Source organism: Streptomyces sp. NPDC050988, assembly GCF_044456225.1.
Taxonomy (GTDB): domain Bacteria; phylum Actinomycetota; class Actinomycetes; order Streptomycetales; family Streptomycetaceae; genus Streptomyces.
Genome location: NZ_JBITFQ010000001.1, coordinates 501389 through 557921 on the forward strand (window position 1 = coordinate 501389; position 56533 = coordinate 557921).

The 56533-nt window shown below is 70.8% G+C and carries 46 protein-coding genes (1 of these 46 only partly in view); 13 read left to right on the forward strand and 33 right to left on the reverse strand.

Features of this window, described 5'->3' with window-relative positions; all coding sequences use genetic code 11:
* The 6 genes from ACIBEI_RS02230 to ACIBEI_RS02255 all read right to left on the reverse strand — a co-directional run.
* Positions 1 to 688: the 5' portion of a sugar phosphate isomerase/epimerase family protein gene (locus tag ACIBEI_RS02230; protein WP_398884162.1), read on the reverse strand. It extends 197 nt beyond the left edge of the window; 688 of the gene's 885 nt are visible here — the first part of the coding sequence; it begins with the start codon at positions 686 to 688; its stop codon lies off the left edge, out of view.
* Positions 685 to 1632 (reverse strand): NAD(P)-dependent oxidoreductase, encoded by a 948-nt coding sequence (locus ACIBEI_RS02235; protein ID WP_398884164.1) that lies wholly within the window; start codon positions 1630 to 1632, stop codon positions 685 to 687. Before ACIBEI_RS02235 ends, ACIBEI_RS02230 begins: the two co-directional genes overlap by 4 nt.
* Before the next feature lie 4 nt (positions 1633 to 1636).
* On the reverse strand, positions 1637 to 2854 hold the full coding sequence (locus ACIBEI_RS02240; RefSeq protein WP_398884166.1) for a Gfo/Idh/MocA family protein: 1218 nt from the start codon (positions 2852 to 2854) through the stop codon (positions 1637 to 1639).
* Complete coding sequence (locus ACIBEI_RS02245) at positions 2851 to 3651, reverse strand: HpcH/HpaI aldolase/citrate lyase family protein (RefSeq protein ID WP_398884168.1); 801 nt, start codon at positions 3649 to 3651, stop codon at positions 2851 to 2853. Before ACIBEI_RS02245 ends, ACIBEI_RS02240 begins: the two co-directional genes overlap by 4 nt.
* Positions 3648 to 5624 (reverse strand): 3D-(3,5/4)-trihydroxycyclohexane-1,2-dione acylhydrolase (decyclizing), encoded by a 1977-nt coding sequence (gene iolD, locus ACIBEI_RS02250; RefSeq protein WP_398884170.1) that lies wholly within the window; start codon positions 5622 to 5624, stop codon positions 3648 to 3650. The genes ACIBEI_RS02245 and iolD overlap by 4 nt, the downstream gene beginning before the upstream one ends.
* A gap of 92 nt (positions 5625 to 5716) precedes the next feature.
* Positions 5717 to 7159, reverse strand: coding sequence for an aldehyde dehydrogenase family protein (locus ACIBEI_RS02255; RefSeq protein WP_398884172.1), 1443 nt, complete (start codon positions 7157 to 7159; stop codon positions 5717 to 5719).
* 289 nt (positions 7160 to 7448) lie between these two features.
* Here ACIBEI_RS02255 and ACIBEI_RS02260 point away from each other — a divergent pair, with 289 nt between their 5' ends.
* On the forward strand, positions 7449 to 8492 hold the full coding sequence (locus ACIBEI_RS02260; RefSeq protein WP_398884174.1) for an LLM class flavin-dependent oxidoreductase: 1044 nt from the start codon (positions 7449 to 7451) through the stop codon (positions 8490 to 8492).
* 105 nt (positions 8493 to 8597) lie between these two features.
* On the forward strand, positions 8598 to 10955 hold the full coding sequence (locus ACIBEI_RS02265; protein ID WP_398884177.1) for an ATP-binding cassette domain-containing protein: 2358 nt from the start codon (positions 8598 to 8600) through the stop codon (positions 10953 to 10955).
* On the opposite strand, the gene ACIBEI_RS02270 is transcribed toward ACIBEI_RS02265, so the two are convergent.
* The 6 genes from ACIBEI_RS02270 to ACIBEI_RS02295 all read right to left on the reverse strand — a co-directional run bounded on the left by ACIBEI_RS02270 (position 10934) and on the right by ACIBEI_RS02295 (position 16913).
* Positions 10934 to 11341, reverse strand: coding sequence for an AMP-binding protein (locus ACIBEI_RS02270; protein WP_398884179.1), 408 nt, complete (start codon positions 11339 to 11341; stop codon positions 10934 to 10936). The genes ACIBEI_RS02265 and ACIBEI_RS02270 overlap by 22 nt on opposite strands.
* A gap of 33 nt (positions 11342 to 11374) precedes the next feature.
* Positions 11375 to 12304: a lysophospholipid acyltransferase family protein gene (locus ACIBEI_RS02275; RefSeq protein ID WP_398885069.1), complete on the reverse strand. Its 930-nt coding sequence runs from the start codon at positions 12302 to 12304 to the stop codon at positions 11375 to 11377.
* Between the two features lie 215 nt (positions 12305 to 12519).
* Complete coding sequence (locus ACIBEI_RS02280) at positions 12520 to 13290, reverse strand: GNAT family N-acetyltransferase (protein WP_398884181.1); 771 nt, start codon at positions 13288 to 13290, stop codon at positions 12520 to 12522.
* A 251-nt stretch (positions 13291 to 13541) separates the two neighbouring features.
* Positions 13542 to 14291 (reverse strand): succinate dehydrogenase/fumarate reductase iron-sulfur subunit, encoded by a 750-nt coding sequence (locus ACIBEI_RS02285; protein ID WP_055611311.1) that lies wholly within the window; start codon positions 14289 to 14291, stop codon positions 13542 to 13544.
* Positions 14288 to 16240 (reverse strand): fumarate reductase/succinate dehydrogenase flavoprotein subunit, encoded by a 1953-nt coding sequence (locus ACIBEI_RS02290; RefSeq protein WP_398884184.1) that lies wholly within the window; start codon positions 16238 to 16240, stop codon positions 14288 to 14290. Before ACIBEI_RS02290 ends, ACIBEI_RS02285 begins: the two co-directional genes overlap by 4 nt.
* A 1-nt stretch (position 16241) precedes the next feature.
* On the reverse strand, positions 16242 to 16913 hold the full coding sequence (locus ACIBEI_RS02295) for a succinate dehydrogenase (RefSeq protein ID WP_398885071.1): 672 nt from the start codon (positions 16911 to 16913) through the stop codon (positions 16242 to 16244).
* A 130-nt stretch (positions 16914 to 17043) separates the two neighbouring features.
* On the opposite strand from ACIBEI_RS02295, the gene ACIBEI_RS02300 reads away from it, so the two are divergent.
* Positions 17044 to 17928 (forward strand): LysR family transcriptional regulator, encoded by an 885-nt coding sequence (locus ACIBEI_RS02300; protein ID WP_189839307.1) that lies wholly within the window; start codon positions 17044 to 17046, stop codon positions 17926 to 17928.
* A 272-nt stretch (positions 17929 to 18200) separates the two neighbouring features.
* On the opposite strand, the gene ACIBEI_RS02305 is transcribed toward ACIBEI_RS02300, so the two are convergent.
* The 3 genes from ACIBEI_RS02305 to ACIBEI_RS02315 all read right to left on the reverse strand — a co-directional run bounded on the left by ACIBEI_RS02305 (position 18201) and on the right by ACIBEI_RS02315 (position 22484).
* A complete protein-coding gene (locus ACIBEI_RS02305; protein WP_398884186.1) occupies positions 18201 to 20336 on the reverse strand; it encodes a putative bifunctional diguanylate cyclase/phosphodiesterase in 2136 nt (711 codons plus the stop codon).
* Positions 20333 to 21145 carry an SAM-dependent methyltransferase gene (locus tag ACIBEI_RS02310; RefSeq protein ID WP_398884188.1) on the reverse strand — a complete coding sequence of 271 codons (813 nt, stop codon included), beginning with the start codon at positions 21143 to 21145 and terminating at the stop codon, positions 20333 to 20335. Before ACIBEI_RS02310 ends, ACIBEI_RS02305 begins: the two co-directional genes overlap by 4 nt.
* A gap of 355 nt (positions 21146 to 21500) precedes the next feature.
* A complete protein-coding gene (locus ACIBEI_RS02315; protein WP_398884190.1) occupies positions 21501 to 22484 on the reverse strand; it encodes an SCO0930 family lipoprotein in 984 nt (327 codons plus the stop codon).
* Between the two features lie 261 nt (positions 22485 to 22745).
* On the opposite strand from ACIBEI_RS02315, the gene ACIBEI_RS02320 reads away from it, so the two are divergent.
* From ACIBEI_RS02320 to ACIBEI_RS02330, 3 genes are all read left to right on the forward strand, one after another.
* Positions 22746 to 23342 carry a hypothetical protein gene (locus tag ACIBEI_RS02320; RefSeq protein WP_398884192.1) on the forward strand — a complete coding sequence of 199 codons (597 nt, stop codon included), beginning with the start codon at positions 22746 to 22748 and terminating at the stop codon, positions 23340 to 23342.
* 16 nt (positions 23343 to 23358) lie between these two features.
* Complete coding sequence (locus tag ACIBEI_RS02325) at positions 23359 to 24123, forward strand: hypothetical protein (protein ID WP_398884194.1); 765 nt, start codon at positions 23359 to 23361, stop codon at positions 24121 to 24123.
* A gap of 223 nt (positions 24124 to 24346) precedes the next feature.
* Positions 24347 to 24871, forward strand: coding sequence for a hypothetical protein (locus ACIBEI_RS02330; RefSeq protein ID WP_398884196.1), 525 nt, complete (start codon positions 24347 to 24349; stop codon positions 24869 to 24871).
* A 71-nt stretch (positions 24872 to 24942) separates the two neighbouring features.
* Here the strand turns inward: ACIBEI_RS02330 and ACIBEI_RS02335 are convergent, their stop codons facing one another.
* A complete protein-coding gene (locus tag ACIBEI_RS02335; RefSeq protein ID WP_398884198.1) occupies positions 24943 to 25428 on the reverse strand; it encodes a hypothetical protein in 486 nt (161 codons plus the stop codon).
* Between the two features lie 333 nt (positions 25429 to 25761).
* Here ACIBEI_RS02335 and ACIBEI_RS02340 point away from each other — a divergent pair, with 333 nt between their 5' ends.
* Entirely contained in the window at positions 25762 to 26430 is a 669-nt protein-coding gene (locus tag ACIBEI_RS02340; RefSeq protein ID WP_398885073.1) for a class F sortase, read from the forward strand.
* A gap of 136 nt (positions 26431 to 26566) precedes the next feature.
* Here ACIBEI_RS02340 and ACIBEI_RS02345 read toward each other — a convergent pair whose 3' ends face one another.
* Both ACIBEI_RS02345 and lysX read right to left on the reverse strand, forming a co-directional pair.
* On the reverse strand, positions 26567 to 27415 hold the full coding sequence (locus tag ACIBEI_RS02345) for a polysaccharide deacetylase family protein (protein ID WP_398884200.1): 849 nt from the start codon (positions 27413 to 27415) through the stop codon (positions 26567 to 26569).
* A 100-nt stretch (positions 27416 to 27515) separates the two neighbouring features.
* A complete protein-coding gene (lysX, locus tag ACIBEI_RS02350) occupies positions 27516 to 30803 on the reverse strand; it encodes a bifunctional lysylphosphatidylglycerol synthetase/lysine--tRNA ligase LysX (protein WP_398884202.1) in 3288 nt (1095 codons plus the stop codon).
* Positions 30804 to 30905: 102 nt separating this feature from the next.
* Between lysX and ACIBEI_RS02355 the strand changes: the two genes are divergently transcribed.
* Positions 30906 to 31367 carry a universal stress protein gene (locus tag ACIBEI_RS02355; RefSeq protein WP_200394483.1) on the forward strand — a complete coding sequence of 154 codons (462 nt, stop codon included), beginning with the start codon at positions 30906 to 30908 and terminating at the stop codon, positions 31365 to 31367.
* A 117-nt stretch (positions 31368 to 31484) separates the two neighbouring features.
* Here ACIBEI_RS02355 and ACIBEI_RS02360 read toward each other — a convergent pair whose 3' ends face one another.
* Positions 31485 to 32657, reverse strand: coding sequence for a CapA family protein (locus ACIBEI_RS02360; RefSeq protein ID WP_398884205.1), 1173 nt, complete (start codon positions 32655 to 32657; stop codon positions 31485 to 31487).
* A gap of 286 nt (positions 32658 to 32943) precedes the next feature.
* Between ACIBEI_RS02360 and ACIBEI_RS02365 the strand changes: the two genes are divergently transcribed.
* The 3 genes from ACIBEI_RS02365 (at position 32944) to ACIBEI_RS02375 (ending at position 35007) form a co-directional block, all read left to right on the forward strand.
* Positions 32944 to 33489, forward strand: coding sequence for a sigma-70 family RNA polymerase sigma factor (locus ACIBEI_RS02365; RefSeq protein WP_055617217.1), 546 nt, complete (start codon positions 32944 to 32946; stop codon positions 33487 to 33489).
* 135 nt (positions 33490 to 33624) lie between these two features.
* On the forward strand, positions 33625 to 34140 hold the full coding sequence (locus ACIBEI_RS02370) for a hypothetical protein (protein WP_055617218.1): 516 nt from the start codon (positions 33625 to 33627) through the stop codon (positions 34138 to 34140).
* 195 nt (positions 34141 to 34335) lie between these two features.
* A complete protein-coding gene (locus ACIBEI_RS02375; protein ID WP_398884208.1) occupies positions 34336 to 35007 on the forward strand; it encodes an anti-sigma factor family protein in 672 nt (223 codons plus the stop codon).
* An 84-nt stretch (positions 35008 to 35091) separates the two neighbouring features.
* Here ACIBEI_RS02375 and ACIBEI_RS02380 read toward each other — a convergent pair whose 3' ends face one another.
* The 3 genes from ACIBEI_RS02380 to ACIBEI_RS02390 form a co-directional block, all read right to left on the reverse strand.
* A complete protein-coding gene (locus ACIBEI_RS02380) occupies positions 35092 to 35955 on the reverse strand; it encodes an Fpg/Nei family DNA glycosylase (protein WP_398884210.1) in 864 nt (287 codons plus the stop codon).
* Positions 35956 to 36052: 97 nt separating this feature from the next.
* Positions 36053 to 38128, reverse strand: a complete 2076-nt coding sequence (locus ACIBEI_RS02385) for a SpoIIE family protein phosphatase (RefSeq protein ID WP_398884212.1) — start codon at positions 38126 to 38128, stop codon at positions 36053 to 36055.
* Positions 38129 to 38227: 99 nt separating this feature from the next.
* Complete coding sequence (locus ACIBEI_RS02390; protein WP_398884214.1) at positions 38228 to 39346, reverse strand: DUF6777 domain-containing protein; 1119 nt, start codon at positions 39344 to 39346, stop codon at positions 38228 to 38230.
* Between the two features lie 127 nt (positions 39347 to 39473).
* Here ACIBEI_RS02390 and ACIBEI_RS02395 point away from each other — a divergent pair, with 127 nt between their 5' ends.
* On the forward strand, positions 39474 to 40895 hold the full coding sequence (locus ACIBEI_RS02395; protein ID WP_398884216.1) for a lipase maturation factor family protein: 1422 nt from the start codon (positions 39474 to 39476) through the stop codon (positions 40893 to 40895).
* Here the strand turns inward: ACIBEI_RS02395 and ACIBEI_RS02400 are convergent.
* The 8 genes from ACIBEI_RS02400 to ACIBEI_RS02435 form a co-directional block, all read right to left on the reverse strand.
* On the reverse strand, positions 40883 to 41752 hold the full coding sequence (locus tag ACIBEI_RS02400; RefSeq protein WP_398884218.1) for an amidohydrolase family protein: 870 nt from the start codon (positions 41750 to 41752) through the stop codon (positions 40883 to 40885). The genes ACIBEI_RS02395 and ACIBEI_RS02400 overlap by 13 nt on opposite strands.
* Positions 41749 to 42063: an L-rhamnose mutarotase gene (locus ACIBEI_RS02405; protein WP_398884220.1), complete on the reverse strand. Its 315-nt coding sequence runs from the start codon at positions 42061 to 42063 to the stop codon at positions 41749 to 41751. Before ACIBEI_RS02405 ends, ACIBEI_RS02400 begins: the two co-directional genes overlap by 4 nt.
* A 10-nt stretch (positions 42064 to 42073) precedes the next feature.
* Entirely contained in the window at positions 42074 to 43090 is a 1017-nt protein-coding gene (locus ACIBEI_RS02410; protein WP_398885074.1) for an aldo/keto reductase, read from the reverse strand.
* Positions 43091 to 43110: 20 nt separating this feature from the next.
* Complete coding sequence (locus tag ACIBEI_RS02415) at positions 43111 to 43866, reverse strand: SDR family NAD(P)-dependent oxidoreductase (RefSeq protein WP_398884222.1); 756 nt, start codon at positions 43864 to 43866, stop codon at positions 43111 to 43113.
* Complete coding sequence (locus ACIBEI_RS02420; protein WP_398884224.1) at positions 43863 to 45215, reverse strand: L-fuconate dehydratase; 1353 nt, start codon at positions 45213 to 45215, stop codon at positions 43863 to 43865. The genes ACIBEI_RS02415 and ACIBEI_RS02420 overlap by 4 nt, the downstream gene beginning before the upstream one ends.
* Positions 45216 to 45339: 124 nt before the next feature.
* Positions 45340 to 46377 carry an ABC transporter permease gene (locus ACIBEI_RS02425; protein ID WP_398884226.1) on the reverse strand — a complete coding sequence of 346 codons (1038 nt, stop codon included), beginning with the start codon at positions 46375 to 46377 and terminating at the stop codon, positions 45340 to 45342.
* The gene (locus ACIBEI_RS02430; RefSeq protein ID WP_398884228.1) at positions 46370 to 47872 is read right to left on the reverse strand and encodes a sugar ABC transporter ATP-binding protein; all 1503 of its coding nucleotides are present in this window, start codon (positions 47870 to 47872) and stop codon (positions 46370 to 46372) included. Before ACIBEI_RS02430 ends, ACIBEI_RS02425 begins: the two co-directional genes overlap by 8 nt.
* The gene (locus tag ACIBEI_RS02435; RefSeq protein ID WP_398884230.1) at positions 47869 to 48954 is read right to left on the reverse strand and encodes a sugar ABC transporter substrate-binding protein; all 1086 of its coding nucleotides are present in this window, start codon (positions 48952 to 48954) and stop codon (positions 47869 to 47871) included. Before ACIBEI_RS02435 ends, ACIBEI_RS02430 begins: the two co-directional genes overlap by 4 nt.
* A 166-nt stretch (positions 48955 to 49120) precedes the next feature.
* Between ACIBEI_RS02435 and ACIBEI_RS02440 the strand changes: the two genes are divergently transcribed.
* Positions 49121 to 49843 carry a FadR/GntR family transcriptional regulator gene (locus ACIBEI_RS02440; protein WP_398884232.1) on the forward strand — a complete coding sequence of 241 codons (723 nt, stop codon included), beginning with the start codon at positions 49121 to 49123 and terminating at the stop codon, positions 49841 to 49843.
* Between the two features lie 181 nt (positions 49844 to 50024).
* Here ACIBEI_RS02440 and ACIBEI_RS02445 read toward each other — a convergent pair whose 3' ends face one another.
* The 3 genes from ACIBEI_RS02445 to ACIBEI_RS02455 all read right to left on the reverse strand — a co-directional run bounded on the left by ACIBEI_RS02445 (position 50025) and on the right by ACIBEI_RS02455 (position 56409).
* A complete protein-coding gene (locus tag ACIBEI_RS02445; RefSeq protein WP_398884234.1) occupies positions 50025 to 53042 on the reverse strand; it encodes an alpha-mannosidase in 3018 nt (1005 codons plus the stop codon).
* A gap of 88 nt (positions 53043 to 53130) precedes the next feature.
* Positions 53131 to 55146, reverse strand: a complete 2016-nt coding sequence (locus ACIBEI_RS02450; protein ID WP_398884236.1) for an endo-beta-N-acetylglucosaminidase — start codon at positions 55144 to 55146, stop codon at positions 53131 to 53133.
* Positions 55147 to 55182: 36 nt separating this feature from the next.
* On the reverse strand, positions 55183 to 56409 hold the full coding sequence (locus tag ACIBEI_RS02455) for a glycosyl hydrolase (RefSeq protein WP_398885077.1): 1227 nt from the start codon (positions 56407 to 56409) through the stop codon (positions 55183 to 55185).
* Between the last annotated feature and the right edge of the window lie 124 nt (positions 56410 to 56533).

The window sequence follows — 56533 nt, forward strand, 5'->3', positions numbered from 1 at the left end:
CCTCCCGGACGGCCTCCGTGTACGTGAGGCGGCCCGACTGGACCTTGGCGGCGAGGGCCGCGTTCACGTCCTTCATATGGGTGTGGGCGATCCGCTCGGGTGCCTGCCGGGTGAGTTCGGCGGGGTCGGTGCCGCCGATGAGCAGGTGGCCGGTGTCGAGGCAGAGGGAGATCGCGGAGTGCTCCAGCACGCGCTGGACCTCGTCGCCGTTCTCGATCATCGTGCCGACATGCGGGTGCAGTACGGCCCGCACGCCGCGTTCCGAAGCCAGCCCGGACAGCCGGTCCAGGTTGGACAGCAGCAGCCGCCAGCCGTCGGCGTCGAGTTCGGGCCGGGAGTCGTAACCGTCGAGCCCGGTGACGGCCGACAGGACGAGGACGTCGGCCTTGGAGGCGGCGTAGCTCTCCAGGAGCGTCTCGACCTCGGGCAGCGGGTCGTGCCCGGGCACGTGCAGCAGGAGCGGGGTGAAGCCGCCGACGGCCTGGAGGTCATGGTGGTCGAGAACCCGCGCCATGGCCTGCGGCTCGCCGGGCAGGAAGCCCTCGGGCCCGATCTCGGTGGCGGCGAGACCGACCTCGCGCATCTCCTTCAGGACGCGCTCGGGCGTCAACTGGTAGCCCCAGCCGGGTACTTCGCACACGCCCCACGAAATGGGCGCTCCAGCGATCCGGTGCGCTTGAGTGTTCATGCCGTGGCCTTTCGGTGGTTCCAGTCGGGGTTGGCGACCGCGGCCGGCGGACGGCCCGCCAGCACGTCCGCGACACCGCGGGCGGCGTCGATGAAGGTCAGGGCCATGGCCCTGTTCGTCATGCCCATCAGATGCGGGGTGAGGACAACGTCGGCATGGTCGAACAGCGGGTGGTGCACGGCCGGTTCGGGATCGAAGACGTCCAGTCCTACACCGGACAGCCTGCCCAGTTCCAGAGCGATCAGGGTGGCGTCCGGGTCGAGCAGGCCACCCCTGCCGCAGTTGACGAGGACCGTCCCGGGCTTCACCCGGGACAGCAGCTCCTCGCCGACCAGGTGGTGCGTGCTCTCGGTGAGGGGAACGTGCAGTGTCAGTACGTCGCTCATCTCGGCCAGTTCACCGAGATCGGAGCAGGCCACCTCGGGCGGGGGCGGGCTGTACGGGTCGTACGCCACGATCCGCATACCGAAGGCCGAGGCCAGTTCACCGACCCGGCGGCCGATGCGGCCGTAGCCGACGATGCCCATGGTGGCGCCGTCGAGGTCGCCGACGGGCACGGTGTTCCGCTCGGCCCAGCGGCCCTCGCGCACCAGGTCGGTGAGCGGACGCAGCCTCTTGACGAGGTGCAGGGTCATGGCGAGGACGCCCTCGGCCACGGCCCGCGAGCCGCTCTGCGGGGTGATCACCACGGGGATGCCGCGGGCGGTCGCCGCGGCGACGTCGACGAGGTCCACACCGACTCCGGTGCGGGCGATGACGCGCAGCCGCGGGGCTCGTGCGAGGAAGTCCTCGTCGACGTGCCGGTCGGCGCGGACGATGGCGCCTTCCGCGACCGCGAGGTCCTCGGGCGTGGGGTGGGTGACGAAGGTGACCCGGTCTCCGAGGATGCCTCCGACGGTGTCCGGGTCGACCGGGCCGAGGGCCACTACGACATGCCCGTCCATGCGATCAGCTCCGTGCCTGGTGGCCGAAGGTCGCTCCGGTGACGTCCGCCACCGGCTCCCAGGTGCCGCTCTCGGCGGAGGCGGCGGCCGCGGAGATGACCTCGGCGACGGCGTGCGCGTCCTCGATCGTGGAGTTGTGGTGCTCGATGCCGGCGACGGCGGCGAGGAACTTCTTCGCCTCGATGACCTTCAGGTCGTCGTAGCCCATGCTGTTGCCGGGGCCGGGCTGGAAGCTGGCGTAGTCACCCATGTGACCGTTGCCGAGCACGGTGGTGTACCCCTGGTTCGGGCCACTGCGGTCCAGGGCGACGCGCAGCTCGTTCATGCGCTCGAAGTTCCAGGTGAGCGAGCCGTCGGTGCCGTAGATCTCGAAGCCGATGCCGCACTGCGGGCCGACGATGGTGCGGGAGGCCTCCAGTGTGCCGACGGCGTCACCGTGGAAGCGGACGAGGGCGGCGGCGTAGTCGTCGTTCTCGACCTGTGCCATCTCGCCGTCCTCGATGACGGCGAAGTGCGTGCCCGAGCCCATCGGGAGGATCGGGCGCTCGGTGTAGATGGTGCTGGTGAGCGCGGAGACCTCACGGATCGGGGCGACGACATAGCTGACCAGGTCGACGACGTGGCTCATCAGGTCACCCAGCGCGCCATGTCCGGCCAGTTCCCGCTTGAAGCGCCAGGACAGGGCGCCCTTGGGCTCGGAGGCGTAACCGGAGAAGAAGGTGGCGCGCACGTTGGTGATACGGCCCAGGCGGCCCTCGGCGATCAACTCGCGGGCCCGCTCCACGGCGGGCGCGTGCCGGTAGTTGTAGCCGATGGAGGTGGCGACCCCGGCCGCGCGGGCCGCCGCGGCGACCTCGGCGGTCTCCTCGGCTCCGCGTCCGACGGGCTTCTCGATCCAGAACGGCTTGCCCGCCTTGGCGGCGGCGATGCCTATCTCGTGGTGGAGGACGTTCGGCGCGCAGATCGAGACGACTTCGACGTCCGGGTCGTCCAGTACGGCGCGGTAGTCGGTGCCGGCCTTCTCGTAGCCGAGCACGTCACGGGCGTAGGCCGCGCGGTCCTCGGCCGTGTCCGCCGCGTGGACGAGCCGGGGCTTGAGGCCCAACTCGGGGTAGACGGAGGGCAGTGCCTGGTAGGCGCGGCTGTGCAGCTTGCCCATCCAGCCGACGCTGATCAGTCCGACGCCGATCTCGCGTGCGGCTCCCGAGGGGGTTGTGGTCATGACTGTGTCTCCTGGTGGTCCCGGGGCTGCGGCCGGGCCTCGCCGAGGGCGGCGGACAGGGCGGCTGCGAGCAGGGTCGAGTCTGATCCGATGGCGATGAACGTCCAGCCCTCGGCGCGTTTGGCGGCGGCCGCCGCGCCGTCGGGTACGAGCAGTCCGCAGACCTTGCCGTGTGCGGCGGCGGCCTTGCGCACGCGTTCCAGGGCCTCGCGGTAGACCGGGGCGGCGAAGTCGCCCGGCACTCCGAGGTCGTGGCTGAGGTCGCGGGGGCCGACGAACAGCACGTCGACACCGTCCAGGGCGGCGATCGCCTCGACCTCCGCGAGGGCGCTCGCCGACTCGATCTGGACCACGCCGAGGAGCTCGCCCTCCCGGTCCAGGGCGGCGGAGTCGAGCCCGAAGCGACAGGCCCGGTTGTACGTGGCCACGCCCCGATCCCCCGCGGGCGGGTAACGCAGGTGCCGTAGCGCTTCGCGGACTTCGGCCGCCGTGTCGAGGCGCGGCAGCATGATCCCGGCGACGCCCAGGTCGAGGACGCGGCCGATTCGGATCCGGGCCGCAGACTCGACGCGTACGACGGTCGGGACTCCGTAGGCGGCCGCCACCGGGACGGTCTCGCGGACCTGTTCCTCTCCCCCGGCGCCGTGTTCGAGGTCGAGGAGCAGCCAGTCGGCGCCCGCGGCGGCGCACACCTCGGCCGCGACCGGGGAGGCCATCCCCACGAAGGTGCCCAAGGTGGGCTCTCCCTCGGCGAGCCGGGCGCGCAGGCGGCCGTGGTCGAGCGGGGAGCGGTTCATCCGTACCACCTCTGGGAAGCCAGGCCCTCTTCGTACTCGCCGCGCAGCTGGGCGACCGACTCCTGGTCGGACACCTCGGCGGGCGCCACGTCCCACCACACGCCCGCGCCGGGCAGGTCCGCGTGCGGGATCACGGGTACGACGAGGACGACGGGGCCCACGTGGTCGCGGGTGTCGGCCAGTGCGGTGCGCACCTCGTCGGCGGTGGTGGCGCGGAGGGCGCGGGCGCCGAGTCCCGCCGCGGTCTGGACGAGGTCGACCTTGAGGTAATCGCCCTCCAGGCGGGCCGGCTTGGTGTCGCCGCCGGCCTCCGCCAGGTGCAGGCCGCCCTCGCGGTAGCGGAACTCGTTGCCGAACTCCCGCCCGTTGCGCACCATTTGGAGGCGGTGGATGACCTGGTACCCGTGGTTCTCCGGGATCACGATGGTGAGCGGGAGCTTCTCCTGGGCAGCGGTGACCAGTTCGGTCGGCGCCATCAGGAACGTGCCGTCGCCCAGCAGGGAGAGCACCCGGCGGGCCGGGTCGGGGGTCGCGAACCGTACGCCGATCGCCGCGGGCAGCTCGTAGCCCATGCAGGAGAAGCCGAACTCCAGGTGGGCGCGGCGGCCTTCGGTGGCGTCCCACACCTTCTGCAGGTCGCCGGGCGGGCCACCGGCGGCGGCGATGATGGTGTCGCCGTCCTGCGCGTGCTCCTGGAGCAGGCCGATCAACTGGCCCTGGGTGAGCACCGCGTCGGTGTCGCGTACGACGTCCGAGTCGTCCGGCTCGGCCGAGAGGTCGAAGGGGGTGTCGGGGTCGAGGGCTGCGGCGCGCTGGGCCCACCATGTCTCGTGCAGGGCACGTGCCTTGTCCTGCCAGGCCGGGGAGGTGGTGGTGCCGTTCGCGCGGACCGCCTCCGTCAGTGCGGCGAGGGCCCGCTTGGCGTCGGCCACGATCCCGGTGGCGCCCAGGCGGCTCACGTCGTGCACGTTGACGTTGACGGCGGCGAACCGCACGTCCGGGTTCTGGAAGATCGACTGTGAGGCGGTGGAGAAGTCCGTCAGGCGTGAGCCCACGGTCAGCACGAAGTCGGCTTCCCTGGCCAGGGTGTTGACGGCCGGGGTGCCTTCCAGGCCGATGCCGCCCAGCTGCCACCAGGCCCGGCTCTGGACCGCTCCCTTGCCCGCGAACGTCTCCGCCACGGGGATCCCCGCCGCGTCCGCCAGCGCCTCCAGCTCCTCGGTGGCACCGGAGTACACGACGCCGCCACCGGCGATGATCAGCGGCTTCTCCGCCTCGGCGAGCATGCGTGCCACCGCGGCGACCTCGTCGGCGTCCGCCGCGGGGCGCCGGATCGGCCAGTCGCGCTCGGCGAAGAACTCCGCCGGGTAGTCGTACGCGTGGGACTGGATGTCCTGCGGGAGGGAGACGACGACCGCACCGGTGTCGACGTCGGTGAGCGCCCGCATCGCCGCGGGCAGCGCGGTGAGCAGCTGCTCGGGCCGGGTGATGCGGTCGAAGAACCGGGACACGGGCCGGAAGGCGTCGTTGACGGAGGTGTCGGCCTCGATGGGGTGCTGCAACTGCTGGAGCACGGGTCCCTGGTGACGGGTCGCGTACGTGTCGCCGGGCAGCAGCAGGACGGGGAGCCGGTTGACGGTCGCGAGGCCCGCGCCGGTGACCATGTTGAGGGCGCCCGGGCCGATGGAGGCGGTGACCGCCAGGGTGGCGTGCCGGGTGGACGCCTTCGCGTAGGCCGTCGCGATGTGGACGAGCGCCTGCTCGTTGCGGCCCTGGACGAAGGGGAGTTCGTCGCTGAGCTGGTCCAGCGCCTGGCCGAGGCCGGCCACGTTGCCGTGGCCGAAGATGCCCAGGGCGGCGGGGATCAGGCGGCGGCGCTCGCCGTCGGCCACGGAGTACTGGCGGGAGAGGTAGGTGACGAGGGCCTGGGCCACCGTGAGGCGCACGGTGCGCCGGGTCGTCGGGTCAGTCATGGTCGGGCTCCTGTTGGGGAGATACCCACGGCTCTCGGGCGGCGTGGATCTTCAGAAAGTTCGGAAGGGAGGGAAATCGGAGGGCCACGAACTCACCAGGGACGGCCGTGCAGCACGATGGTCTTCACCTCGGTCATCTCGCTGACCGCCGCGCGCGGGCCCTCCTTGCCGTAGCCGCTGCCCTTGAGTCCGCCGTACGGCATCAGGTCGGCGCGCCACAGCGGTGTCCAGTTGATGTGCACCGAGCCCGCGTCGATCTCCCGTACGGCCCGGACCGCGCCGGCCACGTCGGAGGTGAACACGCCCGCCCCCAGGCCGTACGCCGTGCCGTTGGCCTGGGCGATCGCGGACTCCCAGTCCGCGGCCGAGCTGACCGCGACGGCGGGTCCGAACAGCTCCTGCTGGCTGAACGGGGAGTCGGGGTGGACGTCGGCCACGACGGCGGGGCTCACCACGGCCCCGTCACGCTCGCCGCCGGTCAGGATCCGGGCGCCGTCGGTGCCGGCCTGGGCGATGGCCCGCTCCACACGCTCCGCCTCGGCGGTCGTGATCAGCGTGCCCATCGTCGTCTCGGAGGACGACGGGTCGCCGGTCCGGATGGCCTTGACCTTGGGGACGAGCGCGTCGAGGAAGTCGGAGGTCACCGAGGGGTGGGTGATCACCCGCTGGACGGAGATGCACACCTGCCCGGCGTTCACATAGCCGCCCAGCGCGACCGCGCTCGCGGCGAGTTCGAGGTCGGCGTCCGGCAGGACCACGACCGGGCAGGAGGCGCCCAGTTCGAGGGAGAGCTTCTTCACCCCGGCGACCCGCGCGATGTGCTCGCCGGTGGCGGTGGATCCCGTGAAGGAGATCTTCCGCACCCGGGGGTCGGTGACCAGCGCGTCCCCCAGCACCCCGCCGGATCCGACGAGCACCGAGAGCACGCCCTCGGGAATCCCGGCGTCGACGAAGCAGGAGGCGAGTTCCAGCGCGGTCAGCGGGGTCGAGGTGGCCGGCTTGAGGACGACGGCGTTGCCCGCCGCGAGAGCCGGTGCCAGTTTGTGCAGGACGAGCAGTGCGGGGTAGTTGAACGGCGTGATGGCCACCACGACACCGCAGGGCTGGCGCAGGGTGAAGCCGACCTTGTCGAAGCCGGTGCCGCGGTTCGCGTCCAGGGGCAGCGTCTCGCCGTAGAGCTGGGTCCCCTCGAAGGCCGCGAGACGGATCAGGTCTCCGGAGCGCGATGCCTCGCCGGTGGCCTCGGTGATGGTCTTGCCGGACTCCGCGCTGATGGTCTGCGCGATCTTTCCGGCCCGTTCGTCGGCCAGTTCGGCGGCCCGCAGCAGGATCCTCATCCGCTCATGGGCGGGTGTACGCCGCCACACCGCGGCGCCCCGTACCGCCGCGGCCAGGGCCACCTCGACGTCCTCGGGGCCTGCGAGTGCCACGGTGCCGACGGTCGAACCGTCGAAGGGGGACTTCACTTCCCGGGTCCCCCCCGACCCTGTCGACGCTTGCCACCGGCTTCCGATGAGCAGTTCCGTCGGCGCCATCGCCTTCTCCCTTCAGACAACCGTCAGCTCTGGACAGCGGCTCTCGACAGACCCCGCGGATCAGCGGGAAAGGAGCGAGCGTCCGACGGCCAGGCTGTTTACGTGGGCGCAACGTTAGGTGTGTCCCGGCGGAATAATGAAGGGGCGGGATCCATCAATAGACCATCATTGGTGCCGTCTTTTTCCCATCATCGGCACCGCCGGGCACGCGCCGGGGCCTGGAGTCGCGGAAGAAATCGGAGGAACGGCTGTTGAGACAACAGAGCACATTCCTTCCAGCGGAGAAGCCATGGTGAACGAGCAGGATCACGAAGCCCGACGGGACCGGGGTTCTCGTCTCGGAGCGACCCGGTTCTCCGTCCTCGACCGCTCGCGCACCCGGGAGGGACACGACGCCCCCGAGGCGCTGCGCGACACCGTCCGGCTGGCGCGGGACCTGGAACGGCTCGGGTACCACCGCGTCTGGGTCTCGGAGCACCACGGCGTGCCCGGCGTGGCCGGTTCGGCGCCGACCGTCCTCGCCGCCGCGGTCGCCGCCGCGACCAGCACGATCCGGGTGGGCACGGGCGGGGTGATGCTGCCCAACCACCAGCCCCTGGTGGTGGCCGAACAGTTCGGCGTGCTGGAGTCCCTGTTCCCCGGCCGCGTCGACATGGGCCTGGGCCGTTCCGTCGGGTTCACGGACGGCGTACGGAAGGCGCTGGGCCGGGACAAGGACGTGGCCGACGACTTCGCGGCCCAGCTCGACGAGCTGCTCGGCTGGTTCCGCGGCACGTCCCCGACCGGTGTGCACGCACGTCCCCCCGAGGGCCTGACCGTGCCGCCGTTCGTGCTGGCCATGGGCGAGGGCGCCACGATCGCCGCCCGGGCCGGCCTCCCCATGGTGATCGGCGACCTCAGGAACCGCGACAAGATGCGACGCGGCATCGACCACTACCGCGACACGTTCCGGCCGTCCGCCTGGGCGCGGGAGCCGTACGTGGTCATCTCCGGCACGGTCGCCGTCGCGGAGACCCCGGAGGAGGCTCGGCGCCTGCTCGTCCCGGAGGCCTGGTCGATGGCGTACTCGCGCACGCACGGCACGTTTCCGCCGCTGCCGCCTGCCGAGCGTGTGGAGGCGCTGAGCATGACGGAGCGGGAGCGCGGCTTCTACGAATCCGGTCTCTCCGGCCATGTCGTCGGGACCGAGGAGCAGGTCGCCCACGAGCTGGAGACGGTGATCAAGGAGACCTCGGCGGATGAAGTGCTGGTCACGACCAGCACGTATGACCGGGAGGCGCTGGTGGACTCGTATCGGCGGTTGGCGGAGGTTGTGGGGTTGGCCCCCGCCTGAGTGATCCGCTTGGTCATTTTTTGCCTGCGGGCCGGTCGTGGCTGGTCGCGCAGTTCCCCGCGCCCCTTTCGGGGCGCCCATCTACACCCCCTCTGGAGTCCGCCCATGCACAGCCCCCACGACCCGTACGTCCGTGTGCGTGGTGCTCGTGAGCACAATCTCAAGGGGGTCGATGTCGATGTTCCGCGGGATGTGCTGGCGGTCTTCACCGGTGTGTCCGGGTCCGGTAAGTCGTCGCTGGCCTTCGGGACGATCTACGCGGAGGCGCAGCGGCGGTACTTCGAGTCGGTGGCCCCGTACGCGCGGCGGCTGATCCATCAGGTGGGCGCGCCGAAGGTCGGGGACATCAGCGGGCTGCCGCCGGCGGTGTCGTTGCAGCAGCGGCGGTCGACGCCGACCTCGCGCTCGTCGGTGGGTACGGTCACCAGCCTCTCCAACTCGCTTCGGATGCTGTTCTCGCGTGCGGGCGACTATCCGCCGGGGGCCGAGCGGCTCGACTCGGACTCCTTCTCGTCGAACACGGCCGCCGGGGCCTGCCCCGAGTGCCATGGGCTCGGTCGGGTGCACCGTACGACCGAGGAGTCGCTGGTCCCCGACCCGTCGCTGTCGATCCGCGAGGGCGCGATCGCCGCGTGGCCGGGCGCCTGGCAGGGCAAGAACCTGCGCGATGTCCTGGACACGCTGGGGTACGACGTGGACCGGCCGTGGCGCGAGCTGCCCGCCGAGCAGCGCGAGTGGATCCTGTTCACGGGCGAGCAGCCGGTCGTGACCGTGCATCCGGTGCGGGACGCCGAGCGGATCCAACGCCCGTACCAGGGCACGTACATGAGCGCTCGGCGCTATGTCATGAAGACCTTCTCGGACTCGAAGAGTCAGACGTTGCGGGCCAAGGCCGAGCGGTTTCTGGAGGCCGCGCCCTGTCCGGTGTGCGGTGGCAGTCGGCTGCGGCCCGAGGCGCTCGCGGTGACGTTCGCGGGCCGGAACATCGCGGAGCTGGCCGCGCTGCCGCTCGTCGAACTGGCCGACTCCCTCACCGGACATGGCGATTCGGAGACCGCCCGCGTCCTCACCGAGGATCTGCTGGCGCGTATCGCCCCCGTCACCGAACTGGGCCTCGGCTATCTCAGTCTCGACCGCGCCACCCCGACGCTGTCGGCGGGTGAGCTCCAACGGCTGCGTCTGGCCACGCAGTTGCGTTCCGGCCTATTCGGAGTCGTGTACGTCCTCGACGAACCGTCCGCCGGACTGCACCCGGCGGACACGGAGGCACTCCTTACGGTCCTCGACCGGCTCAAGGCGTCCGGCAACTCGGTGTTCGTCGTGGAGCACCACCTCGATGTCATGCGCGGTGCCGACTGGCTCGTCGACGTGGGGCCGAGGGCCGGCGAGCACGGCGGGCAGGTGCTGCACAGCGGCCCGGTGGCGGACCTGGAGAGTGTCACGGAGTCGGCGACGGCCCGGTTCCTCTTCGACCGCTCCCCCGTCGCGGCACGTCAAGTCCGGGTGCCGCGCGGCCAGTTGAAGGTCGGTCCGGTGACACGGCACAACCTGCGCGGGGTGACCGCCGAGTTCCCGCTCGGTGTGCTCACCGCGGTCACCGGTGTCTCCGGCTCGGGCAAGTCCACGCTCATCGGGGAGATCACGGCGGACCTTCCGGGAGTGGGGCGGCTGGTCGCTGTCGACCAGAAGCCGATCGGCCGTACGCCCCGCTCGAATCTGGCGACGTACACGGGGCTCTTCGACGTCGTGCGGAAGGTCTTCGCGGCCACGGAGGAGGCGCACCGGCGCGGTTACGGCGTGGGGCGGTTCTCGTTCAACGTGGCGGGCGGGCGCTGCGAGACGTGTCAGGGCGAGGGGTTCGTCAGCGTCGAGCTGCTCTTCCTGCCGAGCACCTATGCCGCGTGCCCGGACTGCGGCGGGGCGCGCTACAACCCCGAGACGCTCGAAGTGACGTACCGGGAAAGGAACATCGCGCAGGTGCTGGACCTGACGGTCGAGGCCGCCGCGGACTTCTTCTCCGACACTCCGGCCGTCGCGCGCAGCCTCACCACGCTCCTCGATGTCGGACTCGGCTATCTGCGGCTCGGCCAGCCTGCGACCGAGTTGTCCGGCGGTGAGGCTCAGCGCATCAAGCTGGCGAGCGAACTCCAGCGCGTACGCCGTGGTCACACGCTCTATCTCCTCGACGAGCCGACGAGCGGGCTGCACCCGGCCGATGTCGAGGTTCTGATGCGGCAGTTGCACGGTCTGGTCGACGCCGGGCACAGCGTCGTGGTCGTGGAGCACGACATGGCGGTGGTGGCGGGCGCGGACTGGGTGGTCGACCTCGGGCCGGGCGGCGGCGACGCGGGAGGCCGGATCGTGGCGGCGGGGCCTCCGACGGAGATCTCACGGGCGCAGGCGAGCGCCACGGCTCCCTACCTCGCACGTGCGCTGAGCGGCTACGGCTCTCGGTCCCAATAGGCCTTCCTGAGGCTGGACTTGGCCAGTTTCCCGGTGGGGGTGCACGGCAGCGCGTCCACCCTCGGGGAGCGTCGGTGCGATGCCCTTGGGGTGGCCGGTGGCGCCGGAGGAGTAGAGCATGTCGGCGCCACGGGGCTGACGGGCCGGGGGTTCGGGTGAGGCGGCGGCCAGCGCCCGCTCGTACGACCCGCCGCCCAGTAGACCTCAAGGACGCGTGGGTCGTTGTCGGAGAGGAGAGCCAGATGGTCGTCCGCGCGCAGTCCGGCGGTCCTCAGGTGGTCCGCGAGGCGCAGGGAACGCTCTTCGAGTTGGCCGTAGGTGAGGGTCCGGCCGCCGTCCGCGGTGACGACGGCCGGCCTGGCGGGGTCGTACGCTCCGGGATACATGCGGGGACGGTACCCCGCAGTGGTGACGGTGCGTCAGAGGCGGGCATACGCCTCCGAGTTCGCGCTCCCCCGGCGGGCTTCGGCATTCCTCCGGTGGGCTTCGGCATTCCTCCGGTGGGCGTCGGCGTTCCTTCGGTGGGCGTCGGCGGTCTCGACGACGGCCGTCCCGGTGTCGGCCGCCCCGTTGGTGGCGGTCTCGGCGGCGAGGGCGAGGGTTCGCCGGTCGGGTGCGCTGCCCGCCCCGAGCACCGGCTCGACGCGTACCTCGGCCACGAGAGCGCGGGCCGACAGGACCCGCCAGACCGAGGTGAGCAGCGAGTCGCTCCCGACGAACGCGGGCGCGGTGGCCGCCGCTCCCCCGTCGAACCGGTAGTGGAGGTGCACCGGCTGGACAGGCACGGCGGCGTCCAGGGCGGCCTGGAAGGCGGCTCTGCGGAAGCGGCCCTGGGCACGGCCGCACCAGGTGCTCCCTTCCGGGAAGACCACGACGGCCGATCCGCCGCGCAGGGAGTCCGCGATCCGTTCGACGGTCCTCGGCAGTGCGCGCAGACGGTCGCGCTCGATGAACAGCGCGCCGCTGCTCGCGGTGAGCACTCCGGCCACGGGCCACTGCCTGATCTCCGCCTTGGCGAGCATCCGGGCGGGGCGGACGGCGGCGAGCAGGGGGATGTCCAGCCAGGAGATGTGGTTGGCCACCAGGAGCAGTCCGCCGCCGGGCGGGGCCGACCCGGTGATCCGCAGCCGGACGCCCGTGGCGCGCACGATCGTCCGGCACCACGTCCGGGTGAGCCGGTCGCGCCACACGGCGGCGAGCCGCCCCACGACCGGGATCAGCACGATCCCGAAGAGGAGCACTGCCAGGAGTGCGGCCAGCCGCAGCAGGGCGCGCGGCACGGCGGCCGGCGATCCCACGGACTCCACGCAGACCCGGGAGCACGGGGCGCTGGGCAGCCACGCGCTCACCGGTGCGGGTGGCGAGGGCGCCACGACCGGACGTTCCCCGGCCCCGACGTGCACCCCGCCGCGCCGTGGGCGCGGCACCTTCCCGAGGCCAGGGAACACCGGAGTGCTCGCGCCCGGGCTCACGAGTGTCGTGGTGCCGCCCCGACGCGGGCGGAGTTTCACGGCCACGCGAGACACCCCCGTCGCACCCATCGCACCCATGCGGGACATGGTGATCACGCCGGCACGAGCGACAGGAAGTGCCGCAGGTAGCGCGGGTTGACCCGGCGCATCGACAGCAGCACATACAGGTCGGCGACGCCGAAGTCGGGGTCGTGGGCCGGTTCCGCGCAGACCCAGGCGCCGAGGCGGAGGTAGCCGCGCAGCAGCGGGGGCAGTTCGATGCGGGCGGGACGGGCGACGCCCTCGGCGCTCCACGGCAGCAGCGGACGTACGCGGTACTCCTCGGGCGCTAGGTGCTTGTCCCGCACCCGGTCCCAGGTGCCCGCGGCGAGCGTGCCGCCGTCGGCGAGCGGGATGGAGCAGCAGCCGGCCAGCCACTCGTGGCCGCCGTCGACCATGTAGCGGGCGATCCCGGCCCATATGAGACCGATGACCGCGCCGTCGCGGTGGTCGGGGTGGACGCAGGAGCGGCCGACCTCGACGAGCCCGGAGCGGATCCCGGCCAACGGTCCGAGGTCGAACTCGCCCTCCGAGTAGAGCCGTCCGGCGATCGCCGCGCGGTCGGGCGGCAGCAGCCGGTAGGTGCCGACCACCTGCCCGGTCGTGGTGTCGCGTACGAGCAGGTGGTCGCAGTACGCGTCGAAGGCGTCGACGTCGAGGCCCGGCTGCGAGGAGGAGAGCAGCGCGCCCATCTCCCCGGCGAAGACGTCGTGACGCAGCCGCTGGGCGGCGCGGACGTCTGCCTCGTCGCGGGCGAGGGTGACGGTGTAGCGGGTGGGGGCCGTCGACAGTGGGGGGCTGTCGAGCGTGGAAACGCCGGTCATGGCACTCTCCTGGTCACGGGCCGGTTCGGCGGAGCGGCGCGACGGACCGAAGCGAACGGTCCGTGCGCTCCTGTTCTTCCGACGCCGGCTGACCGCCGAGTAACCCCCGGAGAGAGACCGGGTGTGAGCTTGTTGAATGCCAGGGGTGCCTGATAAAACCACGGCAATCCGTGCCCCGTAAGGGGCGCGGGGAACTGCGCGCCCAGCCACATCGGACCCGCAGCCCGCAAACAACCACGGCCCCTACGGCGCTACCGCTTACCCGCCTTACGAGTAGCCCGCAGCCACTCCTTGTTCATCCCCGTGATGGAGACCAGCGGGATGCCCTTCGGGCAGGCGGTGGCGCACTCCCCGGCGAGCGTGCACCCGCCGAACCCCTCCTCGTCCATCTGCGCCACCATGTCGAGCACCCGGGTCTCCCGCTCCGGCGCACCCTGCGGCAGCACGTTCAGATGGTTGATCTTCGCCGAGGTGAAGAGCATCGCGGCCCCGTTCGGGCAGGCCGCAACGCACGCCCCGCACCCGATGCACTCGGCGTGCTCGAAGGCGAAGTCGGCGTCCGGTTTCGGCACGGGCGTCGCGTGGGCCTCGGGCGCGGCTCCGGTCGGCGCGGTGACGTATCCGCCGGCCTGGATGATCCGGTCGAAGGCGGACCGGTCGACGACCAGGTCCTTGACGACCGGGAAGGCAGAGGCCCGCCACGGCTCGATGTCGATCGTGTCGCCGTCCTCGAAGGACCGCATGTGCAGCTGGCAGGAGGTCGTGCGCTCCGGCCCGTGCGCGTCGCCGTTGATGACGAGCGAGCACGCGCCGCAGATCCCCTCGCGGCAGTCGTGGTCGAAGGCGACGGGGTCCTCGCCCTTGAGGATGAGCTCCTCGTTGAGGGTGTCCAGCATCTCCAGGAAGGACATGTCGGCCGAGATGTCGTCCACTTCGTACGTGGACATCGCTCCGTCGGCGTCGGCGTTGCGCTGCCGCCAGACGCGCAGGGTGAGCTTCATGCGTAGCTCCGCTGGGTGGGGTGGACGTACTCGAAGACGAGGTCTTCCTTGTGCAGGACGGGAGCAGAGCCCGTACTTGTGAACTCCCAGGCGGCCGCGTACGAGAACTCCCCGTCCCGGCGCTCCGCCTCCCCCTCCGGGGTCTGGGACTCCTCGCGGAAGTGGCCGCCGCAGGACTCGTCGCGGTGCAGCGCGTCGAGGCACATCAGCTCGGCGAGTTCCAGGTAGTCGACGATGCGGTTGGCCTTCTCCAGCGACTGGTTGAACTCCTCGCCGGTGCCGGGGACCTTGATGCGCCGCCAGAACTCCTCGCGGATCTGCGGGATGCGCTCCAGGGCCTTGCGCAGCCCCGAGTCCGTACGCGCCATTCCGCAGAACTCCCACATCAGCTCGCCGAGTTCGCGGTGGAAGGAGTCGGGGGTGCGGTCGCCGTCGACGGCGAGGAGCAGCTGAAGCCGGTCCTCGGTGTCGGCCAACACCTCCTGGACGACGGGGTGTTCGTCGGTGACCTCCTCGTGGTGCGGGTTGCGGGCGAGGTAGTCGTTGATCGTCGACGGGAGGACGAAGTAGCCGTCGGCGAGGCCCTGCATCAGCGCGGACGCGCCGAGCCGGTTCGCGCCGTGGTCCGAGAAGTTGGCCTCGCCGATCGCGAACAGGCCCGGGACGGTGGTCTGGAGGTCGTAGTCGACCCAGAGGCCGCCCATCGTGTAGTGCACGGCGGGGTAGATCCGCATCGGTACCTGGTACGGATCCTCGTCGGTGATCCGCTGGTACATGTCGAAGAGGTTGCCGTACTTGGCCTCGACCGCCTTGCGGCCCATGCGCCCGATGGCGTCGGCGAAGTCGAGGTACACGCCCTGGCCGCCGGGACCCACTCCCCTGCCCTCATCGCAGACGTTCTTCGCGGCGCGGGAGGCGATGTCGCGCGGGACAAGGTTGCCGAAGGAGGGGTAGATGCGCTCCAGGTAGTAGTCGCGCTCGGCTTCGGGGATCTCGTTCGCGGGGCGGTTGTCGCCCTTCGCCCTCGGGACCCAGATCCGGCCGTCGTTGCGCAGCGACTCGCTCATCAGCGTGAGCTTGGACTGGTGCTCGCCGGTGCGCGGGATGCAGGTGGGGTGGATCTGGGTGAAGCACGGGTTGGCGAAGTAGGCGCCGCGCCGGTGGGCCCGCCAGACCGCGGTGGCGTTGGAGTTCATGGCGTTCGTGGAGAGGTAGAAGACGTTGCCGTAGCCGCCGGAGGCGAGGACAACGGCATCCGCGTAGTACGTGTCGATCTTGCCCGTGATCAGATCGCGGGCCACGATGCCGCGCGCCCGTCCGTCGACCACGATCAGGTCGAGCATCTCGGTGCGCGGATGCATCTCGATGTTGCCTGCGGCGATCTGGCGGGACAGTGCCTGGTAGGCGCCGAGCAGGAGTTGCTGGCCCGTCTGGCCGCGGGCGTAGAAGGTGCGGGACACCTGGACGCCGCCGAAGGAGCGGGTGTCGAGGAGGCCGCCGTACTCGCGGGCGAAGGGCACGCCCTGCGCGACGCACTGGTCGATGATCTCGACGGAGATCTGGGCGAGCCGGTGGACGTTGGACTCGCGTGCCCTGAAGTCGCCGCCCTTGACGGTGTCGTAGAACAGCCGGTGGATCGAGTCGCCGTCGTTGCGGTAGTTCTTGGCGGCGTTGATGCCGCCCTGCGCGGCGATCGAGTGGGCGCGGCGCGGGGAGTCCTGGTAGCAGAACTGCACGACGTGGTAGCCCTGTTCGGCGAGCGTGGCGCCGGCGGAGCCGCCCGCGAGACCCGTGCCGACGACGATCACGGTGTGCTTGCGCCGGTTGGCGGGGTTGACCAGCTTGGCCTCGAAGCGGCGGGTGTCCCAGCGCTCACCGACCGGCCCCTCGGGGGCCTTGGTGTCGACGACCGGCTCTCCGGTCGTGTACTCGGCGAATTCAGCGGTCATGTCAGCTCACCACTCCGGTCATCACGCCCACGGGTACGGCGATGAAGCCCGCCGTCAGCACCAGCGCGAGCACGTTGGCGATGGTCTTGAAGGCCCGGTCGCGGGTGCGGCTGCCCACGCCGAGAGTCTGTGCGGCGCTCCAGAAGCCGTGCCGGACGTGCAGGCCGAGCGCGAGCATCGCGACGAGGTAGATGGCGTTGCCGTACCAGGTGGAGAAGGTGTCGATCACGTTCTGGTACGGGTGTCCGGACTGGAAGCCGTCCGGGTGCACGGTGCCGGTCGTCAGGTCGAGGATGTGCCAGACGATGAACAGGCCGAGGATGATCCCGCCCCAGCGCATCGTGCGGGTGGCGTAGCTGGCCCGGGGCTTCTTGTGTACGTACTTGGTGGGGCGCGCCCTGATGTCGCGGCGGCTCAGCTGGTACGCGGAGACGGCGTGCGCGACGACGGCGGCGACCAGGACCACGCGGATGATCCACAGCGCCCACTCGTAGTGCAGGAAGGGCTCTCCGATGGTGCGCAGCCAGTGCGCGTAGTGGTTGAACTCGTCCGACCCGAAGAAGATCTTCAGGTTGCCCAGCATGTGGACGACCAGGTACCCCAGCATGATCAGGCCGCTGACGGCCATCACGGTCTTCTTGCCGACGGACGAGTCCCACATGGTGCGCGTCATGGACGGTTTTCGTTCCGTCCGCGTTGCCAGAGCCATGGAACGCACGCTAGAGCCGGGAGGGCCGATCGGTCCAAGACATGGTCCGGCTCGATTCGATAGGCGCTGGCTATCGTGGGCGTATTCTTGGGGCATGCAGTTCCAGCAGCTCCAGTACTTCGTGGCCGTCGCCGAGACGCGGCACTTCACCCGGGCCGCCGATCTGGTCCATGTCGCCCAGCCGTCGCTCTCCCAGCAGATCAAGGCGCTGGAGCGGGAGTTGGGCGCCGATCTCTTCCTCCGGGCGCGCGGGAACATCACGCTCACGGACGCGGGCGAGGCGCTGCTGCCGCTGGCCCGCCGTATCCTCGCCGACGCGGACACGGCCCGGCACGAGGTCCAGGAGCTGGCCCAGCTGCGCAGCGGGCGGGTCCGGCTGGGGGCGACGCCGAGCCTGTGCACGGGCCTGCTGCCTGACGTGCTGCGCGCCTTCCACGACCGGTATCCCGGCATCCGGCTGCTGATCGAGGAGGGCGGCTCGCACGATCTCGTACGGGAGCTGGCCCGCGGGGCGCTCGATCTCGCCCTCGTGGTGCTGCCGCTGCCCACGCCGTCGCCCGCGCTGACCACGGTGGAGGTGCTGCGGGAGGACCTGGTGGTGGTGTCGTCGCCGGAGGCATCGGCGCCGGGGGGTGGGCGGCGGTCCGTGCGGGTCTCCGACCTGGAGGGTGAGCGGCTGGTGATGTTCCGGCACGGGTACGACCTGCGGGAGCTGACCGTCGCCGCGTGTCGCTCCGCGGGGTTCGAGCCGGATTTCGCTGTGGAGGGTGGGGAGATGGACGCGGTGTTGGGGTTTGTCCGGGCGGGGCTGGGGGTGGCCGTGGTGCCGCGGATGGTCGCTGCGCGGACCGGGCGGGGGTTGCGGGTCACCCCGCTTGCCCGGCCCGGGCTGGCTCGGACCATCGCGCTGGCGCACCGCAGTGACGTGGCTCCGCCGCGGGCGGCTCGGGAACTCCAGCGGATGCTTCTTGAACGATGAGCGCCGTTTTGGTGGAGCGCCGTTCGGGGGTCCGGGTTCGTTGTGGCTGGTCGCGCAGTTCCCCGCGCCCCTGGGTGAGTGGGGGTCAGCGTGGTGCGTTGAGTGCGGGTTCGTTTGGGCTGAGCGCGCAGTTCCCCGCGCCCCTAAAGGCGAAAAGCCAGGGGCGCAGCCCCGCTTTTCAGGGGCGCGGGGAACTGCGCGACCAGCCACGACGAAGCCGCACCCAGAAACGGCGCTACTCCAAACCGGCGGCCCCGCGGAGCGCTCCGCGCTCAACCCGTCGCGTCCACCAACGCCAATTCGTGGAGGCGGTCCGGTGGCCCCGGGCGGGCGTAGTACCAGCCCTGGGCCGTGTCGCAGCCCAGTATGCGGAGTTGCTCGGCCTGGGCCGCCGTTTCGACGCCCTCGACCGTGACCGCGAGGTCCAGGCTGTGGGCCAGAGTGACGATCCCTTCGACGATCTTGAGGTCGACGGGATCGGCCGGGAACTGCTGCATGCCCTGGGTGAAGGAACGGTCCAGCTTGAGGATGCTCACCGGCAGGCGGCGCAGGTTGGCGAGGTTCGAATAGCCCGTGCCGAAGTCGTCGAGGGCGATGTCGACACCCATCTCGGCGAGCCGGCGCAGCGGCTTGAGCAGGTCGTCGTCGGCGCCGATCAGGGCGGACTCGGTGACCTCCAGGCAGAGCGAGGACGGTTCGAGTCCGATGCGCTCCAGGATGTCGACCGTGTCGGCGACCAGACCTGGATGGGTCAGCTGGCAGGGCGAGAGGTTCACGTTGATGCGCAGCGGACCCGCGTCGGCGTGACGTTCCTGCCACTCGCGGGCCTGGCGGACCGACTGCTCAAGGACCCAGCGGCCGAGCGGCACGATCAGGCCGGTGTGCTCGGCGAGCGGGATGAACCGGTCGGGTCCGAGCACGCCGTGCTGCGGATGCAGCCAGCGCACGAGGGCCTCGGCACCGCGCACGCTGCCGTCGCCGAGGTGGACGAGCGGCTGGTACTCGATGAAGAACTCGTCGCGGTCCAGGGCCGCGGGCAGCGCCGTGGTGAGCCCGTGCCGGGTGATGGCACGGGCGTCGGCCTCGGGGTCGGCCAGCTCGTAGCGGTTGCCGCCCGCCGACTTGGCGCGGTACATCGTGATGTCGGCGCTGCGCAGCACCTCGGCCGGGCCGCGCTCGCCCGCCGGGCCCTCGACGATGCCGATGCTGCCCCGGACGGTCAGTTCCCTGCCGTCGATGCGCACCGGTGTGATCAGGGCGTTCATGATGCGGTCGGCGAGCGCGTCGACCTCGCTCTCGGTGTCGGGCCCGGTCGTCAGGGCGACGAACTCGTCGCCGCCGAGCCGGGCGACCATCTCGCCGGGCGCGGTCGCGCAGGACTGCAGCCGGTCGGCGACCTCGACGAGCAGCCGGTCGCCGGCCGCGTGCCCGAGGCTGTCGTTGATGGTCTTGAAGCCGTCGAGGTCGAGGTAGCAGAGACCGAAGCGCATGCCGTCGCCCGCCGCGAGTGCCTTGTCGAGCCGCTCGAAGAAGAGCGTCCGGTTGGGCAGTCCGGTGAGCGCGTCGTGCGTGGCCTCGTACCGCAGCCGCAGGTTGAGCAGCCGCCGCTCGGTGGTGTCCTCCATGAGGGCGAGCTGGAACTGGGGCCGGCCGTCCGCGTCACGCAGCAGGGAGACGGTGAGGTTGGTCCACAGAACCGTTCCGTCGGGACGGTAGAAGGCCTTCTCCACGTGGTAGTGCTCGCGGTCGCCGCGCACCAACTCCTCGTAGAGCCGCCACACCTGGGGGGCGTCCTCGGGGTGGGTCCACTCGGTGACGTTGCGGCCGCGCATCAGCTGCTCGGTGCCGCCGAACATGCGCAGCAGGGCGTTGTTCACCTGAAGGATGTTGCCGTCGAGGTCGGCTACGCCGATGCCTATCGCGGCGCCCTCGAAGACCGCGCGGAAGCGTGCCTCGGTGGCGTGCAGCGCGTCGGCCACCACGCCCTGGGCCTGGAGGGCGGCGCGTGCGATGGACTCCTGCTCGGCGAGCGTCCGTTCGCGCAGCGCGTGCGCGAACCCGGCGGCCATGGCGTGCTGCAGGCGCGAGGAGCGGGTGCGCAGGGCCTCCTGGGATCCGTCGCCGCCGCAGTAGAGCACCAGGTAGGCGTCGACGCAGTCGAGTGTGCGGCTGAGCGCCTCGGGTTCGGTGCAGTGCGCGTCGATGAGCGCGGCACCGACGGCCTGTCCCTCGGCCGCCTCGAACGTCCTGGCCCGCAACGCCTCGCTGAGCCGCCGGGCGAGCGGCACCAGACGCTGCTCGAACTCCGGCCGGGTCAACGACGTCGCGGTCGCCGGGAACACGGCCCGGCTCCAGATCGTCGCGAACCTGCGCAGTCTGTCCTCCGGCCCGTCCGGCTCGGCGGTCACGCCTTGCGCCCCACGCCCGCGAAACCCGAGTAGGAGTACGGATCCTCGTCCTCGGACGCCGAGTCGGGCCGCCATTTCGCCATCGGCACCAGTCCGGGTTCCACCATGTCGTACCCCTCGAAGAACCGCGCGACGTCCTCGCGCGAGCGCATGATCAGCGGGTTTCGGATGTCCTTGTAGACGTCGACGGCGCCCTCGGCCCGCTCCTGGGAGAGCGGGAGTCCCTCGTACGAGGCGTGCGAGACGACGAACAGGCTGCCGGGCGCCAGTGCGTCCCGCAGCTCTGCCACCGCCCCGTACGGGTCGTCCGCGTCCTCCACGAAGTGAAGTATGGCAACGAGAAGGAGTGCGACTGGCTGATTCAGGTCTATCAGGCGCTGAACCTGAGGGCTCGCCAGGATCTCCTGGGGCTTGCGGAGGTCGGCGGCGACCACGTCCGCGTCCACGTTTCCGGCCAGGACGGCCATGCTGTGCGCGACGGCGACCGGGTCGTGGTCGACGTACATGACGCGTGCGCCGGGGCGGGCACTCTGAGCCACCTCGTGGACGTTGCCGATGGTGGGGATGCCCGAACCGATGTCGAGGAACTGTGCGATGCCCTCGTCGGCCGCGAAGCGCACGGCGCGGCGCAGGAACGCGCGGTTCGCCTGCATGATCTTGGGAAGTCCCGGCATGAACTCCATGGCCCGCCGCGCGGCTTCCCGGTCGACCTCGAAATTGTGCGATCCGCCCAGGTAGTAGTCGTAGACGCGGCTCACGCTGGGCACCGAGATGTCGATGCCACGTGGGGCCCAGGCGGGACGCTCCATCTATCTCTCCAAGGCGTAGGCGATCCGGTGTTCGAGCTGAGGCTACTGATCGCCCGCCAAAGGAGCGAGCAGAAACGGAAATTGACCGTCCGTTCCAGGTCACTGCCTCCGGCACGTGCCGAATTGACCGCCTTACGAAATCACACCGAAGCGTTCCAAAGAGTTCCGGGGAAACTGCGCAGCGTTACGAAGAGGCGTACGGAAAACCGTTCACGCGACCGGCTCCGGCCGGATGTGAAAAAGCCGCTTCGCCCCCTCCGTGCGGTGCGGAGGGGGCGAACCGGTGGTTGTGCACACGTTTTCTTCGGACTGCTTGCTTCAGCCGGACCACTTCGGCCGGACTGCTTCGGCCGGACTACTTCGGCTTGCCGAGCGGCTTGCCCTCGGGGGAGATGGCGTACCACGTGCCGCCGACGCCCTGGCCGTTGGTGTCACCGGGCTTCTTGTCGCCCGCGAAGGTGTAGAGCGGCCAGCAGTCGATGCTCTGCTGCTTCAGGCCGTCCGGACGGTTGTTGACGACGTAACCGCGCCGGCCGTCGTTCTTGTTGTCGATGCCCTTGGTGTCGGCGGCGTCGACCGGCGCCACGACCGGCCACTTCTCCAGGCACTCGCCGACACAGTTCGACTTCATCGGCCAGGGGACGTCCTTCTCGAACCGGTAGACCGTCATACCGTTCTTGTCGACGACGACCTCACCGAGCTCGGGGTCGTTACGGGTCGACAGACCCGGCAGGTCCGCGGCTTCCGCGCTGCCGCCGGCCGCGGCCTCACCGCCACCGGCGGCCTTCTTGCCATCGGGGGCCGTCGCGTACCAAGTGCCGCCCACGCCCTGGCCCTTGGTGTCACCGGCCTTGGTGTCCTTCGCGAACCGGTACAGCGGCCAGCCCTCGTAGGTCAGCTGCTTGGAACCGTCGGTACGGGTGACCTCGCCGAGCAGGGTCTTGTCAACGCCGATCGGCGCGGTGGCGCCCGAGGCCGGAACCGGCGGCCAGGCAGTGGCGCAGTCACCGTCACAGTTCGACTTCGGCGGCTCGGCCGTGTCCTTGTCGAAGCGGTAGAGCGTCATGCCCGCGCTGTCCGTGACAACCTCACCGAGCTTGTCGGTGTCCGCCACGGCAAGCTGTCCGGCGCTCTGCGTCTGGGCGCCGGCACCGGTGTTGGCGCCGGTGCTCGGGCTGGCCGCAGCCCCCGCCGAACCGTAACCATTGGCCGCGGGCGCCGCGCCCACGTTCTGACTGCCGGTCGAAGTGTCCGCCTTGTCCTGACCGCACGCCGTCGTCAGCACCAGCACTGCCGCAGCCGACGCTACGAGTGAGGCGCTCCGCCAGGAGGTCTTCATTGGTAACTCCCGCTGTCTGCTTAGGTGTTGCGGCGCTGATCCGCACCGCGTATGGCCCTAGGTACGGGTGGGAGTGCGGTGAGTGTTCAAAGCGCGCACAAATTTCTTTCTGGTAACGCCCGGGAAGCCTGGTTTCCATGGGGCGCCGGAGGCCTGTTCGGGCGCGTGAAGGCAAGCGCGTGAAGCTCCGTTGTCCCTCCTTCGGGGCAACCTGAGCGCACTCTCGCGCGCGCGAGCGCGTGGGCACCGATGATCTCCGTCGTGCCTGGACCACTACGAACTCAGCCACGGACCGGATGCGCCCTCGTCATACGCCTGCTGATGCTGCTCGCGCTGACCTGGATCGCCGGTGGGGCGCCCGCTCCGGCGGCCGCCGACTCCTGCGCGTACGCGGCCACGGGGCCCGGCGGCAACGGCACGGTGGCGGTGGCCGTCGCGGGGACCTGCCCCACGCCGACACCGACGCCGACCCCGCCCTGCCCGACTCCGGAACCGTCCCCTCCGCCGAAGCCCCCGCCCAAGCCGACTCCGACGCCCACCCCGACACCCGACCCGCCGCCTCCCCCACCGCGGCCTGCCCCCGACCCGCCGACCGTGCCACCGCCCGCGCCCGCCCCACCACGGCAGGCGCCCGTCGTACCGAGCCCGGCGACTCCCGTACCGGCCCCGAAGCCCACTCCGACACCGACGCCGACCCCCACCGTGCGTCCCAGCCCCTCGCCGACTCCGGTGAGTTATCCCCCGTACCGCACCCGGCCGCGCAAGGCGCCGCCCCGCGGCGGCCCGTCCCTGGTCTCGCTCACCCTGCTCATCACCGCGCCCGCGGTGTTCGCCGTCGCCGCGCTGCGCCCGCGCTGACCCCTGGAGGAATCCTTTGTCGGAATGGCTTGTTCTCGCCCTCGCGATGGCGGCGGCCAGTGTCGTCGTCCTCATCGTCACCGTCGTGCGGCACCACACCGCCGCCGACGACGACGATCCGTCCGAGACTCCGGACGTGATCGAGTACATGACGATGATGATCGGCGTGGTGTACGCCATCGTGCTCGGCCTGGCCATCGCCGGTGTCTGGGAGGCGCGCGGCGTCGCCCAGGATCACGTCCAGAACGAGGCGAACGCGCTGCACGAGATCTCCGAGCGCGTACGGGTGTATCCGCCCGACGTGCGCGACCGCATCCGGGACGACGTCAACGTCTATGTCGGCCACGTCGTCACCACCGAGTGGAAGGCCATGGCCGACGACGGCAAGGTCACCGAGCAGGGTACGAAGCTGCTGGCCAGGATCCGCAACGACGTCACCGACTACGAGCCCCGGACGGACTTCGAGGCCCAGGCCTACCAGCCGCTCCTCGACCAGGTCACCGCGGCGGACAACGCGCGCACGGCCCGCGCGGAGTCGACGGCCCCGACCATGCCGGGCGTCGTGTGGTTCGGTCTGATCACCGGAGCCGTGGTCACCGTCGGGCTGATCTTCGCGCTGCAGATCCGCCGCACCCTGCGCGAGGTGATCCTGGCGGGCCTGTTCGCCGCCCTGATCGCCTTCCTGCTCTTCCTGATCTGGGACTTCGACGCTCCCTACAGCCGCGGGATCACGGCGACGGCCGATCCGTTCCTGACGCTCTTCCCGAAGGCCGGTGAGTGACGGGGACACTTACGAGCCGACTTCACCGGGGGACGGACGCCGCGCCGGACCCGTCCCCCGACCGCATGCGTCCGGTACCCGGTTCGGCCCACACGGTTGCCCCATTCGCGCGACTGCGATCGCGCCGGCGCCCGCACCTTCCTAGCGTTTCGATCATCGAGGTGCATGTACGGCGCAGCGGAAAAGGTCCGCGGCTGCGCCTCGGGGACCCGGAGGACTCACCATGCACGCGATACGCGTCGCTTCGGCCGCACTGCTGGGCATGACCGCCCTGACCCTCACCGCACCCGTGGCCGCCGCCCGGGACGACGGGGAGGAGCGCAACATCACCTCGTTCGGCTTCAACGTCTCGCCCACGACCATCGCCGCGGGCGGGCGCGTCTCGCTGTCCGTCAACGGCTGCAAGTCGGACACCAAGGTCTCCTCGGGCGTCTTCGACACGGTGACGATCCCCAAGGGCCAGGGCTCCGCCACGGCCACCGTCGACTGGGACGCCAAGCCCGGCGCGGTGTACGAGGTGACGTTCCAGTGCGGCGACGAATCCGGCCACACGGACCTCACCATCGCCACCGGCCGCCCGAACGACCCGACGCACACCCCCGTCCACCGGGGCGTCAAGGCGGGCGTCGGCGGCAGCGCGGGCGGCTTCGACCTGAGTGAGATCGCCCTCGGCGCCGCGCTCATCGCGGGCTCGGTCGGCGCGGCGTACCACTGGTCGCGACGGCGCACCGGCGAACACGGCGGCTGACGCACCGGACGCACCGGACAGCCCTTCGCCCCGGAAACCCTTGAGGGTCCGGGGCGAAGGGCTGTCCGGGCTCAGATCTTGTTCTCGGAGCGGCGGCGCATCCAGAACACCCCGCCGCCGATGAGGGCGAGGCCCACGAGGCCGCCGCCGATCGCGATGTCGGTCGGTGTGGCACCGGTGGAGCTGCTGCCGCCGAGACCGCCTCGGACACCACCGATGACGGTGAAGGCCTGCGGCTTCGTGAGGGTCTTCCCGCTGCAGTGGACCGTGATGTCGTACGAGCCCGGGTTGGCCGAGCTGTTGATGGTGGCGGTCCCCTTCGCGGTCTCGTTGTTGCCACCGGTCGACGAGAGTCTGGCCTGTGGGAACGCCGTCGACGTCATGGAGCCGCCGTTCGGGCAGCCGTCCACGCTGACCGACAGCTGGCCTCCCCGGGCGATGACGCTGGGCGTGACGGTGATGTTGCTCGGGTTGTCCCAGGCCGCGGCCGTGGGAGCGGCAAGTCCGACGGCGGCGAACGCCGCCGCAGAGACCGCCAGGGCACGAGTGGTACGCATGTGATCCTCCGCGGAAGGCGCCCCGGGAACCCGTCCCCGAGTCGATCGGCGAGAAAACGCCTCCCAGACAGACCCTCAGTTGCCGTGCACAGGGCCGCATTTCGAGAATGCTCCGTACCGGTGAGAGGACACGCCGACAGAAGGGAACACAATCGGATATTGCCGCAGGTCACGGACCGTCAGAAATTTCCTGGCGATGGCAACTCGGATGGCTCACGGCAGCCGGCTCCGCCACCCGTTCGCGCTGCTCCCGTCGCCCTGTGCGCGCGCTGCGCTTAGCGTTCTCGTATGCGCGACGGACGTGGCGACGGCCACGTCGAGAGGGGATTGCGAATGTTCGTGTCCGAGCTGGCGGAAGAGGAGGAGCGCCCCAAGAAGCGCGCTCCTTGGGGCGTGATAGCGCTTGTCCTGCTGACCGGCCTCGCTCTCATTCGGAATGGTTCGGGAGAGTTCGACGTCGGGCCCCCGCAACCCGCGACGGCCGCCGCCGCGGACAACCACGTCACCGGCGACACGACCCGCACAGGCGGTGCTCCGGACCCCCTGCCGTTCTCCGTGGCCGACCGCATCAGCATCCCGGCCATCCGGGTCGACGCCCCCGCCACACCCGTGGGCCTCGACATGGAGGGCTGGGTGGACGCGCCGCCGCCGGAGGACCCGAACCTCGCGGGCTGGTTCTCGGGCGCGGTCTCGCCCGGCGAGAAGGGCACGGCCGTCATGGTCGGCCACGTCGACAACCGGCAGGGCCCCGCCGTCTTCTACGGACTCGGGGCCCTGAAAAAGGGACATCTCGTGGAGGTCCTGCGCAAGGACGGAAAGACCGCCGTGTTCGAGATCTACGGCATCGAGGTCTTCGAGAAGAACAACTTCCCCGGAGACCGTGTCTACGGGAACACCGGAACCCCCGAATTGCGTGTCATCACGTGCGGGGGCGGTTTCTCCAAGCAGAACGGCTACGACGGGAACGTCGTCGTGTTCGCCCGCCTGATCGAGGTTCGCTGAGCGTTCCCCGGCCGGACGGGCGAAATCCCGATAAATCTCGCGGAGTTCCACGGAACCCTTTCGGTTCCGTGGAACTCCGCGGCTCTATGTGGACTGCCGACATCTATGTGCCGACGCCTATACGGACTGCCGACGTCTATACGGACTGCCGTCGGGGCACGATGATGCGATATCCCGAGTCCAGGAGCCGGGGCAGATAGTCGCGCAGCGCCGTCACACTCTGCGTACGGTCCCCGCCCGCGTCGTGCCCGAGGACCACGACGCCCGGGGCCGCGCCCTTGACGACCCGGCTCTCGATCGCGTCGGCGCCCGGCGAGGTCCAGTCGAGGGTGTCGACGCTCCAGGCGAGCGGCTCCATGCCGAGTTCGGCGCCGATCTGGAAGGCGGCCCGGTTCCAGGCCCCGTACGGCGCGCGGAACCAGCCGGGCCGCTCCCCGGTTCCCTCCTCGATGACATCGCAGGTGCGCTCCATCTGGGAGCGGATCTCGGCCCGGGTCAGCCGGGTCAGCAGGGGGTGGGACCAGGTGTGGTTGCCCACCACGTGTCCCTCGTCGGCCATCCGGCGCAGCAGGTCCTTGTGTCCGGCGGCCATCTCCCCGCACACGAAGAACATGGCGCGCACCTTGTGGGCCTTGAGCGTGCGCAGGACCTGCGGGGTGTAGCGGGGGTCGGGCCCGTCGTCGAAGGTCAGGACCATGGTCTTGCCGCGCCCCGACATACGCAGGAACGGCTCGTTCCGTACGAGGGTCCGCGCGGCCGTGCCGCGGACCGGCCCGTATCCGGCGATGGGCTGAAGACGGTAGGCGGAGGGTCTCAGGGCCGCGCGCTTCGCCTGGGCGCCGGCGGCGGGAGCGGCGGAGGACCGGACCGGGGAGCCCGGGTCGGCGGTGAGCACCTGTACGGTGCCGGCCGCGCCCGCCGCTCCCAGCACGGCGGCACCGGCGAGCAACGCCCGGCGCCGCGAGAGGAACTGATCCTTATTCATGAGTAATCAGTCGCCCGGCCGACGTGCGGCGCAGCACATGTCCACCGGTGCGGACGCACGAAAGCACCCGTTGAGAGCATCTCCCGGGGCCGGGAACGGTTCAGCGGCGGCGTACGAGCGGGAAAGGCAGCGTCTCTCGGATGGTGAGCCCGGTGAGAAACATGACGAGCCGGTCGACCCCGATGCCGAGCCCTCCGGTGGGCGGCATGGCGTACTCCAGGGCGTCGAGGAAGTCCTCGTCCAGCTCCATGGCCTCGGGGTCTCCCCCGGCGGCGAGCAGCGACTGCGCGGTGAGCCGCCGGCGCTGCTCGACGGGGTCGGTCAACTCGGAGTAGGCGGTCCCCAGCTCGGTGCCGAACGCGACGAGGTCCCAGCGCTCGGCGAGCCGCGGGTCCACGCGGTGCTGCCGGGTGAGCGGGGAGACGTCGGTCGGGAAGTCCTTGTAGAAGGTCGGCAGCTGGGTCTTCTCCTCGACCAGCCGCTCGTACATCTCCAGGACGACATCGCCGCGGCCGTGCTCGGCGGTGTACGGGACGCCCGCCCGGTCGCACAGCCGGTGCAGGGACTCCAGGCCCGTGTCGGCGTCGATCTCCTCCCCCAGCGCCTCGGAGATCGCCCCGTAGACCGTCCTGACGGGCCAGAGCCCGGAGATGTCGTACTCGGTGCCGTCCTTGCGGGCGATCGGCGAACCGAAGGCCGCGGTGGCCGCGCCCTGGATCAGTTCGCGGGTGAGGTCGAGCATCACGTCGTAGTCGGCGAAGGCCTGGTAGGCCTCCAGCATCGTGAACTCGGGGTTGTGCTTGTAGGAGACGCCCTCGTTACGGAAGGTGCGGCCCATCTCGAAGACCTTCTCCATGCCGCCGACGCACAGCCGCTTCAGATACAGCTCGGGGGCGATCCGCAGATAGAGGTCGAGGTCGTAGGCGTTGATGTGGGTGTGGAAGGGCCGGGCGTTGGCGCCGCCGTGGATCTGCTGGAGCATCGGCGTCTCGACCTCCAGATAGCCGCGCTCCAGAAGGCCCTGGCGCAGGGCCTGGACGGCGGTGGACCTGGCGCGTACGACGTCCCGGGCGTCCGGGCTCGCGACCAGGTCGAGGTAGCGGCGGCGCACCTTGGCCTCCGGGTCGGCGAGGCCGCGCCGCTTGTCCGGCAGGGGGCGCAGACACTTGCCGATGAGCTGCCAGGAGGTCACGAAGACCGTGGGCTGCCCCTTGTCGCTGACACCGGTGAGGCCGGTGACGGTGACGTGGTCGCCGATGTCGACGTCCTCGCGGAACCGGTCGAGGGCAGGACCGGCGTCCTTCCGGGTGAGGGCGAGCTGGAAGTCGCCGGACCAGTCGCGCAGGACGGCGAAGAGGATGCCTCCGAAGTCGCGTACGAGCATGACGCGGCCCGTGACCGTCACGTGCTGCCCCTCGCGGACCTCGGCGAGGGTGTGGGTGCGGGGCGGGATGCCCACCGGGTAGGCGTCGATGCCGTCCTCGCGGAGCCGGTCGAGTTTGCGGTGCCGGATGCGGACCTGTTCGGGCAGTCCCGCGGTCGGATCGGCGGCCTCGGCCCCGTCCCCTCCGTCGAGGCCGAGCGCCGACAGCGACGGCAGGCCCTCGGTGCTCGCCGGTTTCGGCCCGCCCTTCGCGTGCCCCCTGCCCCGGAGCGTGCGCAGCGACGGTACGGAGACGAAGCCCTCCGCGATGCCGGAGGCCAGTCCGATCCGGGCGAGGGCCGCGGTGTCTCCGTAGCAGATGAAGCGCGGATACCACTCGGGGTGGTACTTGGCGTTGGACCGGTAGAGGGCCTCCAGCTGCCACCACTTGGAGAAGAACAGCAGCAGGCGGCGCCAGAGTCTGAGGACCGGTCCGGCGCCGATGCGGGCGCCCTCCTCGAAGACCGAGCGGAACACGGCGAAGTTGAGCGAGATCCTGCGCACACCGAGCTTTCCGGCGACCGCGCACAGCTCGGCGACCATGAACTCCATGACGCCGTTGGGTGCGGCGCGGTCCCGGCGCATCAGGTCGAGCGAGACGCCGTCGCGGCCCCAGGGCACGAGGGACAGCAGCGCCAGCAGCTTGCCGTCGGAGTCGAGGGCCTCGACGAGGAGGCAGTCGCCGTCCTCGGGGTCGCCGAGCCGGTCCAGGGCCATGGAGAAGCCGCGCTCGGTCTCGGTGTCCCGCCAGGCGTCCGCCCTGCCGACGATCTCCTCCATCTCCTCGTCGGTGAGGGTGGAGTGTCTGCGTACGCGGCAGGTGGCGCCGGTGCGGCGGACGCGCCCCACCGCCTGTCGGGCCACCCGCATGTCGCGGCCGTCGAGGTCGAAGCCGGCGACGTGCAGGATCGCCTCGTCGCCGAGCTGCAGAGCGCCGAGCCCGGAGCGCGCGTACGCCTTCGCGCCCTCCTCGGAGGCGCCCATCACGGCGGGGGCCCAGGCGTAGCGGCGGGCCACGTCGAGCCAGGCGCCGATGGCGTGCTGCCAGGCCTCGCGGTCGCCGACGGGGTCTCCGCTGGCCAGGCACACCCCGGCCTCGACGCGGTAGGTGACGGCGGCCTTGCCGCTGGGCGAGAAGACGACGGCCTTGTCGCGTCGGGTGGCGAAGTAGCCGAGCGAGTCGTCCGCCCCGTACGCCTTCAGCAGGGCGCGGATGCGACGCTCCTCGTCGCCGTGCAGGGCCGCCTCCATGCGCTGGGAGCGGAAGAGGGTGGCGGCCGCGTTCAGCAGGGCGAGCGCTCCGAACAGGCCGAGGAAGAAGAACAGCGGGCGGGGTGGCCGCCCGTCGAAGGCACCGCCCGAGATCAGCCCGCCGCAGACCCGGTCGGCGGCCCACAGCAGCCGCTGGCCGCGCGGCAGCGTACCGGGGAAGAGCTCGACGAGCCCCCAGCCGACGAGGATCGCGACGGCCAGACCGGCGAGCAGCACGCCGAGGGCCCGGCGCACCGCGGCCCTGCGCGAGTCCGCGTAGAACTCCCGGCGGGCCACGATCAGCAGGCCCAGGGCCAGGGCGCAGACCACGAGCGAGGGGACGGAGTCGGCGTACTGGCCCATCGCGGTGCCCAGCACGTCGACGAGGACCAACAGTCCGAGATAGACGACGACCAGCCACCAGGCGATCTTCTTGCGGGCCGCGATGGCGGCGGCGAGGAGGAACAGGAACACGGCGTACGCGAGGTTCGCGCTGACCGGGACCACGACCAGGTTCAGCACGTGGACGACCGGGCGCAGCAGTCGGCGCAGCGGCGGGATGAACGCCAGCACCAGACAGAGCAGGCCGAGGGCGGCGAAGAAGACCGCGAATCCCTCGGGCACCTTGCTGAGGAGACCGTCCCGTGACGGGCGTATCGGCCCTGTCGTGTCCTTCGGGTCCCTCGGGGCTTCCGCCCGGACGCCGGCACTCATGCTCTCGACTGTAGGAAGAGCGGGGCCGGGCCGCCTGTCGAGCGCGGCCATGCGCGATCCCGGACGGCTACGGGAGCAGCCGGTTCCGATAGCCTCTGCGCCGTGACGGAACAGCACCCCCACCAGTTCGAACGGGGAACCGACGGGCCCAAGGTCATCGTGGTCGGCGTGGACGGCTCCGACTCGTCCCTGCGGGCCGCCGCCTACGCCGCGGGGCTGGCCCGGCGCCAGCGGGCGCTGCTCGCTCTGGTGTACATCCAGCCGGTGATGGCGGCCGGTGCCGCGCTCGGGGTTCCGGTCGCCGAGACGACCGACCAGATCGCCGAGGAGCTGGTCCGGGAGATCCGGGACGCGACCGAGCAGGTCAAGGGCATATTCGATGTGCGCTGGGAGTTCCACACCTTCCGCGGCGACCCGTACAACGGACTCGTCTCGGCGGCGGACCAGCTGAAGGCGGACGCCGTCGTGGTGGGCGCCTCCGAGCAGGCGGGCCACCGGATCGTCGGTTCCGTCGCGATCCGCCTGGTGAAGGCGGGGCGGTGGCCGGTGACGGTGGTGCCGTAGAACGCCGGACGGGGCGAGCGGTGCCGTCGGTGCGGGCGCCGGGGGTACGGAACGCGCTCCCCAGGCGCGCACGCCCGCGAGGCGCTTCAACGCGCCCCGCTGCTTCACCTACTTCACCTACTTCGACGGCTTCCCCATGACGAGGCCGTCGGCGGCCGCGCCCCGGCTGAGGACGACGCGGCGGATCCGGTCGCGCACAGCGGTCACGTCGGCTCCTTGGCCGATCGCGCTGTTGAGGTCGACCACGCGGCCCGAGTCGACGTCGAACCACTGGGGTACGAATTCGGCCTTCTCGACCCGCCAGCGGTCGCCGGACTTCTCCGGCGGGGCGAAGGTGAAGCGGCCGATCGTGCTCTCGTTGCCGCGGGGATCCTGGGCGCCACCGTGGTTGGTCATCCTGCCGGCGATCTGGTCGCCCATCCCGTAGATCACCCAGGTTCCGTTGACCTTCTCGTACGCCTGGGGGACGTGGGCGTGGGTGCCGAGGATCAGGTCGATGTCCGGACGGCCGTCCGTGCGGGCCCCGGTCAGCCGCTTGCTCAGTTCCAGCTGCTGGGCATCGGGCTCGTCCTGCCATTCGGAGCCCCAGTGCAGGGACACGACCACGACGTCGGCGCCCGCCTCCCGGGCGGCCCGGGCGTCCGTGACGATCCGGCCGGGGTCGATGAGGTTGACGGCCCAGTGTGCGCCGGCCGGGAGCGGGAAGCCGTTCGTGCCGTACGTGTACGCGAGGTGGGCGACCTTGGCGGTGCCCGTCTGCATGATCGTGGGCGCGCTCGCCTCGGCGGCGCTGCGGGCGGACCCGGCGTGCCGCACCCCGGCCCGGTCGAGCGCGTCGAGGGTGCGGTGGATACCGGCGGCGCCGTCGTCCAGGGTGTGGTTGGAGGCGGTCGAGCAGGCGTCGTAGCCGGTCGCGGCGAGGCCCTCGGCCACCTGCGGCGGGGATTTGAAGGTGGGGTAGCCGGTGTAGTCGCCGTCCGCTCCGTACACCGTCTCCATGTGACAGATCGCCAGGTCGGCGCGGGCCACGACGGGTTTGACCCCCGACAGCATGGGGCGGAAGTCGTAGCCGTACCCGCCCGCGTCGGCCCTCGCCCTGTCGATGATCGAGCTGTGCGGGAGGACGTCACCGGAGGCGACGAGTGTGAAGCCCTGCGCCGACGCCCCGCCCGCGACCGGGCTCCCCCGGCGTTTCGGCCCGTCCTGCCCTTGACAGCTCGCGACAACGGCGGCGCCGCACAGGACCGCGAGGACCGTTGTCGCCTGTCGGGTGCGTGCTGTCCTCGCCATTCTCGGCCTCGTTCCAATGCGGCTCAATACCGCTCAATGCGGTCGTATGTAAGTACGAACCGATATGTATCCGGATAAGAGTGCGGACGCGAGTCGAGAAGGCGCCACCGTCACTACCCCGAACGAGGTTCCAGGACGGGGCCATTGGGGCGAACCGAGATGCGGAGGCGGAGCCTTCCGTCCCGGTTGACCGTTCGTCGTACCGTTCGTCGACGGGTTCGACCGTCTGCCGACGAGCCGTGTCCGTGGCCTGTCCCGGCGGGGCGCCCTGCGCTGGCATACGGCCATGACGGCCGCCACGACCATGACCAGCAGGACGACCGCCGAGCACGAGCTGGCCGAATTGCAGCGGGAGCACGGCGCACCGCTCTTCGCCCTGATGCTGAGGCTCTCCGACGGAGACCGCCAGCGTGCCGAGGATCTGGTGCAGGAGACGTTCGTACGCGCCTGGCAGCATCCCGAGGCGCTGCGCGCCGACGACTTCGAGTCAGTACGGCCCTGGCTGCTGACGGTGGGCCGGCGGCTGGCCATAGACGCGCGGCGGGCCCGTCAGGCGCGGCCCGCCGAGGTCGGGGACGCCGTACTGGAGAGCGCGCGGGTCGCGGCCGATCACGCGGAACGCTCGGTGGCGACCCTCGATGTGCGAGAGGCTGTGAAGACACTCACTCCGGAGCACCGTGAAGTCCTGGTGCAGGTGTATTTCCGGGGGGCGAGTGTGGCAGAGGCCGCCGAGGCCCTGGGGATTCCGCCCGGTACCGTGAAATCTCGCGCGTACTACGCGCTGCGCGCCCTGCGCCGGGTTCTTCCGGGATACGCGGCCGACCTGCGGTGAAACCGAAGGCCGAGTCAAACCTCCGTAAAGCGCCTTGCCGAGGACCATGGTTGAGCAATCAGCTGTCCTCATCCGTGTTCCGGAATGGGGCCCGGGGTCGGGCGACGCGCACGCACCGGAGGAAGGCAGGAAGGGATGCTGCACAGAGGTCAAGAGAGCACGGACGGCGCGGGCGGTGGTGAACTCACCGTCCCCATGGCGTGGTTGTACGCCGAGTACATCGCCGACGAACTGCTGCGGACGGGCGACCTGATGCCGCCGACGTCCTTCGAGTTCCGCGCCGGGCGCGACGCCCTGGCGCTCACCATCTTCCTGTCGGACACGAGCGGCGAGCTCTCCGGCATCCGGGTCGTCTCGCAGCTGGAGACGTGGCTGTCGCTGACGGCGTACGACCAGCCGTGGCAGGACTGGGTGCGCGAGCGCATGGCGGGACTCGCGGCCGAGGCGATCGACGCGGGTGGTCCGGCGCCGGACCTGGACCTGGCGACGGCGGCCTGGCGCTGGCTGGAGGAGACCGAGCTGCTCGCGCCCGATCTGGACGCGGTGCCGGGCGGCGGTCCGGTGATCGGGGAGGACGACGGCCCGAAGGTCTGGACACCCGCCTGGCAGCTGGGGCTGCCTCTGGGGCACCTGGCGATCCATCTTTTCTGAGCGATTTTCCGACAGACCTCCCCTCCATCTACCCTGACCAGTTTTTTTCTGAACCTCGACCAATCCGCGGGCCCGTCCGCTCCGAATCTCTCGGTTCGTTTCCTACGGGACTTGAGTGATTCGGCGGTCTCCTGCGTACCGGTGGGCAAGCAACTACTCCCCGCACACACACCCCATCGGCACCGAGGATTTGGTATGAGGTCGCTGGAACGCCACCGCGACGTCGGCGCATATGCGCTCGGCGTGCTGGACGAGGCGGATGCCTTCCGCTTCGAGGACCACCTCACGGAGTGTCCCCAGTGTGCGGTTCAGATACATGAACTGGCAGCCACCACACGGTCGTTGCGGGCATACGCCCAGGCGACGCCACGTGCGGTGCATCCCATGACGCAGGCCGGGCCGGCCCTGCTGGACCGGCTCCTGGACGATGTCGCGTCGACACGCCGCAGCGGACGCAGGCGGTGGCTGTACGCGGTCGCCGCGGCCGTGGCCATCGCCGTGGGCGGTCCCGCGGTGGCGGTCTTCACCGGGGACGAGTCCTCCGGCGGGCAGACGGTCGCGGCGACCGACCCGTCGTCGGGCGTATGGGCCGAGGTCACCACCCTGAACCGCGCCTGGGGCAGCGAAGTGGACCTGAAGGTCAAGAACGCGCCGAGTCTCCTGCGCTGCCAGCTCGTCGCCATCGGCCGCGACGACTCGGAGCAGGTCGTACTCAGCTGGACCGTGCCCGAGAAGACCGGCGAGACCGCCGAGGGCAAGCCGTCCGAGCCCATGCAGGGCGCGGCGGCCATGCATCCCGGCGAGGTCGTCCGCTACGAGGTGCGCAACCCGGACGGAAAGGCCCTGGTGACGCTCAAGGCCCCCTGAGGCGCGGGCGCCTGACGGGCCCCTACGCGGGTCCTGAAGGCTCCTGCGCGGGTGCCTGACGGCCGGTCACGGCCCCGCCGTGGGCTACTTCAGGAACTTCGACATCCTGCGGTCCGCGAGGGGTTTGCCGCCCGTCTGGCAGGTCGGGCAGTACTGGAGGGACGAGTCGCTGAAGGAGACCTCGCGGATGGTGTCGCCACAGACCGGGCAGGGCTCTCCGGTGCGGCCGTGGACCCGCAGTCCGCTCTTCTTCTCGGCCTTCAGCCGGCCCGCGGCCAGTCCGTGGGAGCGCTCGACGGCGTCGGCCAGGGTCGTCCGCAGGGCCTCGTACAGCCGCTCCGTCTCCTCCGGCGTGAGGGTCGAGGCGAGCTTGAAGGGCGACATCTTCGCGGCGTGCAGGATCTCGTCGCTGTAGGCGTTGCCCACCCCCGCGATCAGGCTCTGGTCGCGCAGGGCACCCTTCAGCTGCCGCCGCTCGCCGTGCAGGAGCTTCGCGAAACGGGTCTCGTCGAAGTCGTCGGCCAGTGGGTCCGGGCCGAGCCGGGCGACACCCGGGACCTCACCCGGATCCCGTACGACGTACACGGCCAGCCGCTTCTGGGTGCCCGCCTCGGTGAGGTCGAAGCCCTCGCCGGTCTCCAGGGCGACGCGCATCGCCAGCGGGCCCTTGCCTGGCCGCGGTGGCCCGTCCGGAAGCCGGTCCTTCCAGTGCAGCCACCCCGCCCGTGCCAGATGCGTCACGAAGCGCGGCCCGCCGTCCGTCTCCAGGTCCAGAAACTTCCCGTGCCGGTGCACGGCCACGACCTCGCGCCCTTCGAGGGCGCTCAGCGGCGGCTCGTACGTCTTCAGCACACTGATCGCGACGGGCAACACCCTCACGATCTCGTGACCGACCAGATGATCACCCAGAAAGTCCTTCAGGGCTTCGACCTCAGGCAGCTCCGGCATAAATCCAGGGTGCCACCAGCGCCCCGTCAGGGGCGCGGGGAACTGCGCGATCAGCCCCAACGCACCCGCACGTCACAACGCACCCATAAGCCCCCGATCACTTCCGTTCGGGCACCGAGAACTCGCACCACACGCACTTGCCACCACCCCGAGCCTCCACCCCCCACACATCCGCGAGCCGGTCCACCAGCAGCAGCCCCCTCCCGGAGACCCCGGACTCCCCCGCCTCCCGCCGCCGGGGCAACGCGCTGGACGCGTCCTCGACCTCCACACGGAGCCGCCGGTCGAGCCCGGCGAGGACACGCAACGTAACGATGGCGGAGCCCTCCGTGTGCATCAGCGCGTTGGTGATCAGCTCGTCCGCGACCAGCTCGATCTCGTCGGCCCTCTCACCCGCGCCCCAGGCACGTACGGCCGCCCGGATCATGTGCCGCGACTCGGCGAGCGCCTCGGGGTCGCCGGGCCCGACGTGCTGCTGGAGCCGGCCTCCGGGGCGCTGTGCGTCGAGGCCGAGGCGTCGCATCAGGAGCAGCGCCACGTCGTCCTCACCGGCGCGTTCCTCGGCCACGTCGATGAGCCGGTCCGCGAGGTCGCGTACGTCGTCGGGGCCGGTGGAGATGAGCGCGCGCAGGGTCTGCATACCGTCGTCGAGGTCGATCCCGGGCTGTTCGACGAGGCCGTCGGTGCACAGCAGGAGGGTCTGGCCGGGGTCGAGTTCGAGGGTGTTGACCGGGTATTCGAGGCGCCCGAACAGGGCGGAGAGGCCGAGGGGGAGGCCTCCTTCGACGGGCAGTCTGCGGCAGCTGCCGTCGGTGTCACGGACAAGCGGATCGATGTGTCCCGCCCGGACGACCTGCATCACACCGGTGGACAGGTCGGCCTCCGCGTACAGGCAGGTGGCGAAGCGCTCGGTGTCGAGTTCGTGCAGGAAGACGGAGGCGCGGGCCATGACGGTGGCGGGGGTGTGGCCCTCGGCCGCGTAGGCGCGCAGGACGATGCGCAGCTGGCCCATGACGGCGGCCGCGTGCGTGTCGTGGCCCTGGACGTCGCCGATGACGGCTCCGACGCGGCCGCCGGGCAGCGGGATCACGTCGTACCAGTCGCCGCCGATGTCCCGGCCGAGGGAGCCGGAGCGGTAGCGGACCGCGATGTCGGCGCCGGGGACGCTGGGGATGGAGCGCGGCAGCATGGCCTGCTGGAGGCCCTGGGCGAGGTCCTTCTCCTGCTCGTAGAACATGGCCCGCTGGAGGCTCTGCGCGATGCTGCTGCCGAGCGCGACCAGGACGTTGCGGTCCTCCGACGAGAAGCCGTGCCGGTCGTTGTAGAGCAGTCCGATGGCGCCGATGGGTCTGGCCTGGGCGATGAGCGGCAGATAGGCGGCCGAGGTGATCTCCAGCCCTGTGATGTGCGGCCAGAGCAGCGGGTACGAGTCGGCGAACTCCTCCGGCGACTCGATGAAGCGCGGGGCGAGCGTGCGCACGGCCTCGCTCATCGGGTACTGCTCGTCGATACGGGTGACCAGGGTGCCCGGTACGAAGCTGCCCTCGGGGCCCTCGGCCACCAGCCGGATGCGGCCGGCCTCGACCAGACCCATGACAAGGCTCTTCGCACCCAGGTGGGTGACTCCGTGGGTGTCCTTGAGGACGTCGATGACGTCCTGGACGGTGTGGGCGTGCGCGAGGGCCGCGGTGGTGATCTGCACGACGTTCGTCTGCCGGCGGCGGGCCTTGTCCTGGGCGGCCTGCTCGCGGCGGGCCTCGGCCTCGCCGAGTTCCTCCGTGGCGTCGCGGACGATGCCGATGATGCGGCGCGGACGGCCGGTCTCGTCGCGCCGGATGTAGCCCTGGGTGTGGGTCCAGCGCAGGGTGCCGTCCCGGCGGCGGACCCGGAAGTACGCCCCGTAGTTCTCGCTGCCGTCCTTGATGGCCTGGGAGACGTGGGCGTCGAGGCGGCGGCCCTCGGTCGGCGGCACCCGGGGGCTCAGCGACTCGGGGCGGCCGTCGAACTCGTCGGGGCGCACGTCGAAGATCTCGTGGGCCAGGGCATCCATCTGAAAGGTTCCGGTGTCCAGGTCCCAGTCGAAGCTGCCCATGCGGTTGAGCGCCAGGATCGGGTCCGGGTGGGCGGGCCAGTCGTCCGGGAGTGACAGGGCGCTCGCTCCCCGATCAACCATGGGCCCACCTTGCCAGGATTTGGGTGATTCTTCGACCCGTGGGACGACCCCGGGGACCGCTCGGCGGACGGACGGACGGCAGGTTGCGCACGGCCCGGCCTAGTCGGGGACGTCCGTGTCGGGCGGCGTGCCCGTGTCCGTGTCGTCCGGGGGTGACACCAGGTCGTCGGAGGGGTCCGGGGTGGCCGTCTCGGTGACCGTGGGGCAGTCCGAGGGGTCCGGGGACGTGGTGTCCGTGGAGTCGTCCGTCGGAGTGCCCTCGGTGGTGCCGGGGGTGATGGTCACGGTCGGTGTCACGCAGTCGCTCGCGGACTCGTCGGCGCTTTCCGGGGAACTCTCCGACGACGACCCGTCGGGCGACGGCCGATCGGACGGCGACTCGTCCGGCGACCGCGAAGGTCCGTCCGGGCGCGGCCTGTGCGGGTCGACGACGGGCGCGGGCACGATGCGGTCCTCGTCGCCGTGGTGGTCGCCGATCCGCCGCTCGATCCAGGTGTTGTTCTGGATGTTGATGATCGTGATGTTGACGATCACCTGCGGGGCCGGGGTGACCACGATGACCTTGGTGGGCTGGTAGCCGGACCACGGGCGGCCGTTGTGCCCGGGGGTTCCCTGGAGGGCGACCGGGGGCTTGAGGGGGTTCCCGCAGGCGCAGCGCACACGCGGTACGCCCCGGTTGTCGACGAGGACGGCGGTGCCCGTCTGGAGGACGGCCTGGTACTCGGTCGCGCGCCCGTCGCGGAAGCCGTGGTTCGTGACCCTGGTGTCGGCGCGCAGCACGACCGAGGTCAGCCCGCGCAGATGGTCGGGGATGCCTGCCTGGGCGATGCCGGCGGCCCCTGCGAAGGCGCGCGCCTTGACCTGGTCGGCGGTGAGGAAGCGGATCTGCCGGTCGACGTCACAGCTGCCGACGCGCCGGGTTCCTCCGTAGAGGCCCGGCGTGCCGCCGGAGACGGACCGCACACCCTCCGCCGTGGCCGTGGCGTTTCCGGTGGGCGTGGACTGGGGCGTACGGGTGACGGGCGGCGGGGTCGCGGTCGTGGTGGCCGTGGAGTCGGTGAAGGGGTCCGGGCCCTGGTCCGCGACCGGCTGGAGGAAGACCTCCCCGCCGGAGGTGGCGGAGTCGGACGCCTTGTCCCCGTCGCCGCCGCAGCCCCCTGTGAGGAGCGCCGCGGAGAGCGCGCAGGCCGTGACGAGGGTTCTGGTGGGTATACGCACCACGTTCTCCCGTCCGTCCCGGTCCGGCCCGGGCAATATGTCCACCATTGTCTGCGTCGGTTCCGGGAACCCCGCAAGCCGGAGCAAGTCACACAGCGTCACAATGGAAGGGAAGGGAGCGGGCTCCGTGGAGTGGTTCACAGCCCCCGAGTACTGGATGAGCCGGCTGGTCCTCCAGAAGGCTCTGGCCGTGATCTATCTCGTCGCGTTCCTGGGCGCGGCGCTGCAGTTCCGTGCGCTGGTCGGCGAGCGCGGGATGCTGCCGGTGTCCCGGTTCGTGGCGCGGGTGCCGTTCCGGCAGGCGCCGAGCGTGTTCCATCTCCACTGCTCCGACCGCTTCTTCGCGGCCTGGGCGTGGACCGGCTGCGCGGTGTCGGTGGCGCTCGTCGCCGGGCTGGACGGTCTGCTGCCGCTCTGGGGCGGCATGCTGCTCTGGCTGGTGCCCTGGGTCATGTATCTGTCGATCGTGAACGTCGGCCAGACCTGGTACTCGTTCGGCTGGGAGTCCCTGCTCCTGGAGACGGGCTTCCTCGCGGTCTTCCTGGGCAACGACGAGGTCGCGCCGCCGGTCGTGGTGCTCTTCCTGCTGCGCTGGATCCTGTTCCGCGTCGAGTTCGGCGCGGGGCTGATCAAGATGCGCGGAGACGCGTGCTGGCGCAAGCTGACCTGTCTCGACCACCACCACGAGACCCAGCCGATGCCGGGCCCGCTGAGCTGGTTCTTCCACCATCTGCCGAAGCCGCTGCACCGGGTCGAGGTGGCCGCCAACCACTTCACCCAACTCGTCGTGCCCGTCCTGCTGTTCGCCCCTCAGCCCGTCGCCACGGCCGCCGCGGCCCTGATGATCCTCACCCAGCTGTGGCTGATCCTGTCCGGCAACTTCTCCTGGCTGAACTGGATCACGATCGTGCTGGCCCTCTCGGCACTGGAGCTCCCGGGCACGGCCCCGGACGTCCCCGGCGCCCCGCTCTGGTACGAGGTCGTGGTCCTCGCGGTCGCCGCGCTGCTCGTGACGCTGAGCTACCACCCGGTCCGCAACATGATCTCCCGCCGCCAGATCATGAACCGCTCCTTCGACCCCCTCCACCTGGTGAACACCTACGGGGCGTTCGGCAGCGTCAGCCGCATCCGATACGAGGTGGTGGTCGAGGGCACGGCCGACGCCGCACCCCACGAGGACTCCGACTGGCGGGAGTACGAGTTCAGGGGCAAGCCCGGCGATCCCAGGCGCTGGCCGCGCCAGTTCGCCCCGTACCACCTGCGGCTCGACTGGATGATGTGGTTCGCCGCGCTCTCCCCCGCCTACGCCGGAACGTGGTTCGGCGTCCTGGTGGAACGGCTCCTCGAGAACGACCGGGACACGCTGCGTCTCCTGCGCAGCTCCCCGTTCCCGCCGGACGCACCGCCCAGGTACGTCCGGGCCCGCCTCTTCCGCTACCGGTACACGACCTGGCGGGAACTGCGGGAGACGGGCGCCTGCTGGGAACGGACGTACGTGAGGGAGTTCCTGCCTCCGACGCGGCTGGACGTGGTGTCTCAGAGGCGGTAGACGCGCTCGGCGGTGCCCTCGAAGACCTGCGCGCGCTCGTCACTGCCCAGGTCCAGCGTGAGACCGTCGGCCATGAACGAGACTCCGCCGTACGTCGTCGCCAGCGTGCAGACCGGCCAGTCGGAGCCGAACATGAGGCGCCCGGGCCCGAAGGCGTCCAGCACGGTGTCCGCGTAGGGCTTCAGCTCCCGCCGCCGCGCCTGCGCCGACCTCTGCTGCGTCAGGTCCGTCTCCGTCACCATCCCCGACAGCTTGCACACCGTGTTCGGCAGGGCGGCGAGCGCCTTGATGTCGGAGGCCCACGGCTCCAGTTCGCCCGAGGCGATGGGCGGCTTCCCCAGGTGGTCGAGGACGAAGGTGAGACCGGGCAGTGCGGCGGCCGCCCCGGCACAGGCCGGAAGCTGGTGGGGAAGTACCACCAGGTCGTACACGAGCCCGGCCGCCGCCACCGCGCCCAGCCCTCGCTGAACATCCGGGCGCAACAGCCACTCGGGGTCGGGTTCGCCCTGGACCTGATGGCGGATGCCCTTCAGGTACCGGCCCCCCGGCAGTTCTCTCAAGCGGGCCAGTTCGTCGGCCACATCGGGGCTGGTGAGGTCGGTCCAGCCGACGACTCCGCCGATCAGGTCGTGCGCCTCCGCGAGGGCCAGGAACTCCGGGGTCTCCTCCGCCACCGTGACCGTCTGCACGAGGACGGTCCGGGTGACTCCGACGGCACGCGCCTCCGGTTCCAGGTCCTCGACGGTGAAGTTCCTTCTGAGGGGCGCCAGTTCGGGTCCCGCGATCCAGTCCTGGTCCCGTACGGAGAGGTCCCAGACGTGGTGGTGGGCGTCGATGGCGCCCGTGTGTACGGTCATGGCAGCTCCCATACGACCGGCAGCTCCGCCCCGGAGCCCTCGGCCGAGTAGTCGTGCACCACGTCGAGGAGCTGCGCCATCCGGGCCTGCCAGGCGACGTTGACGGGCAGTTGCTCCAGTTCGGCGAGGAGTCGCGGGTAGTCCTCGCACTCCAGGACGTGGAAGAGGTCGGTTCCGCTGCGCCAGATCGTCCAGGAGGAGGCTCCGGCGGCGCGGATCGCGTCCGTGAGCTTCTCGGGAACCTCTCGGTGGGCGGCGTCGTACTCGGCGACGCGGTCGGCGCGGACCTTGGTGTGCAGGGCCACTCTCATGACGGCTCCTTCATGACGGCTCCTTCGGCTTCGACGCGTTCTCGCCGGGCACGGGGGCGTCGGCGGGCAGGAGGTCCGCGTCCCGCACCTCCTGCCAGAAGGCCGCGGGCACGGGCATCGCGAACTGCTCGGCGCAGTCACGGACCTCGTGCGGCGACTTGGCACCCACGAGCACGCTCACAACGGCCGGATGGGCGACGCAGAAGGCCAGGGCGGCGGCGCGCAGGGTAGTGCCGTGCCGGTCGGCCATGGCGCTCAGAGCGAGGGCGCGGTCCAGCAACTCGGCTGGTGCGGCCGCGTAGTTGTACGTCGCGCCCGGCTTCGGGTCCGCCAGCAGACCGGAGTTGAAGGCGCCGCCGATCAACACCGAGGTCCCGCGCTCCTGCGCGGTCGGGAGCAGTTCGGTCAGCGCGCTCTGGTCGAGGAGGGTGTAGCGCCCGGCGCACAGCACCACGTCGACGTCGGTGTCGCGGGCGAAGCGGGTGAGCATCTCGGCCTGGTTCATGCCCGCGCCGATCGCGCCCACCACGCCTTCCGCACGGAGCTTCTCCAGCGCCGGATAGCCCTCCCGGAAGGCCTGTTCGGCGTGGTCGTCCGGGTCGTGGAGGTAGACGACGTCCACCCGGTCGAGGCCGAGCCGTTCCAGGCTGGCCTCCAGGCTGCGGCGTACGCCGTCCGCGCTGAAGTCCCATACGCGGCGGTGGGTGGCGGGCACGGCGAAGCCGTTGGCGAGGTCGTTGGCGAGGTCGTCGCCGCCCGCGTCGCTGGGCTCCAGACGGCGGCCCACCTTGGTCGAGATGGTGTACTCAGACCGGGGGTGCCCGCTCAGGGCCGCGCCCAGGCGGCGTTCGGAGAGGCCGATGCCGTAGTGGGGCGCGGTGTCGAAGTACCGGACGCCCGCGTCCCAGGCGGCGCCCACGGTCTCGTACGCCTGCTCGTCGGGGACCTCTGTGAAGAGGTTGCCGATGCCGGCGGCGCCGAGAGCGAGGGCGGTGATCTCGACACCGCTGCGGCCGAGCGTGTTCACCGGCTCGCTCACCGACCCGCTCACTGGCCCGCCGGACGCAGTCGCAGCCCCTGCATACCGCCGTCCACGGCGAGCGCGGTGCCGGTGGTGGCGCCGGACAGCGGGCTCGCCAAGTAGGCTACGGCGCCCGCGACTTCGGACGCGGTGACGAGGCGGCCGGTGGGCTGGCGGGCTTCCAGGGCGGCCCGCTCGGCGGCCGGGTCCGTCGCGGCGTCCAGGAGGCGGCCGACCCAGGGGGTGTCGACGGTGCCGGGGTTCACGCAGTTGACGCGGATGCCCTCGCGGACGTGGTCGGCGGCCATGGCGAGGGTCAGCGACAGGACGGCGCCCTTGGACGCGGAGTACAGGGCGCGCAGCGGGAGGCCCGCGGTGGCCGCGATGGAGCAGGTGTTCACGATGGCCGCGTGCGAGGACTTCCGCAGCTGCGGCAGGGCCGCCCGGGCGGTGCGGACCATGCCGACGACGTTGACGTCCAGCACGCGGTGCCAGTCCTCGTCGTCGTTGTCCTCGACGGTGCCCTGGGCGCCGATGCCCGCGTTGTTGATCAGCACGTCGAGACCGCCCAGGTCGGCGACCGCGGCGGCGACGGCCCGGCGTACGGACTCGTCGTCGGTGACGTCCGCCTGATAGCCGAGCAGGGGCTTGTCGACGCTGCTGGGATCCAGATCGAGGACGGCGACCTGGGCGCCGCGGGAGGCGAGGAGTTCCGCGGTGGCCCGGCCTATGCCGGAGGCGCCGCCCGTCACCAGGGCCTTGAGGCCCTCGAAGTCGCTCATGCCGCCTGCTCCTTCTGCCGGTCGAGGTCGGCGGCCCAGAAGGTGCCGCCGGGGAAGGTGAACTCCGCGATGGACTCCGGCCGCATGGTCGCCGAGAAGCCCGGTGAGGTGGGTGCCATGTAGTGACCCTCTCTGATCACCACCGGGTCGAGGAAGTGGGCGTGCAGATGGTCCACGTACTCGATCACGCGGTCCTCGGTCGTGCCGGACAGTGCCACGTAGTCGAACATCGAGAGGTGCTGGACCAGTTCGCACAGGCCGACACCGCCGGCATGCGGGCAGACCGGCACGCCGAACTTGGCCGCGAGGAGCAGGATCGCGAGGTTCTCGTTGACGCCGCCGACACGGGCCGCGTCGATCTGCAGGACGTCGATGGCGCCCGCCTGGAGCAGCTGCTTGAAGATGATCCGGTTCTGTACGTGCTCGCCGGTGGCGACCTTGACCGGGGCGATCGCCTTGCGGATCGTGGCGTGGCCGAGGACGTCGTCGGGGCTGGTGGGCTCCTCGATCCAGTACGGGTCGAACTCGGCGAGCGCCTTGGTCCACTCGATGGCCTCGTCGACGTTCCAGCGCTGGTTGGCGTCGATGGCGACGCGGATGTCGGGGCCGACGACGGATCGGGCCACCCGGCAGCGGCGTACGTCGTCCGCGAGGTCCGCGCCGACCTTCAGCTTGATCTGGGTGAAGCCGTCGGCGACGGCCTGGCGGGCCAGCCGGGTGAGCTTCTCGTCGGAGTAGCCGAGCCAGCCGGGCGAGGTGGTGTAGCCGGGGAAGCCGCGCTCCTTCAGCAGCGCGACGCGTTCGGCCGCGCCCTCCCGGCCCTCGCTCAGCAGGCGGAGGGCGTCCTCGGGGGTGAGGACGTCCGCGATGTAGCGGAAGTCCACCTGGGACACGAGCCATTCGGGCGTGGCGTCGGCGAGCAGCTGCCAGAGCGGCTTCTCGGCGCGCTTGGCGGCGAGGTCCCAGACGGCGTTGACGACGGCGCCGATCGCCATGTGCATCACGCCCTTCTCGGGCCCGAGCCACCGCAGTTGGCTGTCCCCGATCAGGTCCCGGCTCAACGCGCCGGGATCCGCGCACAGTTCGTCCACCGGCCGGCCCAGTATGTGCGGGCGCAGCGCCTCGATCGCGGCGACCTGGACGTCGTTGCCCCGCCCGATGGTGAAGGTGAACCCGTGCCCCTCCAGGCCACCGGCCGTGTCGTCGCTGCCTGTGCGCAGCACGACGTACGCGGCCGAGTAGTCGGGGTCGGGGTTCATCGCGTCGGAGCCGTCGAGCTCACGCGAGGTGGGGAAACGGATGTCATAGGTGTCGACCGCGGTGATGCGGGAGGCGGCGGATGAGGACACAGAAGTGCCTTTCGGTCAGGGACGAGGAGGCGGACTGCTGAAGCCCGGTGCACCAGGGCGCGCCCCTCAAGGGGCGCGGGGAACTGCGCGCTCAGCCACAACGGACCCGCGGTGCACACCACACCTAGTCCTGCGCACGGCCGGTGGTAACACGGGCGATCATCAGGGCAACCAGGATGATTCCCCCGTAAATGGCCTGGATCCAGAAGGACGGAACCTGGGCAAGAGTGAGCAAGTTCTGGACCACCCCAAGAAGCAGGACGCCCGTAAGGGCGCCGAACATCGTGCCCTTGCCCCCGTCGAGGCTGATACCGCCGATGACCGCGGCAGCGAACACCGTGAAGATCATGTTCTGACCCTGGTTGGCGTTGATCGCGCCGACATAGCCGGTCTGCATCAGACCGCCCACCGCGGCGAGCGTCCCGGCGACGACGAACACGCCGAGCATCACGCGCTCGACCCGGATGCCGGCCGCGCGTGCCGCGTCCGCGTTGCCGCCGATCGCGTACAGGGCACGCCCCAGGCGGTGGTACTTGAGGAAGAACCCGGCGACGCCGAACGACGCCGCCGCCAGCCACACCGAGATCGGCACGGTCAGGAAGGTGGTGGTGGCCAAGGTGTAGAAGGCGTCGGGCATCCCGAACAGCGTCTTGCCCTCGGTCGCGCCGACCAGCAGACCGCGCAGGATGATCAGCATCGCCAGCGTCACGATGAACGCGTTGAGCTTGAGCTTCACCACGAGGATGCCGTTGAAGCCGCCGATGATCGCGCCCACCACGAGGATCGCGAGCAGGGCGACTCCGGCGGGCAGTTCGGTGCCCCAGCCCGACTGTGCGGCGGGCAGCAGCAACAGCGCGCCGACGGCGGGCGCGATGCCGACGACGGACTCCAGCGACAGGTCGAACTTGCCGGTGATGAGCACGAGCGACTCGGCGAGGACCACCATCGCGAGGGCGGCCGAGGCGCCCAGGATGGAGATGATGTTCTGCTCGGTGAGGAACGCGTCGTTGACGAACGCACCGAGGACGAGCAGCAGCAACAGGGCCGGTACGAGGGCGAGTTCGCGTGCCCTGCGCAGGAGTACGGCCTTGGCGTCGGCCTTGCTCTTGAGTGGCCGTAGGGGGGTGGAGGCCGAGGCCGACGCGGCCTTCGTGTCAGCCATGGTGGTCCACTCCTTCGATGGAGGCGATCAGCTCGTGGTCGCGCCAGCCCGCCGGGTGCTCGGCGGCGACGCGGCCGTGGAAGAGGACGAGGACGCGGTCGCAGCGGCGCAGGTCGTCGAGTTCGTCGGAGACGACGAGGACGGCGGTGCCGTCGTCACGGGCCGAGTCCATGCGGGAGAGCAGGGACTCCTTGGACTTCACGTCGACGCCCGCCGTGGGGTTGATCAGCACCAGCAGCCGGGGATCGGAGGCGAGGGCCCGGGCCATGACGACCTTCTGCGCGTTGCCTCCGGAGAGGTCGGACACGGGCTGGTCGGGCCCCTCGGTGTGGATGTCGAGGCGGTCGATCAGCTCGCCGGCGAAGCCCCGCCTGCGGTCGGTGCCGACGAACCCGTACCGGCCGAGGCGGTCCAGGACACTCATGGTGGCGTTGTCTCCGACAGTCATGCCGAAGACGAGTCCCTGCCCGTGCCGGTCACGCGGTACGCAGCCGACACCGGCGCGCAGGGCGGCCGTCACATCGCCGAACGGCAGCTGCCTGCCCTCCAGTTGGGCCGTGCCGCCGGTCGGCGTGTGCAGTCCCGCGAAGGACTCGGCCAGCTCGATCTTGCCGCTGCCGCTGGATCCGGCGAGGCCGACGACCTCACCACCGCGGACGGTGAGGTCGATGCTCTCGTACGACTCCGAGGTGAGCCCGTGTGCTTCGAGGACGACGGGCGCGCCCGCGTCCACGTCGCCGCGGGATGCCTTCTCCTCCACGGCGGCGATGGACTCCCCCGCCATGGCCTCGACCAGGGCCGCCCGCGGCAGCTCGGCGACCGGGGCCGTGGTGATCCAGCGGGCGTCGCGCAGGACCGTCACGGTCTGGCACACCTCGTACACCTCCTGGAGGTGGTGCGAGATGAACAGGAACGTGACCCCGGATTCCTGGAGCGCGCGCATGCGGGTGAAGAGGCGCTCGATCTCCCGGTTGTCGAGCTGGGCGGTCGGTTCGTCGAGGACGATGAACCGGGCGCCGAAGCTCAACGCCCGGGCGATCTCCACCATTTGGCGGTCCTCGACCTTGAGGTCGGCGGTCCGCGCGTCCGGGTCGACGTGGACGTCCCAGGTGTCGAGGACCTCGGCGGCCTCGGTCTTCAGGCGCCGCCAGCTGATGAAGCCGCCGCGGCCCTGCGGCTGCCGGTTGATGAAGAGGTTCTCGGCGACCGTCAACTCGGGGACCACGGTGGGCTTCTGGTAGACGCAGGCCACCTTGCGCCGCCAGGCGTCCCGGTCGGTGAGGGCGGGCGCGGGCTCGCCGTCGAAGCTGACCGTGCCCTCGTCGGGGGCCTGGAGGCCGGTGAGTACGGTGACGAGGGTGGACTTGCCCGCGCCGTTGCGGCCGACGAGGGCATGGGACTCGCCCGCGTGCACGGTCAGCTGTCCGTCGGCGAGGGCGACCGTGGGGCCGTACCGCTTGGCTATGCCCCGCGCCTCAACGAGTGGTGTGCTCATTTGACCGTGTTGCCCCACAGCTCGGGGTCGTCGACGTTCTCCTTGGTCACCAGCGGCGCGGGCAGCTGGTCCTCCAGGATGCCGCTGGGCAGCTTGACGATCTCGGAGTCGTGGTCGGTCGGGCCCGGCTTGAAGGTCTTCCCCTCCATCGCCGCCTTGATGTAGTACATCCCGTACTTGGCGTAGAGGTCGGCCGGCTGCGAGACGGTGGCGTCGATCTGGCCCTTGCGGATGGCGTCGTACTCCTGCGGGATGCCGTCGTTCGAGACGATCGCGATGTGGCCCTTCTGGCCGACTGTCTTCAGCAGCCCCTTGGACTTCAGGGTCTGCAGCGTGGGCGCGAGGTAGACGCCGCCCGCCTGCATGTAGATGCCCTTGATGTCGGGGTTGGCGTTGAGGAGCGTGTCCAGCTTCGAGGCCGCAGTGTCGGACTCCCACTTCGCGGGGATCTCCAGGACCTTCAGCTTGGGGAACTTCTCCTTGACGCAGGCCCGGAAGGCCTCGGAGCGGTCCCGGCCGTTGACCGAGGCCAGGTCGCCCATGATCTGTACGACCTTGCCGGAGGGGATCTGCTTGCCGAGGTACTCGCAGGCCTTCTCCCCGTACGCGACGTTGTTGGCGCGTACGACCATCGCGACCTTGCCCTTCTCGGGCGCCACGTCCACGGCGACCACGGGCACGCCCTTGCGCTCGGCCTGGTCGAGCCCGGCGGAGATCGCGGCGCTGTCCAGGGGGGCCACGACGAGGCCCTTCACGCCCTGGTTGAGCTGGTTGTTGATGTCCGTGATCTGCTGCGACGGGTCGCTGTTGGAGTTCACGGTCTTGAGGGCGTCGACGTCCTCGGTCTTCGCCATCTTGGGCACGTAGTCGTTGTACGACTGCCAGAACGGCGAGGTCAGCAGGGGCAGGATCACGCCGACCTTGCCGCTGCCGTCGCCTCCGCCGTCCCCCTTGGAGGCCACGTTGTCCTTGGTGCTGCCGCATGCCGCGAGTACGAGCGTGGCGCAGGCGGCAACGGCCGTCGCACGTATCGCCCGTGAGGTGTTTCGACCGTTCCGGTACCGCACTGTTCTGCCGGCCATCTATCGGCTCCTCGTTGAGCGTGATCGAGCAGGTGCCACGCATATTTATCAGACCACTTCCCCCTGACAACACCCCTGGACCGCATTTTTCCCTGGTTTTCATACGTAGTGGTCCGACCACCTGAGTGGTTAGACTGCGGCGCACCCGGCAACAGGAGGACATGGCGTGGACGAGAGCCTGCCCGAGGGGACGACGACGGCTCCGCAGAAGGGGACCGTGACGCAGCGCGCCATCGACCAGATCAAGGCGATGATCGGCGAGGGCCGTCTGGAGCCGGGCGCACGGCTGCCGACCGAGCGGGATCTGGCGTCCCAGCTGGGCATCTCGCGCAGCTCGATGCGCGAGGCGATCCGGGCCCTCACGGTCCTGGGCGTCCTGGAGGCCCGGCACGGGTCCGGGATCTACGTCACGCAGCTGGAGGCCGGGGATCTGCTGGAGACCTTCGGTGTGGTCGCGGACCTCTCCCGAGGCCCGGGGCTGGTCGAGCTTCTCGAAGTGCGGCGCATCCTGGAGTCGACGGCGACCGCGCTCGCCGCCGCACGGATCACCGCCGACCAACTGGCCGAGGTCGAGAAGCACTTGACGGCCATGAACGCGACGGACGACCCGGAGGAGATCCTCTCCCACGACCTGGCGTTCCACCGAGCCATCGGGGTCGCCGCGGGCAACGACACGATGGCGGCGATCCTGGAGGGGCTCTCCTCGCGTACGTTTCGCGCCCGGGTGTGGCGCGGGTACCAGGAGGAGGGGGCGTTCGAGCGGACCCGGCGGGAGCATGCGGCGATCCACCGTGCGCTTGTCGCCCGCGATCCTGAGGCCGCGCGAGCGGCTGCGGCCGCGCATGTGGGTGAGGTTGAGCAGTGGCTTCGGACCCAGCTCCAGCCGTAGGGCTGGAACCAGGTCCGACACTGGGTCGGGGGCATCTGCGGGCCGGTGGGGGCTTGTCGCGCAGTTCCCCGCGCCCCTTACGGGGACGGGGCCGCACCCCGGTCTTTCGCCTTTAGGGGCGCGGGGAACTGCGCGAGCAACCACAGCGCACCCGCAGCACACCCTCAGCCCAAAAGGAACCTCAGACCCGCTTCAGCCTCAGCGTCACCAGCTCGAACGGGCGGAGTTTCAGCGTGAGTCGGCTGCCGTCCCGCTCCGGCGCGACCGCGTCGGCCAGGGGCCGTTCCAGCAGGTCCGTCACCGTGACGGACTCGACCTCGAAGCCCGCCGTGAGGGTGGCCCGGCTGCGGCCGCCGCGCGACTCGTGGAAGCGGACGATCACATCACCGCTGCCGTCGTCGGCGAGCTTCACCGCGGTGACCACGACCGCGTCCTGGGCGACGGCCACCAGGGGCGCGACCTCCGAGGCCCCGCCCACGACCTTCCGCTCGGGCAGGTTGATCCGCCAGCCCTCGCGCACCGCGTCGCCGATCGCGGCACCGGGCACCAGCGCGTGCCGGAAGCGGTGGACGCCCTGGTCGGTCTCGGGGTCGGGGAAGCGCGGGGCGCGCAGCAGCGAGACGCGGACCGTGGTGGTCGTACCACCGTCGTCGCGCACCGCACGCGTCACGTCATGGCCGTACGTCGAGTCGTTGACGACCGCGACGCCCCAGCCGGGCTCCTCCATGTGGACGAACCGGTGGTTGCAGGCCTCGAACTTGGCGGCCTCCCAGGACGTGTTGGTGTGCGTCGGCCGGAAGAAGTGCCCGAACTGCGTCTCGGACGCGTACCGCTCGGCGTGCACGTCGAGCGGGAACGCCAGCTTCAGGAACTTCTCCGTCTCGTGCCAGTCGACCTCGGTGTCGATGTCGAGCCGCCACTCCCCCGGCGCGAGCGACAGCACCTGCGTGACCTTCGACGCCCCGAAGGTCCGTACGATCCGGACGGAGACGCCGTCGTCACCGGGGGTGACCTCGTCGGCGTCGACCAGGTCGGTGACCGTGTTCCGGTAGAACTCGTCGACGTCCCAGGCGTCCCACATGTTGGGGAAGTCGGGGTGGATCTGGAGCAGGTTGGCCGCCTTGCCGGGCGCGAGGGTCTCGCGGTCCGCGGCGAGGTCGAACGCGGAGACCACGAGTCCGCGCTCGTCGATCTCGATCCGCAGCCGTCCGTTCTCGATCACATAGCCGCCGTCCGTGCGCGGCACGAGCGTGCACTCGCCGCCGACAGCCGGGGTCCGCGCTCCGCCGGCGGGCACCCCGTCGCGTATGTGGGGCGCCGAGTTGAAGGCGAGGGCGGTCGTCCCCTCACCGGCCAGCGCGCGCTGGGCGGCGCCGATGATGCCGTTCAGTTCCTCGGCGACCGCCTCGTACGTCTTACGGGCCTCGCGGTGCACCCACGCGATGGACGAGCCGGGCAGGATGTCGTGGAACTGGTGGAGCAGCACCGTCTTCCAGAGTCGGTCCAACTCCTCGTACGGGTAAGTGAATTTGGTCCGGACGGCCGCGGTCGCCGCCCACAACTCGGCCTCGCGCAGGAGGTGTTCGCTGCGGCGGTTGCCCTGCTTGGTCTTGGCCTGGCTGGTGAGCGTGGCGCGGTGCAGCTCCAGGTACAACTCACCGACCCAGACAGGGGCGTTGGGGTACTCGGCCTCCGCCTTCTCGAAGAACTTCTCCGGGGTCTCCCAGACCACGGTCGCCGAGCCTTCGAGGTCCCGGAGCCGGGCCGCCTTGGCGACCATCTCGCGGGTCGTGCCACCGCCTCCGTCGCCCCAGCCGGTCGGCGCGAGGGAGTGCCGGGCGGCTCCCTTGTCCTTGAAGTTCTTCGCCGCGTGGGCGATCTCGCTGCCCTTCATGGAGCAGTTGTACGTGTCCACGGGCGGGAAGTGCGTGAAGATCCGCGTGCCGTCGATGCCCTCCCACTGGAAGGTGTGGTGCGGGAACTTGTTGGTCTGGGACCACGAGATCTTCTGCGTGAGCAGCCACTTGGAACCGGCCGCCTTGATGATCTGGGGCAGTCCGGCGGCGAAGCCGAAGGTGTCGGGCAGCCACGCCTCCTCGTTCTCGACGCCGAACTCGTCGAGGAAGAACCGTTTGCCGTGCACGAACTGACGGGCCATCGCCTCCGAACCCGGCATGTTCGTGTCCGACTCGACCCACATGCCACCGGCCGGCACGAACCGCCCGTCGGCCACCGCCTTCTTGACCCGGGCCCACACCTCGGGCCGGTGCTCCTTCACCCAGGCCCACTGCTGGGCCTGCGACATGGCGAAGACGAAGTCCGGCTCGTCCTCCAGCAGGGCCGTCATGTTGGAGGTGGTCCGGGCGACCTTGCGTACGGTCTCGCGCAGCGGCCACAGCCACGCCGAGTCGATGTGGGCGTGGCCGATGGCGCTGATGCGGTGGGCGGAGGGGACGGCGGGGGCGGACAGCACTCCTTCGAGGTGCGTGCGGGCCGCGGCCGCCGTGTCGCCCACGTTCTGCAGGTCGACGGCGTCGAGAGCCTTCTCCACCGCCCGGAGGATGTCCCAGCGGCGGGCGGACTCCACCGGCAGCTCGGCCATCAGCTCGCCGAGCACCTCAAGGTCGATGACCAGCTGCCACACCGTCTCGTCGAGGACGGCGAGATCCATCCGCTCCAGCTTGTACTGCGGTTCACTGCCCGCCGTCTCCTTGTCGCCCAACTGCGTGGGCAGGAAGGGGTGGTAGTCGAGGATGACGGGGTTGGACGCGGCCTCGACGTGCAGCCGCACCTCCTCGCCACCCTCGACGGGAGCGCCGATCCGTACCCACTGATTGCGCGGGTTCAGGCCCTTCACCGGGGTGCCGTCGGGCCGGTAGACGAGGCCCTCGCACTGGAAGCCGGGCATGTTCTCGTCGAAGCCGAGGTCGAGGATCGCCTCGACGGTCTTCCCGGCCCATTCCTGGGGCACGGTCCCGGTCACCCGGAACCAGCTGGTGCCCCACGGAGCACCCCACCGCGCGCCCGCCTCGATCGGTTCGACCGGGGCGGACAGCCCTTCGTCGACCGGCACGGGCTCGCCGGGCGCGTGCCACACCGCCACTTCCAGGGGTACCGACTCGGGGTACACGGCGGGTCGTATGCGCTCGTCGAGCACACGCTTGAGGCGGGCTTCGACCAGGCTGCGGTCGTCATGCATGTGAGGTGCTCCGTAACTCCGTTGTGCGGGTCGCTGCTCGGTGTCGGTGGTCAACACCGGCTTTCGATGGTGACCACCTGGTCGGCGGTCACCAGGTGTGTGTGACGGTAGCGGGGGCCGACGCGGTGTAAAGCTCCCCCACGGCCCGCAGTTCGAACCTCGCCGTGGACTCACCGCCCTCGGGTGTCAATCCGCCGACGAAGAAGGCCCGCTGGGCGGTGCCGCCGAGGAACCGCCGGGTGCCGTCGGGCAGGACCCGGTGCAGCGTGTAGTGGCGTACGTCGCCGGGGACGGCCCGCCACGCGAAGCGCAGGTCGCCTCCCGAGGCGCCGGTGATGGCCAGGTCGGCCGGGACGGAGGGGCTCTGGGCGGCCTGGTTCCGTACGGCTATACCTCCGAGCCGCCACTTCACCGCGCCGCCGGACCCGGTGAGCCGGACACCGAGGCCGTGGACCGTGCCGCCCGCCGGCAGACCGGTCAGCCGTACGGTCGAGGTCCCCCAGCCGCTGCCCACGGTGACCGGGTAGTACGTGTACGCGTACGGCTGGCCCGCGCCCGACGCCTCTGCGGTGGCCACGGCCAGCTCGACCGTCACGCTCCCCGATTCGGCACGGTGGGTCAGTTCGACGACCGTGTCCTCGCCGAGGGGGAGCCTGGTCGCGTACAGGTCGAGGGTGGCGGGCGCGTCCAGGGCGCCGGCGACCAGGACGCTGCTGCCGCCGCGCCAGGCGTCGGCGAAGTCGAAGGTGACGGCGGGGCGCGCGCCGGTCGTGCGCACCACCCAGCGCCGGGACGGCAGCCGGTCCTGGAGGCCGAGGTGGTTCCAGGCGGCTGTCGACGTGACCTTGCCGTCCTCGTACCAGCGCAGTCCGTGCCCGGTGTTGAAGGTGCTCGCGAAGGGGGTCGAGGTCACCGTGGAGCGGTCGGCGACTGATACGGCGGGCGCCCGCCAGGTGTCGGTGGCGTCGGGCTTCGCCGGATCCAGCGACCGTCCGGTCCAGAAGCGGTCGTCGGCGGCGTGGAAGTCGCCAGGGGTACGCCCGGCGGGCAGGTGGTTGCGGGTCCACTCGGGCCGGTAGAAGCCCACCGAGACGACGTGCGACGAGCCGCTGGGCACCATCGCGTCCCAGTTCACGGAGCGGTTCCAGCCGCTGGCCTCCACATCGACGCCCGCCCACAACTCGTAGCGGCTGCGGCCGAGTTGCTGGGCCGTGGTGCCCGAGGAGGCCAGAGTGCTCGACGACCAGCGGAAGTCGACGAACATCGAGTCGGCGGCCTGGAAGAACACCCTGTTCTGGTTGTTGAGGGCGCCCTGCCAGCTCACCGAGCCGCTCACGGTCATGGAGTCGTACCAGGTGACGCGCAGCCCCTTCGCCGCGCTGAGCGACTTGAGCTCGGTGAGGAAGCCGAGCATGTCGGTGGCGAGGGCGGCGTTCCCGCCACTGGTCTCGGCGTTGACGAACCAGCCGTCGAACCCGTACGCCTCGGCGACCGCGACGAGTTGCGAGGCCAGCGGATAGTGCCCGGCCGCGTCCTTCTGCACAAGGTCGCGGGTCCACTGGAGCTGACCGCCGTACGCGACGGGCGGCAGGAAGATGTTGCCGAGGACGGGCACACCGTGCCGGTGGGCGGCGTCCACGATCGGCGCGTTCGGGGCCAGGATCAGGCCCTCGCCGGAGGAGCCGCCCCAGAAGACCAGCTCGTCCACGTACGACCAGTGAGTGAGGGCGTAGTAGTCGGCGTTGGCCGCGCCCTGCGAGGGGTTGCTCGCGGTCGGGCCGAAGGAGACAAGGGACTGGATCCGGGCCTGGCCCGAGCGGGCCGTCGTGTTCGCCGGTGTCGGGGTGAAGCGGGCGGCGAGCGGCACGGACGCCGCGTTGAACGCCAGGTCGGTGTCGTCGGCGGCGCTCCATGCCTTCAGGCTGCGCCAGGTGATGCCGGCGCCGGGGGTACCCGAGGGGAACGAGTCCGGGTACCAGTAGGACGCGTACGGCTGGAGTGCGGCAGCGGCCTCCGGCCCGGCGGTGGCGGGTGAGGCCGGGAGCAGGGCTGCCACGGCTCCGGTGCCGGCGGCGAGCAGGACGGTGCGTCTGGTGGGGTTCACGAGCAAGTGCCTCCTTGTGGGAGTTCTTGTGGGGGACTACGGAACCTGTTCGGGAGTGACGACGTCGGTGATGCCGCGGGCGGCGAGGTGTTCCTCGTCGTCCGCGCGTGAGGCGAGCACGGTGGCCGGGCGGGCGCCGTCGGCGGTGAGCCGGAAGAACGCCTCGAAGACGGGTCCGCCGGGCGCGCAGAGCGAGCGGTCGGCGGGGTTGTCGGGGACGACGAGCGCGGTGGTGCGGGTCTTGGGGGCGTAGGTGCGCTCGCGCGCCGAGCCGGCCATGCGCGCGAGTGCCCGTGCACTGTCCTTGGGGCGGCGGTCGTTGGTCAACAGGCCCAGCCCGTATTCGAGTTCGGGAAAGTCGGCCAGGTCGCGGGACACGTCGTGGGAGCACCACCAGGTGATGCCCCACAGGTCGGTGCAGTCGAGCGCGTTCGCGACGGTCGCCTCGGTGAAGGCGGCGGCGTGTTCGGCGGGGACCAGCGGTGCCGGGGCGCCGACCTCCTGGAGCCAGACCGGGCGGGACGGGTCGTCGGCCCAGGCCTTGGACAACTCGATCAGATAGGCGGCGTGGTGTTCGGTCGCGACTCCGGTACGTCCGTGCCGCTGGGCCGTGCCGTTGAAGACCCACGAGTGCACGGCGGTCACCGCGCCGCGCCGGGCGGCCTGAGCCGGGGTGAACGGCATGTCGTCCTGGTACCAGGCCGCGTCGTACTCCGCGTGCAGATGCAGTTTGCCCGGCGCGCCCTTCTCACAGGCGGTGAGCATCCGCTCCAGCCAGGCGTCGATCTGGGCGGGCTCCGCACGGTCGGGGTCTGGATGGGGGCCGGCCGAGAACTGGTTGACCTCGTTGCCGACGGTCATGCCGATGAAGTTGGGCCGGTCGGCGAGGGCCGCCGCGAGGGTCCGCAGGTACTCCGCCTGCCCCTCGACGACATCGGGATCGGTGAACAGATTCCGCCGGTGCCAGGTCTGTGTCCACGCGGGCAGGAAGTCGAAGCTGGACACGTGCCCTTGCAGGCCGTCGACGTTGACGTCGAGTCCGCGATCGGCGGCCGCGTCCGCGAGGTCGACGAGCTGCTCGACGGCCCGCGGGCGGATCAGCGAACGGTTCGGCTGGAAGTAGGGCCAGATCGGGAAGACCCGGATGTGGTCCAGGCCGAGTGCGGCGATGGAGTCGAGGTCGGCCCGTACGGAGTCGAGGTCGAAGTCCAGCCAGTGGTGGAACCACCCTTCACTCGGGGTGTAGTTGACGCCGAAGCGCACGACAGAAGGCGGCATGCGGGAGTCCTGGTTCTGGGGTGCGTACGTGGGGGTGTGGGGGACTTGCGGGCGGCTCAGCCCGGGGTCGGTGTAGGCGGCTCGGCCTGAGGTCGGTGTGGGCGGCTGA

What these genes read in the sequence shown, in the direction of transcription:
- ACIBEI_RS02235 (WP_398884164.1), bottom strand. Translation starts at nt 1,632, where the DNA reads ATGGACGGGCATGTCGTAGTGGCCCTCGGCCCGGTCGACCCGGACACC.
- ACIBEI_RS02240 (WP_398884166.1), bottom strand. Translation starts at nt 2,854, where the DNA reads ATGACCACAACCCCCTCGGGAGCCGCACGCGAGATCGGCGTCGGACTG.
- ACIBEI_RS02245 (WP_398884168.1), bottom strand. Translation starts at nt 3,651, where the DNA reads ATGAACCGCTCCCCGCTCGACCACGGCCGCCTGCGCGCCCGGCTCGCC.
- iolD (WP_398884170.1), bottom strand. Translation starts at nt 5,624, where the DNA reads ATGACTGACCCGACGACCCGGCGCACCGTGCGCCTCACGGTGGCCCAG.
- ACIBEI_RS02255 (WP_398884172.1), bottom strand. Translation starts at nt 7,159, where the DNA reads ATGGCGCCGACGGAACTGCTCATCGGAAGCCGGTGGCAAGCGTCGACA.
- ACIBEI_RS02260 (WP_398884174.1), top strand. Translation starts at nt 7,449, where the DNA reads ATGGTGAACGAGCAGGATCACGAAGCCCGACGGGACCGGGGTTCTCGT.
- ACIBEI_RS02265 (WP_398884177.1), top strand. Translation starts at nt 8,598, where the DNA reads ATGCACAGCCCCCACGACCCGTACGTCCGTGTGCGTGGTGCTCGTGAG.
- ACIBEI_RS02270 (WP_398884179.1), bottom strand. Translation starts at nt 11,341, where the DNA reads ATGTATCCCGGAGCGTACGACCCCGCCAGGCCGGCCGTCGTCACCGCG.
- ACIBEI_RS02280 (WP_398884181.1), bottom strand. Translation starts at nt 13,290, where the DNA reads ATGACCGGCGTTTCCACGCTCGACAGCCCCCCACTGTCGACGGCCCCC.
- ACIBEI_RS02285 (WP_055611311.1), bottom strand. Translation starts at nt 14,291, where the DNA reads ATGAAGCTCACCCTGCGCGTCTGGCGGCAGCGCAACGCCGACGCCGAC.
- ACIBEI_RS02290 (WP_398884184.1), bottom strand. Translation starts at nt 16,240, where the DNA reads ATGACCGCTGAATTCGCCGAGTACACGACCGGAGAGCCGGTCGTCGAC.
- ACIBEI_RS02295 (WP_398885071.1), bottom strand. Translation starts at nt 16,913, where the DNA reads ATGACGCGCACCATGTGGGACTCGTCCGTCGGCAAGAAGACCGTGATG.
- ACIBEI_RS02300 (WP_189839307.1), top strand. Translation starts at nt 17,044, where the DNA reads ATGCAGTTCCAGCAGCTCCAGTACTTCGTGGCCGTCGCCGAGACGCGG.
- ACIBEI_RS02310 (WP_398884188.1), bottom strand. Translation starts at nt 21,145, where the DNA reads ATGGAGCGTCCCGCCTGGGCCCCACGTGGCATCGACATCTCGGTGCCC.
- ACIBEI_RS02315 (WP_398884190.1), bottom strand. Translation starts at nt 22,484, where the DNA reads ATGAAGACCTCCTGGCGGAGCGCCTCACTCGTAGCGTCGGCTGCGGCA.
- ACIBEI_RS02330 (WP_398884196.1), top strand. Translation starts at nt 24,347, where the DNA reads ATGCACGCGATACGCGTCGCTTCGGCCGCACTGCTGGGCATGACCGCC.
- ACIBEI_RS02335 (WP_398884198.1), bottom strand. Translation starts at nt 25,428, where the DNA reads ATGCGTACCACTCGTGCCCTGGCGGTCTCTGCGGCGGCGTTCGCCGCC.
- ACIBEI_RS02340 (WP_398885073.1), top strand. Translation starts at nt 25,762, where the DNA reads ATGTTCGTGTCCGAGCTGGCGGAAGAGGAGGAGCGCCCCAAGAAGCGC.
- ACIBEI_RS02345 (WP_398884200.1), bottom strand. Translation starts at nt 27,415, where the DNA reads ATGAATAAGGATCAGTTCCTCTCGCGGCGCCGGGCGTTGCTCGCCGGT.
- lysX (WP_398884202.1), bottom strand. Translation starts at nt 30,803, where the DNA reads ATGAGTGCCGGCGTCCGGGCGGAAGCCCCGAGGGACCCGAAGGACACG.
- ACIBEI_RS02360 (WP_398884205.1), bottom strand. Translation starts at nt 32,657, where the DNA reads ATGGCGAGGACAGCACGCACCCGACAGGCGACAACGGTCCTCGCGGTC.
- ACIBEI_RS02365 (WP_055617217.1), top strand. Translation starts at nt 32,944, where the DNA reads ATGACGGCCGCCACGACCATGACCAGCAGGACGACCGCCGAGCACGAG.
- ACIBEI_RS02370 (WP_055617218.1), top strand. Translation starts at nt 33,625, where the DNA reads ATGCTGCACAGAGGTCAAGAGAGCACGGACGGCGCGGGCGGTGGTGAA.
- ACIBEI_RS02375 (WP_398884208.1), top strand. Translation starts at nt 34,336, where the DNA reads ATGAGGTCGCTGGAACGCCACCGCGACGTCGGCGCATATGCGCTCGGC.
- ACIBEI_RS02380 (WP_398884210.1), bottom strand. Translation starts at nt 35,955, where the DNA reads ATGCCGGAGCTGCCTGAGGTCGAAGCCCTGAAGGACTTTCTGGGTGAT.
- ACIBEI_RS02385 (WP_398884212.1), bottom strand. Translation starts at nt 38,128, where the DNA reads ATGGTTGATCGGGGAGCGAGCGCCCTGTCACTCCCGGACGACTGGCCC.
- ACIBEI_RS02400 (WP_398884218.1), bottom strand. Translation starts at nt 41,752, where the DNA reads ATGACCGTACACACGGGCGCCATCGACGCCCACCACCACGTCTGGGAC.
- ACIBEI_RS02405 (WP_398884220.1), bottom strand. Translation starts at nt 42,063, where the DNA reads ATGAGAGTGGCCCTGCACACCAAGGTCCGCGCCGACCGCGTCGCCGAG.
- ACIBEI_RS02415 (WP_398884222.1), bottom strand. Translation starts at nt 43,866, where the DNA reads ATGAGCGACTTCGAGGGCCTCAAGGCCCTGGTGACGGGCGGCGCCTCC.
- ACIBEI_RS02425 (WP_398884226.1), bottom strand. Translation starts at nt 46,377, where the DNA reads ATGGCTGACACGAAGGCCGCGTCGGCCTCGGCCTCCACCCCCCTACGG.
- ACIBEI_RS02430 (WP_398884228.1), bottom strand. Translation starts at nt 47,872, where the DNA reads ATGAGCACACCACTCGTTGAGGCGCGGGGCATAGCCAAGCGGTACGGC.
- ACIBEI_RS02435 (WP_398884230.1), bottom strand. Translation starts at nt 48,954, where the DNA reads ATGGCCGGCAGAACAGTGCGGTACCGGAACGGTCGAAACACCTCACGG.
- ACIBEI_RS02445 (WP_398884234.1), bottom strand. Translation starts at nt 53,042, where the DNA reads ATGCATGACGACCGCAGCCTGGTCGAAGCCCGCCTCAAGCGTGTGCTC.